This is a genomic window from Streptomyces sp. NBC_00210 (assembly GCF_045160975.1).
Taxonomy (GTDB): domain Bacteria; phylum Actinomycetota; class Actinomycetes; order Streptomycetales; family Streptomycetaceae; genus Streptomyces.
This window is the reverse complement of the sequence record NZ_CP108120.1, coordinates 338,234-395,904: the sequence shown is the minus strand read 5'-3', so window position 1 is coordinate 395,904 and position 57,671 is coordinate 338,234. Positions and strand designations below refer to the sequence as shown.

45 protein-coding genes and 3 pseudogenes (2 of these 48 running past the window's edge) are annotated in these 57,671 nt (G+C 68.1%); 24 read left to right on the top strand and 24 right to left on the bottom strand.

What is annotated here, in order from left to right; genetic code table 11:
• Positions 1–295 carry the beginning of a hypothetical protein gene (locus tag OG729_RS02090; protein ID WP_405803889.1) on the bottom strand. 314 nt of this gene lie to the left of the window's left edge, so only the first 295 of its 609 coding nucleotides appear in the window; the start codon lies at positions 293–295; its stop codon lies off the left edge, out of view.
• 594 nt (positions 296–889) lie between these two features.
• Here OG729_RS02090 and OG729_RS02085 point away from each other — a divergent pair.
• From OG729_RS02085 to OG729_RS02075, 3 genes are read left to right on the top strand one after another with little or no spacing between them, the layout of a single operon-like run.
• Positions 890–1,198 (top strand): helix-turn-helix transcriptional regulator, encoded by a 309-nt coding sequence (locus OG729_RS02085; RefSeq protein WP_360883909.1) that lies wholly within the window; start codon positions 890–892, stop codon positions 1,196–1,198.
• Positions 1,195–2,769, top strand: coding sequence for a helix-turn-helix domain-containing protein (locus OG729_RS02080; protein WP_405803888.1), 1,575 nt, complete (start codon positions 1,195–1,197; stop codon positions 2,767–2,769). The genes OG729_RS02085 and OG729_RS02080 overlap by 4 nt, the downstream gene beginning before the upstream one ends.
• Before the next feature lie 3 nt (positions 2,770–2,772).
• A complete protein-coding gene (locus OG729_RS02075) occupies positions 2,773–3,345 on the top strand; it encodes a transcriptional regulator (RefSeq protein WP_360883903.1) in 573 nt (190 codons plus the stop codon).
• 104 nt (positions 3,346–3,449) lie between these two features.
• Here OG729_RS02075 and OG729_RS02070 read toward each other — a convergent pair whose 3' ends face one another.
• From OG729_RS02070 to OG729_RS02060, 3 genes are all read right to left on the bottom strand, one after another.
• The gene (locus tag OG729_RS02070) at positions 3,450–5,561 is read right to left on the bottom strand and encodes an NACHT domain-containing protein (RefSeq protein ID WP_405803887.1); all 2,112 of its coding nucleotides are present in this window, start codon (positions 5,559–5,561) and stop codon (positions 3,450–3,452) included.
• A 128-nt stretch (positions 5,562–5,689) separates the two neighbouring features.
• Entirely contained in the window at positions 5,690–6,109 is a 420-nt protein-coding gene (locus OG729_RS02065) for a hypothetical protein (RefSeq protein ID WP_405803886.1), read from the bottom strand.
• A gap of 453 nt (positions 6,110–6,562) precedes the next feature.
• Positions 6,563–7,450 (bottom strand): hypothetical protein, encoded by an 888-nt coding sequence (locus OG729_RS02060; RefSeq protein ID WP_405803885.1) that lies wholly within the window; start codon positions 7,448–7,450, stop codon positions 6,563–6,565.
• Positions 7,451–7,830: 380 nt separating this feature from the next.
• Here OG729_RS02060 and OG729_RS02055 point away from each other — a divergent pair.
• Both OG729_RS02055 and OG729_RS02050 read left to right on the top strand, forming a co-directional pair.
• Positions 7,831–8,054: pseudogene (locus OG729_RS02055) on the top strand (IS5/IS1182 family transposase); the annotation flags it as partial.
• Between the two features lie 157 nt (positions 8,055–8,211).
• A complete protein-coding gene (locus OG729_RS02050) occupies positions 8,212–9,645 on the top strand; it encodes a hypothetical protein (RefSeq protein ID WP_405803883.1) in 1,434 nt (477 codons plus the stop codon).
• A 4-nt stretch (positions 9,646–9,649) separates the two neighbouring features.
• Here the strand turns inward: OG729_RS02050 and OG729_RS02045 are convergent, their stop codons facing one another.
• The 13 genes from OG729_RS02045 to OG729_RS01985 all read right to left on the bottom strand — a co-directional run bounded on the left by OG729_RS02045 (position 9,650) and on the right by OG729_RS01985 (position 27,669).
• Positions 9,650–9,865: a hypothetical protein gene (locus tag OG729_RS02045; protein WP_405803881.1), complete on the bottom strand. Its 216-nt coding sequence runs from the start codon at positions 9,863–9,865 to the stop codon at positions 9,650–9,652.
• A 93-nt stretch (positions 9,866–9,958) separates the two neighbouring features.
• Positions 9,959–10,645, bottom strand: a complete 687-nt coding sequence (locus OG729_RS02040; RefSeq protein WP_405803880.1) for an HAD family hydrolase — start codon at positions 10,643–10,645, stop codon at positions 9,959–9,961.
• A gap of 270 nt (positions 10,646–10,915) precedes the next feature.
• Entirely contained in the window at positions 10,916–11,482 is a 567-nt protein-coding gene (locus OG729_RS02035) for a hypothetical protein (protein ID WP_405803879.1), read from the bottom strand.
• Between the two features lie 107 nt (positions 11,483–11,589).
• A complete protein-coding gene (locus tag OG729_RS02030; protein WP_360869428.1) occupies positions 11,590–12,258 on the bottom strand; it encodes a hypothetical protein in 669 nt (222 codons plus the stop codon).
• 493 nt (positions 12,259–12,751) lie between these two features.
• On the bottom strand, positions 12,752–13,471 hold the full coding sequence (locus OG729_RS02025) for a DUF2993 domain-containing protein (protein WP_405803862.1): 720 nt from the start codon (positions 13,469–13,471) through the stop codon (positions 12,752–12,754).
• Positions 13,468–15,729: an MMPL family transporter gene (locus tag OG729_RS02020; protein WP_405803860.1), complete on the bottom strand. Its 2,262-nt coding sequence runs from the start codon at positions 15,727–15,729 to the stop codon at positions 13,468–13,470. The genes OG729_RS02025 and OG729_RS02020 overlap by 4 nt, the downstream gene beginning before the upstream one ends.
• A 101-nt stretch (positions 15,730–15,830) precedes the next feature.
• The gene (locus OG729_RS02015; RefSeq protein ID WP_405803858.1) at positions 15,831–17,207 is read right to left on the bottom strand and encodes a histidine kinase dimerization/phospho-acceptor domain-containing protein; all 1,377 of its coding nucleotides are present in this window, start codon (positions 17,205–17,207) and stop codon (positions 15,831–15,833) included.
• Entirely contained in the window at positions 17,204–17,890 is a 687-nt protein-coding gene (locus OG729_RS02010) for a response regulator transcription factor (RefSeq protein WP_405803856.1), read from the bottom strand. The genes OG729_RS02015 and OG729_RS02010 overlap by 4 nt, the downstream gene beginning before the upstream one ends.
• A gap of 269 nt (positions 17,891–18,159) precedes the next feature.
• Positions 18,160–20,628, bottom strand: coding sequence for an NACHT domain-containing protein (locus tag OG729_RS02005; protein ID WP_405803854.1), 2,469 nt, complete (start codon positions 20,626–20,628; stop codon positions 18,160–18,162).
• A gap of 910 nt (positions 20,629–21,538) precedes the next feature.
• Positions 21,539–22,123, bottom strand: a complete 585-nt coding sequence (locus OG729_RS02000) for a GNAT family N-acetyltransferase (RefSeq protein ID WP_405803853.1) — start codon at positions 22,121–22,123, stop codon at positions 21,539–21,541.
• Positions 22,124–22,675: 552 nt separating this feature from the next.
• A complete protein-coding gene (locus OG729_RS01995) occupies positions 22,676–24,781 on the bottom strand; it encodes a bifunctional polysaccharide deacetylase/glycosyltransferase family 2 protein (RefSeq protein WP_405803851.1) in 2,106 nt (701 codons plus the stop codon).
• Between the two features lie 86 nt (positions 24,782–24,867).
• Entirely contained in the window at positions 24,868–25,767 is a 900-nt protein-coding gene (locus tag OG729_RS01990; protein ID WP_405803849.1) for a hypothetical protein, read from the bottom strand.
• A 570-nt stretch (positions 25,768–26,337) separates the two neighbouring features.
• The gene (locus OG729_RS01985; protein WP_405803848.1) at positions 26,338–27,669 is read right to left on the bottom strand and encodes a cytochrome P450; all 1,332 of its coding nucleotides are present in this window, start codon (positions 27,667–27,669) and stop codon (positions 26,338–26,340) included.
• Between the two features lie 219 nt (positions 27,670–27,888).
• Between OG729_RS01985 and OG729_RS01980 the strand changes: the two are divergent.
• The 5 genes and pseudogenes from OG729_RS01980 to OG729_RS01960 all read left to right on the top strand — a co-directional run.
• Positions 27,889–28,044, top strand: a pseudogene (locus OG729_RS01980) (IS5/IS1182 family transposase); the annotation flags it as partial.
• Positions 28,041–28,907 carry a hypothetical protein gene (locus OG729_RS01975; RefSeq protein ID WP_405803847.1) on the top strand — a complete coding sequence of 289 codons (867 nt, stop codon included), beginning with the start codon at positions 28,041–28,043 and terminating at the stop codon, positions 28,905–28,907. The pseudogene OG729_RS01980 and the gene OG729_RS01975, both read left to right, overlap by 4 nt.
• A gap of 623 nt (positions 28,908–29,530) precedes the next feature.
• Entirely contained in the window at positions 29,531–29,938 is a 408-nt protein-coding gene (locus OG729_RS01970) for a hypothetical protein (protein WP_360869468.1), read from the top strand.
• Positions 29,939–30,045: 107 nt separating this feature from the next.
• Complete coding sequence (locus tag OG729_RS01965) at positions 30,046–30,387, top strand: hypothetical protein (RefSeq protein ID WP_147467569.1); 342 nt, start codon at positions 30,046–30,048, stop codon at positions 30,385–30,387.
• 593 nt (positions 30,388–30,980) lie between these two features.
• Positions 30,981–32,372 (top strand): ISL3 family transposase, encoded by a 1,392-nt coding sequence (locus tag OG729_RS01960; RefSeq protein WP_405803845.1) that lies wholly within the window; start codon positions 30,981–30,983, stop codon positions 32,370–32,372.
• Here the strand turns inward: OG729_RS01960 and OG729_RS01955 are convergent.
• Together OG729_RS01955 and OG729_RS01950 are read right to left on the bottom strand one after the other, a co-directional pair.
• Positions 32,312–33,031, bottom strand: coding sequence for a hypothetical protein (locus OG729_RS01955; RefSeq protein ID WP_405803843.1), 720 nt, complete (start codon positions 33,029–33,031; stop codon positions 32,312–32,314). The two genes, OG729_RS01960 and OG729_RS01955, sit on opposite strands and share 61 nt — an antisense overlap.
• Before the next feature lie 38 nt (positions 33,032–33,069).
• Entirely contained in the window at positions 33,070–33,711 is a 642-nt protein-coding gene (locus OG729_RS01950) for a hypothetical protein (RefSeq protein WP_405803842.1), read from the bottom strand.
• Between the two features lie 174 nt (positions 33,712–33,885).
• Here OG729_RS01950 and OG729_RS01945 point away from each other — a divergent pair, with 174 nt between their 5' ends.
• Together OG729_RS01945 and OG729_RS01940 are read left to right on the top strand one after the other, a co-directional pair.
• Complete coding sequence (locus OG729_RS01945) at positions 33,886–35,745, top strand: hypothetical protein (protein ID WP_405803841.1); 1,860 nt, start codon at positions 33,886–33,888, stop codon at positions 35,743–35,745.
• A 37-nt stretch (positions 35,746–35,782) separates the two neighbouring features.
• Positions 35,783–36,238 carry a hypothetical protein gene (locus OG729_RS01940; protein WP_405803839.1) on the top strand — a complete coding sequence of 152 codons (456 nt, stop codon included), beginning with the start codon at positions 35,783–35,785 and terminating at the stop codon, positions 36,236–36,238.
• 98 nt (positions 36,239–36,336) lie between these two features.
• Here the strand turns inward: OG729_RS01940 and OG729_RS01935 are convergent.
• Positions 36,337–36,441, bottom strand: a pseudogene (locus OG729_RS01935) (IS5/IS1182 family transposase); the annotation flags it as partial.
• A 156-nt stretch (positions 36,442–36,597) separates the two neighbouring features.
• Here OG729_RS01935 and OG729_RS01930 point away from each other — a divergent pair.
• Positions 36,598–37,806: an ISAs1 family transposase gene (locus OG729_RS01930; protein ID WP_405803838.1), complete on the top strand. Its 1,209-nt coding sequence runs from the start codon at positions 36,598–36,600 to the stop codon at positions 37,804–37,806.
• A gap of 220 nt (positions 37,807–38,026) precedes the next feature.
• Here OG729_RS01930 and OG729_RS01925 read toward each other — a convergent pair whose 3' ends face one another.
• Positions 38,027–38,575 carry a hypothetical protein gene (locus OG729_RS01925; RefSeq protein ID WP_405803837.1) on the bottom strand — a complete coding sequence of 183 codons (549 nt, stop codon included), beginning with the start codon at positions 38,573–38,575 and terminating at the stop codon, positions 38,027–38,029.
• A gap of 461 nt (positions 38,576–39,036) precedes the next feature.
• Here OG729_RS01925 and OG729_RS01920 point away from each other — a divergent pair, with 461 nt between their 5' ends.
• From OG729_RS01920 to OG729_RS01895, 6 genes are all read left to right on the top strand, one after another.
• Positions 39,037–40,254 carry a S8 family peptidase gene (locus OG729_RS01920; RefSeq protein WP_405803836.1) on the top strand — a complete coding sequence of 406 codons (1,218 nt, stop codon included), beginning with the start codon at positions 39,037–39,039 and terminating at the stop codon, positions 40,252–40,254.
• Between the two features lie 443 nt (positions 40,255–40,697).
• A complete protein-coding gene (locus tag OG729_RS01915; protein WP_405803834.1) occupies positions 40,698–41,789 on the top strand; it encodes a S1 family peptidase in 1,092 nt (363 codons plus the stop codon).
• 443 nt (positions 41,790–42,232) lie between these two features.
• Positions 42,233–42,919 carry an aspartate/glutamate racemase family protein gene (locus OG729_RS01910; protein WP_405803832.1) on the top strand — a complete coding sequence of 229 codons (687 nt, stop codon included), beginning with the start codon at positions 42,233–42,235 and terminating at the stop codon, positions 42,917–42,919.
• 58 nt (positions 42,920–42,977) lie between these two features.
• Positions 42,978–43,394 (top strand): GNAT family N-acetyltransferase, encoded by a 417-nt coding sequence (locus tag OG729_RS01905; RefSeq protein ID WP_405811009.1) that lies wholly within the window; start codon positions 42,978–42,980, stop codon positions 43,392–43,394.
• A 143-nt stretch (positions 43,395–43,537) separates the two neighbouring features.
• A complete protein-coding gene (locus OG729_RS01900) occupies positions 43,538–44,116 on the top strand; it encodes a TetR/AcrR family transcriptional regulator (RefSeq protein WP_405803830.1) in 579 nt (192 codons plus the stop codon).
• A gap of 5 nt (positions 44,117–44,121) precedes the next feature.
• Positions 44,122–45,567, top strand: a complete 1,446-nt coding sequence (locus OG729_RS01895; RefSeq protein WP_405803829.1) for an MFS transporter — start codon at positions 44,122–44,124, stop codon at positions 45,565–45,567.
• Between the two features lie 1,251 nt (positions 45,568–46,818).
• On the opposite strand, the gene OG729_RS01890 is transcribed toward OG729_RS01895, so the two are convergent.
• From OG729_RS01890 to OG729_RS01880, 3 genes are all read right to left on the bottom strand, one after another.
• On the bottom strand, positions 46,819–47,016 hold the full coding sequence (locus OG729_RS01890) for a hypothetical protein (RefSeq protein WP_360869501.1): 198 nt from the start codon (positions 47,014–47,016) through the stop codon (positions 46,819–46,821).
• A 380-nt stretch (positions 47,017–47,396) separates the two neighbouring features.
• Positions 47,397–48,074: an NUDIX domain-containing protein gene (locus OG729_RS01885; RefSeq protein ID WP_405803827.1), complete on the bottom strand. Its 678-nt coding sequence runs from the start codon at positions 48,072–48,074 to the stop codon at positions 47,397–47,399.
• A complete protein-coding gene (locus tag OG729_RS01880; RefSeq protein WP_405803825.1) occupies positions 48,071–48,454 on the bottom strand; it encodes a DUF4406 domain-containing protein in 384 nt (127 codons plus the stop codon). Before OG729_RS01880 ends, OG729_RS01885 begins: the two co-directional genes overlap by 4 nt.
• Before the next feature lie 49 nt (positions 48,455–48,503).
• Here OG729_RS01880 and OG729_RS01875 point away from each other — a divergent pair, with 49 nt between their 5' ends.
• From OG729_RS01875 to OG729_RS01855, 5 genes are all read left to right on the top strand, one after another.
• Positions 48,504–49,262, top strand: a complete 759-nt coding sequence (locus OG729_RS01875; RefSeq protein WP_405803823.1) for a DeoR/GlpR family DNA-binding transcription regulator — start codon at positions 48,504–48,506, stop codon at positions 49,260–49,262.
• 191 nt (positions 49,263–49,453) lie between these two features.
• Positions 49,454–52,108 (top strand): LuxR C-terminal-related transcriptional regulator, encoded by a 2,655-nt coding sequence (locus OG729_RS01870; protein WP_405803821.1) that lies wholly within the window; start codon positions 49,454–49,456, stop codon positions 52,106–52,108.
• Positions 52,109–52,627: 519 nt separating this feature from the next.
• On the top strand, positions 52,628–54,388 hold the full coding sequence (locus tag OG729_RS01865) for a serine/threonine-protein kinase (protein ID WP_405803820.1): 1,761 nt from the start codon (positions 52,628–52,630) through the stop codon (positions 54,386–54,388).
• Positions 54,389–54,408: 20 nt separating this feature from the next.
• On the top strand, positions 54,409–55,134 hold the full coding sequence (locus OG729_RS01860; protein ID WP_405803819.1) for a hypothetical protein: 726 nt from the start codon (positions 54,409–54,411) through the stop codon (positions 55,132–55,134).
• A gap of 428 nt (positions 55,135–55,562) precedes the next feature.
• Positions 55,563–57,671, top strand: the 5' portion of a protein-coding gene (locus tag OG729_RS01855) for a LuxR C-terminal-related transcriptional regulator (RefSeq protein WP_405803818.1). It continues 564 nt past the right edge of the window; only the first 2,109 of its 2,673 coding nucleotides appear in the window; its start codon is at positions 55,563–55,565; its stop codon lies beyond the right edge, outside the window.

The window sequence follows — 57,671 nt, the reverse complement described above, 5'->3', positions numbered from 1 at the left end:
AGCCGCCCCGCAGGTACGACAGGACTTCACCACAGTTGTGGAAGGTGACCTCCCCGGTGAAGAGCTTCGAGGTCTCCGACCACCACGCGCTTTGCTCCGGCCGGTCGCTGTTGCGCTGCGCCGCTTCCGCGGACTCGAAGCGGACCACTCCCACAAATGTGCCGTCACCGGTCACACCTCCTGTGGAGCCGAGCCAGCCGGTAGCGCCCGCAGCGATTTCCGCCTGCCAGCGGTCGAGCCGCGCCCGCAGCGCCGCGGCGTCGCTGACGTGGCCCTGGATGACCTGGATGAACATGAGTACTCCTCGTATCGATCGCCAAGCCCATGGAGCCACCGGCTCCGGTACCCGACGCTAGGATGAACCGCCCGGTCCGGCGAGCCGTGAGGGTGAAAGCTAGGCCGATCAGCTGTAGCGTCCGCGGGCTTGCATGCGACGGCGCGAAGCAGGGGCACCTGGGGTCCGGACACAGGGACCTCGCATGGATTTACGAACTTGAGTGGCGGCTTCGTCCGCCCATCGCCGATCGCCGGCTGACTGCCGGAGTAGCCAGACTGCGCCTACTTCTCTGCCCGCGGAGCACCACGGACGCAGGTGGGACGCGTGAGGACGGCGCAGAGTCTCCATGCCCCCGCCCGGTCCTCGTCGTGGACCCGGCGCCGCGGGCGGCGAGTCCCGCGCCGGCATGGCGCCCAGGGCATGCGCGGCCAGGAAGACCGACCACGCCCGTTCCCCGCCCAGGTGGTGCTCGGCCACGCGTGCTCGCGTGATGCGGCTCGAGTATTGACCCGGCCCTGCCCGATGGTTACTCCTACTCGTCTGGGACTGTCAGAAGTATGTTAATTTCGCATGTTGAGAACCAAAAGGCCTTTGAACTGGTAAGGTTCGCGCATGGGGATGACGTTGAGGGAGACGCTGCAGCTGACTGTGGCGGCGTTGATGCAGGCGACCGGAGACTCGCAGAACGAGCTCGCCGTCGCGCTCGGGCTGCAGCAGACGCAGGTCTCGCGGCGTCAGGCCGGCCGCACAGCATGGACGTTGGACGACTGCGACGCCTTGGCCGTGCATTTCCGTATCCCGGTGTTGGATCTGCTGGCTGGGCCGAGCCGGGCGTGTGAGGTCCTGCCCGCCGACCGGCGCAGGCCCGGCCCGCGGCCGCGGGCCGGTACCACGAGGGCGCGCGAGGGAGCTCAGCAGTGACCGGCTTCGAAGCGATCGACGCGCTGCTGAATGCGAGCGGCCCGGAGGCGGAGCTCCCGCCTGCGGAGGAACGGCGGGCGCTGCGCGAGGGGCTGCAGCTCTCCCGCCCGCAGCTGGCCCAGGTGCTCGGGGTGAGCCCGTCGACCGTCGGCGGCTGGGAGTCCGGCAGGGACCCGAGCGGTGAAGTCCGGGAGAAGTACGCCTACTTCCTGCAGCGCGCCGGCGAGATGCTCCGCCCGGCCGACGAGGCCGCGGGCACCAAGGCGGCCGCGGCGGACGCAGATGAGACGGACTGTGCGGCGGAGCCGACGGCGGATCCGGGCCCGGTGGACACGGAACCGGATGATGTCGAGGCACTGCCGTCTGCTCTGCCCTGTGTGCTGTGCGGTGGGCCCGCTGCGCACCAGGTCGCAGGGTTCCCCCAGCACTTGGATCCTGTCGAATGCGCCGCGCCCGCAGCCTCCGCCCCTGCGGCGACTGAGCCGGAAACCTCCCCGCCGTCCGCCCGGACCCCGCGACGGGAGACCGGCCGGAAGCCGCAACGCCAGGGCGGGCAGCCTGTTGTGGCGGTCGGCCGCCGGGTCCAGACGGCGGACACCCCGGACCTGATCGGGGACGCGGTCCGCGCCGCGCTGGAAAGGCACGGCGGGGACGTAGAGGCGGCGACCGCTGCACTGATCAAGCGGGCGATCCCGGACGCGATGATCCTGCTGGACGAGACCCGCAAGGGTGCCCGGTACGACATCATCGCCCACCCCGGCATGCCGGACATCCTGCGGAAGAAGACCGCGAAGGGCGCGGACGAGATCTGGGAGGCACGTCCGAAGTGGACCCGCCCGGAACTCCCGCCAGGGCGGCATGAGATCACCGCGCTCGACGTCAACGGCGCCTATCTGTCCGCTTTGAAGACGCATCTGCCGATCGGGCAGCTGGAGCATTCCACCGGGTTCGACCACGATCGCCGCCGCGCCGGTGTCCATCTGATCACCCCGCCCGCGTGGGACCACGAGGACGTGCTCCCCAACCCGATCGGCAATCGCGACGAGCCCGGCCCGCTGTGGGTCACCGAACCCACGCTGCGGCTGCTGCTGCGCCTGTCCGGCCCGAAGTACGGGCTGTGCGATCCGCCGGAGATCCACGAGTCCTACACGTCGGGAGCGACAGAGAACCTGCTGGAGAAGTTCCGCATCACACTGAAGGACGCCCGCGACCGAGCCATCGTGCAGGAGGATGACGTCACCCTCGAGTACGTGAAGGCGATGTACTCGAAGTTCGTCTCCACGATGGGGGAGTCCAACTACAACCGAGAGCTGTACCGCCCGGACTGGATGCACCTCATCCGCTCCCAGGCCTTTGCCAACCTCTGGATGAAAGCGCTGAGAGCCCACGAAGAGGGGCTGATCGTGGTCAGCGCGATGGGTACCGACGAACTCCACGTGCTGGGGGAGTGGAAGAGTGTCTTCCCGCAGGGCCGTGGTGTGAGCGAGGTCAAGGTCAAGGACGTGTACGCCGTCGGCACCGATGTCGATCCGGCGGCCGCCGGCAGCGGCGACGCGGCAGAGGGGAAGTAGCGGATGCCCGAGCGCACCATCCACTTCGGCGCATACGGCGCCCGCGGCATCAAAGGCCACGAGGCCGTTGCCCGCCAACTCGACGCCCTCGCCGGCTTCATCGCCACCCCCATCACCCAAAAACGCGGCCTGATGGCCCGCCTCCACTACCTCACCCGCTCCGACCACGCCCGCCAAGCCGCCCGCGACGCCGGCCTCACCGTTACCGACCGCACCCTCAAAGCCTGGCTGGACGGCAAACGCAGCCCCTCCCGCAAGAACCTCGAGCGCATCGATGCCGCCTACAGCACCGTCCGGCGCCACAATGTGGCCCGCTATCTCATCAGCCGTCTCAACGCCCAAGGACGCGGCACCCGGGTCGAGATCCACCCACTCAACCAGTCCCAGGTCCCGCGGCCCCGCCAGCGCGTAGTGGAGTACCGCACGCTCAACATCCGTCACTGGGACCGCATCGTCGAGGCCTGGGCCACGGACGACGACCAGGCGCTCGATGACGCCTGGGTCGACCAGATCGTCGACCTCGGCTCCCAGTGGGGCCAGTACGAATACGTCACCAACATCGGCTTCGCGGCCTGACCAAGCGCGAATCCAGCGAGTGCGCGACCTATGTGAGGTTTATCCGGCCGGGGGTCGGCAATGTCCCCAGCTCGCCGACACGCTGCACATCGGCAGACCGCGGTTCAAGCGAGGTGTTGGTTGCGGTGTTCCTCATAGACATCGCCCAGGCGATCCCGGAGCCGCGCATGGCGGAGCTGGTAGACCGCGCCGGCCTGGCGCAGCACGCCTCGCTGGTAGGCGTCGTCCAGGAAAGCGTTCACTGCCCACGGGAGCCGCCCTGTCAGGGGTAGCCAGAGGCGGGCCAGGAGCACCCATCGGCCCCAAGCGGTCAAAGTGCCGACCCCGAGCACGACCGCTAGCCCGGCCGCGAGCCCGGTCGCGAGGCCGAGTACGAATCCGCTCACGAGCCCGATCGTGATCCCGTACCCGAGCCCGATCACGAGCCCGACCGCGAGCAGTTGGGTCAGCACGGTTGTGCGGTTTGTGGTCAACAGCGCCGACGGGCCGACTGAGGATTCTCTCTCGATGACAGCCTCGAGCCCGGCCATGAGCGCGAACGTGATTCCGACCGCGAGGCCGAGCCCGATCCCGATCACCAGCCCGGTCCAGAACACCAGCGCGATATTGAGCGCGGGATAACCCAGGAGAACCCAATAGGCCGCGAGTCCGAGGCCGAACACGACTCCGAATACGAGGCCGCCCGCGAGTCCGCCCCGAATTCTGGGGAGGAAACTCTCCTTCACTCTCTTCGACCCGCCGCGGATCTGTATGTGCATGCGCGACGGCTCAAATACCGGGCCGCCGGCCTTGAGCTTCGTGGCGAAGCCGTGCATGAGCCCGAAGGCGAGCCCGATCCCGAGCCCATTCAGAAGAATGTCGACGACTCCCTCACTCAGCCACCACGCGGGCCCGTACACGAGCCCGAGCGTGGACCCGTACACGAGCCCGACCGTGAGCCCCGACAGAATTCCGACCGTGACCCCGACCACGAGCATCCGTGAGGAGAGATTCATGCTCGTTCCCAGCCGCCACCATTCAATGTCATGTGTCTTGAGTTGTCTCAGGTGCGCGGCGAGGTAGCCGAGCCAGTGCTGGGCGAGTTCGGGGTCCCAGCGCCGCTGTTCTGCCGCGGGTGGGTTGCTGAGAAAGCGCGAGTAGGCGGTGGGGATGAAGTTGTCCAGGAGATGGTCTTCAAGGGCTTCTCGGGTGCTGAACTGCTTGATGTCCAGCAGCTCCGATGGGTTGCGGTCGGATTCGTAGATGGTGCGGGCAAGTGTGACCATCAGGGGGGTTGTCAGCACGGCGGCGAGATTGGCGCCGGCTTGTGTGTGGGGATGGCAGCGCAACTCGTTCAGGACGTGCTGCCACCCGGTCGGGGTGGTGGTGTCCGTGCCGTTGGTGAGGGTCGTATTGGTGGCGCGCAGCAGGTAGTTGACGGAGTCGTCCAGGGTGAGGTCGGTCAATTCGATACCGACGGCGCAGGGAACAACCTTGGTTGCCCTCACGGCGGCTTCGAGTTCGGCGTGGCGACTGGTCACCAGCAGCGGCAGGGTGGCCGCGTTGAGTGCTTTCAGCGCGGGTCCGCGCAGGCCGTTGGCGATCTCGTCGAACCCGTCCAGAATCGGTAGGACGTAGCCGGCACCGACCAGCGCGGCGGCCCACGTTGATCCGTTGGGGCTGGCTCCGGCCAGAAAGGGCTGGTCCCGCTCCAAGTGGCTGATCAACCAGTCCCGCAGTGGGGTGGTGGTGGGATTCCACGATCCCAGGCTGAAGATCACCGGTACCGGTGTTCTGTCGGATTGAGTGCGCGTTTTCAGCCGGGCCAGTGCGAAACGCAGCGTCAGGATGCTCTTCCCCGAGCCTGCCCCGCCCAGCACCATCAGCCAGCCGGACTCTGTCCGCTCGTAGACGGCCGCGATCTCATCCAGCTGACCGGCCAGGTCCAGCGGGGGAACAGCTGTCGCCCCGGCCAGGGCGTTGCGGATGCTGTCCCGGCGGCCGGGCGCCTTCGGAGGTGCCAGTTGCCAGTGCACAGGCAACGGGTGCGGATCCCGTAACCGCTGTTGTTCCTCCTCACGCTGCAGGCGGTCGCTGACGTTCTGCGCGAGGAGATGGGCCTTGTCGGCCAGCGTGTCCTCAACGGAGCTACGCCTGGCGCGGACGGCCTGCACAAGCCGATCGACCATCTCGGCCAGCGTGTCCTCGGCGGAGATCTCTCCGGCGCTGATGAGCACGTTGATCGCGTTGTCGCCGGTGCTCGCGATGCCCGAGTTGCCACCGTCGACCTTGATCGACCGGTCGCCGCCCGGCTGGCCAGGGGTATGCACAGCGGGGTCCAGCTCCTGGGGACCAGGCCCGACGCTCACTGGTGCAGGGTGTTCGTCGCGCCCTCGCCGGTCGAGATGATCCCGGAGTTGTCTCCGCCGAGGGCGACGCTGTGGGCACCGCCGGCCTGGACGGCCGGACGCTCCCGCAGCAGCGCCGACAGCTCAGCAGCAAGCTCCGGGGTGTCCCTCAGTACCTCCTGCAGGGCATCCCTCAACTCTGTGCGCCGCGAGGCCAGCGTGTTCGGGGCCGCGTCCGCCAGGTTGGTGACGGCGGCTCGAACCGGGTCGGCGTCGGCGCTGCGGTGCAGGATCCGGTCGAGCAGCCGCTGCCCCAGCCGCACCGTCGCCCCGGCCGCTTCATCCTCGGCCCTGGTCAGTACGGAGTCGCCGTAGGCGCCCACCGCCGCTGCGACTGCCGGCACGATTTGGCCGAGCAGTAAATCGATCTCGGGCACAGGTGTTCCTCCTGTCGCGCACCGCGAATTCGGGGGTTCATCGTAGCCAGACCGGCACCTTCGATCAGCGGTTCGGCCGCGAAATTGATCCCAAGTCAGTTCCGCTCTGGACGCTGCTGTGCTTCCTGTGGGAACACGCCCGGACCTGGTGGATCGGGCGGTCGCTGCGTGCGGCCGGACCGAGCAGCGCACCGCCTCATCCACCCACCACAACAGGACCATGCCGAAATGCAACGGCACTGGGGCCAGGGCGTCTCTTTCTGATCACCGGATGGTGCTGACGTGCAACCCGCACAAGGGTCTGCCAGGGAGGCTTCGGACCCGCCACGGAGCGGGCCGCGGTCGAGGAGGTGCTGCGGCGCCGCGACACCGAAGAGCCCCTGCCCGACTTCTCCGACAGGGGTTCTCGGCCGCGGTGGACGTGTGGGGATGTGGTCGGACCGAGGGCGTGGCCTACGGCGCGAGCCACTCCGCCTGGAGCTGGGGAGCCACGTTGGTCTCTCCTGTGAACAGCCAGGTCGAGGTGGCGACACTTCCGGTGGTCTGGAAGACCCTGAGGGAGATCACGTCACCGACATTCAGCTGAACAATCGTTGACACGTCCTGCGAGGTGCCCATGCCGACCGGGGCGTCCGCGGTGTCCTGCCCGTCAAAGGCGACGACACTGCCGTTGACGGAGATACGAAGTTGACGCTGCCCCTCGTCATTCGCAGTGAAGTCCCAGAGAATCCTTCCCTTCAGGAGGTAGCGCCCGGCGGTGTTGACCTCCAGCGTCGAGTTCGTCGAGTCGAACATCGTGTCCGTGTCGTAGGCGGCGCCACTGAAAGTGATCTGGGTCTCGGCGTTGGTCGGGATGGTCTGAGATTCGGCGGCGAAAATGCTCGCACCGACATTGACCGTGGGCCCGGCAGGCCCCGTAGCCCCGGTCGGTCCCGTCGCACCCGTCGGCCCCGTAGGACCTGTTGGACCCGGCCCGCCCGTCGCACCCGTCGCACCCGGCCCGCCCTGCGGGCCCGTCGGCCCCGTAGGACCTGTTGGACCCGGCCCGCCCGTCGGCCCCGTAGGACCTGTCGGTCCCGTCGCACCGGTCGCGCCCGTCGGGCCCCTCCTGCACTTGTCCTTGCCACCGCGGTCCGACCCGTCCCTGCAGTTGTCGTCTCCGCCGCCCGGGCCGCTCGACACGCTCACGCCTTCGCCCATGCTCTGAGCCGCGACCGCGACCGGACTGACCAGCCCGGCCGCCAGGACCAGCGCGAGTGAGGCGATCGCGCAGCCCGTGGTCCAGTTGGCTCGACGAGGCAGCGGTCCCAGTCGGGACCCTGTCCTGTTGGCAGGACTCATGTACGCGCTCCTTGCTTCGACCGGTTGGGGACTCCACGTCCGATCCCAAGGGCGAGCTTGACCCGCGCGCAGCAGATCGATTGTCACACCCGGTCGGCACGCGCTGATTATCAATAACTCGGAGTAATCGGCAGATCCAGGTGGGGTGCCTATCCTCCGCTGACATGCACTCGGGGCGCGCGGCCGAGCGGGCACCGTTCCGATGGAGGGCGGGATAGACGTTGAGCGGCCGAGCCCCCGGCTGACCGTCCGGCTCGCCAAGGTGACGGCGGCGCTGTCGGCCCGCAATGCAGCGTGTTCCGGACGTCGCAACGCCGCGATGCCGCCACCTGGGCGTCGACCATGCGCAAGGCCCGCACGAGCGGTAGGTCAAAACCCGTGCGGGCCTCCGTCGTTCACGGGCCCCGGTCGACAAGCACAAGGGCCAGTCGCCGGTCGACCGGGGCCGGGCGGTCGAAGCGACACTTGATCATCGACGGGCATGGAACGCCGCTCGCAGTCCTGCTGACCGGCCGCGGCTGACAGTCTCACCGTCACCCGTCTGGCCGCCATCCTGTCGCCGGTTCCGGTGGCAGGTGCGCACCGGCCACGTGCCAAGAGCGACCGCCCGCTCGTCTGCTGCCACCGCTGGCCGGAGACGGCCCTACCTGCCTCTGTTCGGATTGACACCGGGCTACCCGGGTCTCGTACTGACCATGAGGGACTCTCGTCCCTGTGGTGGATTCCACCATCCGAAATCTCTCCCCTTTCAGCGAGGCGCCATGACGGTGCAGCAACAGCAAGCCGCGATCCCGACGGTTCTGGTGTACGAGGACGACCCCGGATTTCATCCGCACGTCAACATGCCCGTACCGCATCCCGTTCCACATCTCGACACTCAGCCCTTCCCGACGGCCATCGCGGAAAGCACGCCGCAGCCGGACGGTGCCGGGCCGGGCACCGAGGCCTTCCGCTACTGGGTGGCGGCCGACGCGCTCAGCAGGACCAGCCAGACCTGGGGTCCGCTCGTTCCGACCGGAACGCAGTGGCATCCGACGGTGGGCCGCGCGCTCACATCGCACCTCAACGCAGGAATCGACCTCAACGCCTTCTACGACCGTAGAGGCCTGTGGTTCTTCCGCCGCACGGTGGCGGGTGTCACCGTCGCCGCGTGCGAGAGCTCCGAGGTCGTCGAGCACGAGACGGGGCACGCGATCCTCGACGCCCTGCGCCCTCAACTGTTCAACGCGGCGAGCGCAGAGGCGGCTGCCCTGCACGAGGCGTTCGGTGACATCAGCGCGCTGCTGACCTCACTCCGGCTGGAATCGCTGCGGATCGCGGTACTGGCCGAGACACAGGGCGACCTCGAACGGTCCTCGCGGGTTACGAGGATGGCCGAGCAACTGGGCTGGGCGATCCGCCAGGGCCACCCGAACGCGGTCGACCCGGACTGCCTGCGTAATCTGTCGAACAGTTTCTTCTACGGCGACCCGGTGCAGCTGCCACCGAGCGGACCCGCGAACATGCTCTCCAGCGAGCCGCACTCGTTCTCCCGGCTGTTCAGTGGCGCGTTCCTCAAGATCGTCGCCGGGATCTTCCGGCAGCAGGACCTGCAGGACCAGGCCGGTCTGGCCAAGGCGGCCGAGATCGCGGGACAGCTGCTGGTGGATGCTGCCGTGGCCGCGCCCGTGGTGTCGGCCTACTACGCACAGGTCGCCGGTCACATGATCGCCGCGGAGCAGCGCCGGAACGGCGGCAAGTACGGTCAGTCCCTGCGCTCGGCGTTCATCCGTCACGGCATCCTCTCCCTGGAGGCCGCAGCGTCCATCACCGAGCCGGAGGTGGCACGCCGAGGCGCCGGAATCGCCGAGGCGACGCCGGGCGGTGGTGACGACGAGGGGCTCACGGCCGTCACGGTCCACGGGGCGACGTACGGTGTCACTCAGCCCCTCACCCTCTCCGCCCCCGCGGCGGAACGACGGTTCGGCATCGCGGGCTCGGACCCCGCCGGCGGCTCGGTGCGGCCCGCCGACCCCGAGCGGGTCGCCACGTCGTTCCTCGAGGACCTCCTCCGCCGCGGCCGCGTCCACGTACCCGAGGAGCACCGCTCCAATGCGGCGTTCGTCGACGACAGCCCCTCCCGGCTCAAGACGCACGAGATCACGCGGAGCGTGACCGGCGAGGGTTTCGCCCTGGTCCGGCGGTGCTTCGACTGAGCAGTCAGTGGAAAAAGCGCAGACGACGGACGGTGAGCCGTCCGTCGTCCCCGCGCTTGATGACGTGCGTCGTACTCGGTGTCGGCTCCTCACCCTCGAACACCGCCTCGCCCCGCGCCAGCAGGTCGCTGATGAATTTCTCGGTCGCTCGGCGCTCGGCGTCATCGCTCTGTCCGCCTTCGGCGGTGTTCCTCCGGCCTTCATCGCTGTTCGTACCCATACTGTGCACTTTCTTCGTTGACGTCCGGATGCCTGCCGGATGCCTGCCGGGGGCCGACAAGGCGGCCGTCGAGTGCTGCGTCGGCCCGGCCGCCTACGGGGCTTCGTGAGGGGCGTCCGCGAGCGATTCGGCTGCCGAGACCGGCTGGTCGTCCCGGATCGGGAAAGCCGCCGTGTCATCCACCGGCCCCCGCAGGTCCACCCTGAAACCGGCGCGCTCGAGTGCTTCGGCGCCCTGCGTGGTCGCCATGGTTAGCGCGAGCCGGTCGGAGACGGCCTGCACGACAACGGCCTCGGTCTCGTTCACGGCCGCGGTCAGCTCGGGCAGGCCCAGGCCGTCCGACAGCTCGATCCGCGTCCGCAGCACAGGACGGTTTTCCATCGCGGCAAGAGCGAACACCGGGTGGGCCGCCGTACGCATCCCCGCCTCGCGTGCGAACGCGCGCTCCTGGGCGTCCTCGCCCACGAAGACACAGTCGTCGGCCGCCGCTCCCCCTGCACTCGCGACCGCCTGATCGAAGATCCTGCGGCTGTCCTTGGCACGCCAGTGCACAAGTGCCTCGTCCGTGAAACGGCCGGGGAACGCCTCGTGGAGCGCGGCCGCTGCCCGTGCGGCGGCACCGTCGCCCTGCCCGGGGTTGGAGATGATGCCATTGGGGACTCCACGGAGGGCGTCGAGCACTGCCATAACGCGCGGTCGGGGCTGAAGTGTCAGGGAGCCGTCGGGTTCCACGTGAGCATCCGCCAGGTTCGCCCCGATATCGAAGAAAATCACAGACATGTGAAGTGCCTCCCCGCGGTGAACGCTTTCGAGTCGGGACCGCCCGGGTGAAGGGCGCTCACGATGCGAACTGCCGCACGGCGCCTTTCCGTGGCGCCTGTCCGAAGTGTGACGCTCGCGGAGGCGACCGCGCCGGAGCGTGACCCCAGCCGCTCTTGACCCCGACCAGCTGAGCGCGGAGACAGGTGGCGGCAAGGAGACCGCGGGTGGCTGAGGCGCCTGCGAAGCGGCTCCGGTGCAGCTGGCCCTGGTCGCGAGCCAACCAACCTTCTACAGCACCTCGCCGAGCACTACCATTCCGCCCCGGTCCTCCTTAACCAGCTTCAGGTGCTCACCGGTCTCGAACAGCTCCGCCACCCGTGCCCCCGCATCCTCCAGGCCGTCCGGACGCCCCTCCAACGCCACTTCAATCACCCAAATCCGCCCCGCGAACGAGAACACCAGATCCGACGCACGCACACCCTCTGCCACATGCACCTGCATCAGCGCCACACCGCCCGCGCCGTTGTCGGCGAACGGTGCCACCTCCCACAGCAGGAACGCCAGGTGCGCCCACCCGGGCGAGCACGCCGCCGGCGCCCACCCCGGCAGCGCTGCCGGGTTGGTGGCGTCCCCGTAGGGGAAGAGCGGCACACGGGCGTCGGGGAGGTTCTGGTGGAAGCTGACCGACATCGACGCGATGTCGAGGCTGCGCAGTTCGAGCCCGGCCCGGCCGTGGTCGCAGATGATGTCGGCGACGCGGCCGACGAACGCCGCCCCCTCGGCGGGGCCTGCCGGCCCGGGCTTGGGCGCAGAGCCGTCCAGGGGCCCGTAGGAGGCTCGGGTGGCTGGGGTCATGGGTTCCTCCCGGGAAGGAAAGGACGCGTCCCCGGGGAATGGTGCCCCCGGGGACGCGGTGAGCGTAGCGCGGGTGTTTGCGCGAACGCATCAGGGTGTAGGACCAGTCAGCGGATGGCCGCGGGCGAGGCGAGCGGCTTGTGGGCCGCCTGGTACTTCTCCGTGGGGACTGCCGCGGTCTTCGCCTTGACGGTGTAGGACTTCGACAACTCCTTGTAACCGGACAGCAGGGATTCGCCGTTGGGGGTGTCGGCGGCGCGGATGCCCTGGTTCTGCTTGTTGAGGGTGATGGTTACCCAGGCCGGGCAGCGGACGATACCTTCGCAGTAGGCGGTGATGACGCCCTTGGGCTTGTGGTCCCGTCCGGAGTGGCGGATGTCCTCGTTGACGACGGCGAGCACCTTGTACTGCTTGACGAGCTTGCAGACGCCGTTGCGGCACTTGTACTTGCCGGCGTAGGCCCACTGCCGGTAGGACTTGCCGCCCTGATGCTTGCGGTTGGGGCCCTTGGTGATGAATTCGACCGCGCCGTACTTGGTGATGGCGTGCTTCTTGTTGATCTTCGTCCAGCCGAAGCCCTTGCCGTTTTTGTAGTAGCCCTGGCGCAGGGGGGCGTCGCCGGGGCCGCGGTACTTCAGGTTCTTCAGGATCTTGTACTGGCCGGTGGCTGCCTTGGCCTCAGCGCCGTCGGCCGCGGGTGCGGCCTGGGCGGCGCCGGCGGAGGCCAGCAGGGCGGAGCCGGCGAGTGCGAACGCAGTTTTGTGGATGATCTTCACGTGTGTCCTTCGCAGCGCACTTCTCCCCGTGTTTCCCCGGCGGGGCGGGGAGATCACCAGGTTATGCGCGCGAATTCCCCTGTCACTATTGTCTCTTGGTGCACTGCCCTTCGGGGCAGGAGCCCAACGGCAGGGCTAGGTAGTGGTGGTAAGACCGGTACGACGGCGTGGGTCGGGGTGAGTACCCGCCGACGGCACCGTGGCGGGCGCAGGTGGACCTTCCTCGCCCGTTCCGGTGGCGGCGGCCGGTCCAACTGCCTGCCGTATCCGGTCATCAGTGCCCTCGCACAGGTCCGGGCGATTGGCCCAAGCGTCAGAGAGGCGTACGAAGTCCCGTCGCGCGGCCGTGGTTGGTGGCCGGGTTGGGCCCGGGCGACCAGGGCGGAGGCTGAGGAAGAGAGAATGGAGTCGGCGGCGCGCTGCCCGAGGCGGGCTGCCCACAGCCCGGCTGTACCGCTGCGAGCCCCGCTGATGTGTGTGGCGTATCCGGTCGTCAGGCGTCGGCCAGGGTGCTGGGGCCGCCCGTCAGGGCGATGTGCAGACCGTCCGGCTGGACGTGCACGGACGTGGCTTTGAGTCCGAGCGGGTAGTCCTTCTGCGCGCCCGGCGCCGATCCAGGGCCGCCGTTGCCCATCCCGAGCCGGCTGGTGGGGACTGAGCGGCCGAACACGGTGAGCCCGTCGACGGCGAGGGTGACCTTCCCGTCCTTGAGTACGGGATGCAGCGTCAGCTGTCCGGCGCCGCCAAGGCCGACGGCGGCGAGGATGGTTCCCTTCGCCGGGTCGGTGGTGACCGAGGCGACCGGTACGGACGGCGCGACGGCTTGGATCGCGGCGGCGAGGGACTGCGTCCGGGCGGTCACCTGGACGTGGGTGCTTTCGACGGTGGCCGTGCCGCCGAGGCGGACGTGGTCGAGCTGTGCGTGGACGGAGACCTGGGAGAGGGGTCCGAGGCGGGCGTCGTCGCTGCGGATGTCGAGTCTGGGGATGTTCTTGTGTGCCAGGTCCCACAGGACCCAGCCGCCGGCCACGCTGACCGCCACGTTGTCGCCGAGGGAGGGTGCTGCTTCGGCGATGCGGTTCTGGATCATGTTGCGGGCCGTGAACTCGGCCGCGCCTGTGGCGACGGCGGCTACCAGGAACACGGCGGTCGTGACCGTGAGGACGAGGTGGCCGCGCATGGCTGCCCAGGTTTTCGTCAGGCGGTGCTTCATCGCTGGTCTCCTCGGGCGGGTGCGGGTGCGGGTGCGGGTGCGGGTGCAGGCGCAGGGGCGGGTGCGGGCAGGGAGTTGGGCGCCGCGGCGGGTCCTTCCGGGTCGAGATGCGGAAGGAGCCGGTCCAGCCAGCCGGGTAGCCACCAGTTGGCGCGCCCCAAGAGGTACATGGACGCGGGCACCAAGAGCAGGCGGACCACGGTGGCGTCGATGATGACGCTGACGCCGAGGCCGAGGGCGAGCATCTTGACGGCGACGTTCGTGGAGAGCAGGAACGCCAGGAAGACGCTGGTCATGATCAGTGCTGCGCAGGTGATGACGCGGGCCGTGGCGGCGAGGCCGGTGGCGACGGCCAGGTGGTTGTCCTTTCGGTGCAGCCAGGTCTCGCGGATCCGGGAGAGCAGGAAGACCTCGTAGTCCATGGAGAGCCCGAAGACGATGGCGAACATCATCATCGGCACGTAGGACTCGACGGGAACCTTCTCGGTGACGCCGAACAGCGCGCCGCCCCAGCCCCATTGGAAGACCGCGACGACCACGCCGTAGGAGGCGGCGATGGAGAACAGGTTGAGCACGGCGGCCTTGAGCGCGACCAGCAGGCTGCGGAAGACGGTGAGCAGCAGCAGGAACGCGGCGGCGACGACCACACCGATGATCAGGGGCAGTTGGGCGACGAGGGTGTCGGTGAAGGTCTGCGTGGCGGCGGTGGTGCCGGTGACGTAGCCGGTGGCACCGGTGCCGGACAGCGCCTGCGGCACCGTGTCGTTCTGCAGTGTGTGGATCAAGTCGGTGGTGGCCTGTTCCTGCGGGCCGGTGGTGGGGGTGACGGTGGTGATGAGCAGGTCGTGGTCGGGGCTGGGGGCCGGGGGTGTCACGGAGGCGACGCCGGGCACGGCGGCCAGCGTGTGCTGGAGCGTGGTGGCGAGGTCCTGGCGCTCGCTCTGGCCGGCGACCTGCCGACTGTCGAGGTGGGTGACCACGGTGAGGGGGCCGTTGGCGCCGGGGCCGAATCCCTCTGTGATCAGGTCGTAGGCACGGCGGTCGGTCTTGCCGGTGGACTGTGCTCCGGCGTCGACGTGGCCGAGCTGCATGGACGCGACCGGAATGGAGAGTGTGCCGAGCAGGAGCAGGCCGCTGACCAGGAAGAGCCAGGGGCGCCGGCTGACCTTGACGGCCCAGCGGTGCCACACGTCCGACTCGCCGGTGGGTTCGGCGACCGGCGTGCGCACGTGAAGGCGGTCGATGCGGCGGCCGAGCAGACCCAGCAGCGCGGGGGTCAGTGTCACGGACGCGGCAGCGGCGACGACGACACTGAGCCCGGCCGCGACGCCGAGGGTGCCGATGAAGCTCATGCCGGAGACGCAGAGCCCGCCCAGCGCCATGGCGACCGTGGCGGCGGCGACCAGCACGGCGCGGCCGCTGGTGGCAACGGTCCGCCCGACCGCCTCAGCGGGTTCCATCCCGCAGTGCAGCAGGGCTCGGTAGCGGGTGGCCAGGAAGAGCGCGTAGTCGATGCCGACACCGAGGCCCATCATCGCGGCCAGGGTCGGTGACGCCTGCGCGAAGCTGAAGTGTGAGGCGAGCAGGCCGAGGCCGCCCAGGCCGACGGCTAGGCCGAGCACGGCCGTCAGCAGCGGCAGTCCGGTGGCGGCGACGCTGCCGAAGCCGATCAGCAGCACGAGCACGGCGACAGCCAGACCGATGGCCTCCGAGGCGCGGTCGGCCGATTTGGGTGCGGCCAGCTGCCCTAGCGGGTCCCCGTATTCGACGGTGACGTGGTCGGTGCGCAGTGGCTCGACGGCGGTGTCGACCTGGGCGAGGTAGGAGCGGTCGAAGCTCGCCGGGTTGCTGCTGAAGCGGACGGTCATCTGGGCGATGTCGCCGTTCGCGGAGACCGCCCCAGGCGTGGTGAGCGGGTCGGCCACCGAGAGGACGTTCGGCAGCTGAGCCAGGTCATTGACGGCCGCGTCGATCGCGGTCCGGTGACTGGCAACCGAACCCTGGTCGGACGTGATCACGATCGGGGCGGCTGTGCCCCCGGAACTGGTTGTGTGGGCCTTGAGCAGGTCGGCACCGGTCTGGGCACTGGTGCCGGGCAGGGAGAAGCTGTCCGCGAAGGTGCCGCCCCACTTGTGGTTGGCCAGCCCGAGGCCGACAAGGAGCACCACCCACAGGGCGACAACCCGCCAGGCGTGCCGGGCACACCAGCGCCCGCTTTGGTGGAGCAGTCCAGGCCCCTGGGCCGATTCAGTGTTCATGGGGCCTCACTCTGCGCGGCGCGTGTAAGGGGGCCTTTGGCGCAATGTTCGGGGAATGTACGGGCGGCTGTGCGCCCGCCGGGACGAGGGCTCGCGAGTCCTCAAGCGCCGTCGGGTGACGGCGGGAGGGTGACGGTGAAGCAGGCGCCGCCTTCCGGGCCGTGCCCTTCGACACCGATGGCGCCACCGAGACGGCCGGTCAGGCGGTGGGCGATGGCCAGGCCCAAGCCGCTGCCGACCGGGCGGGTGCCCCGGTAGCGCTCGTGGAGGGCGCCGCTGTCGAAGGCAATGCGTACGTCGTCGTCGCTCAGACCAGGCCCACCGTCGCGGACCTGCAGTTCAGCCGCGCCGCCCGCAGCCGCGCGGACGGCGAGGACCAGGGGTGCGCCCTCGGGCGTGACCCGTAGGGCGTTCTGCACCAGGCCGTCGATCAGCTGGCGAACCCGGAAGGCGTCCGTGTCGACGACGGGCTGCCCGGACTGCTCGAGCCGTAGGTCGACGCCGTGGCGTGCGCAGGGGCCGGTCCAGAAGGCAGCGGCCCCGGCGACGAGTGCGCAGATGTCGGTCGGGGCCGTGTCGAGACGGAAGTCGTCCGCCTCCAGCCGGGCCAGGTCCAGCAGGTCCCCCAGGAAGCGGTCCAGGCGGCGTGTCTCGTCGGCCAGGATGCTGCCGACCTCGGGCAGTTGGTCCGGCTCGACCAGGCCGTCGGCAAGTGCCTCGGCGTATCCCTGCAGTGCGGTCAGCGGGGTGCGCAACTCGTGGGAGACGGAGAGCAGGAACTCCCGCTGCCGGTTCTCGCTGTGCGCCAGCGCGTCGTCCAGGACATTGAGGGCGCGCCCGATGTCCGCGGTCTCCCGTGGGCCGTCGACCGGGGCCGGTACGCCGCGTTCGCCATCGGCGAGCCGGTGCGCGATCTGCGCGGCCGCCGCGAGCGGGCGGGCGATGCGGCGGGCCAGGAGCGCTCCGGCCAGTGCCGCGCCGAGCATGCCCACGATCAGCGGCGCAATCACGTTGCGGCGGATCTGGTTCGTGTTCTGGGTGACGACCGTGTAGGGCTCGGTCAGCACGATCGCGCCGCCGCGCACGCCGGACTGCCCCACCAGCAGCACGTCCTGGCCGCCCAGGACGCTGTTGGTGGAGACCGGCTCTCCCGCCAGCAGGGCCGATTTCGAGGCCATGTCAACGGCTGGGGTAGCGGTTCCGCTCACCGTTCCGTCCGGGGCGATGACGGCGAGCTGCACACTGTTCGGCCCGGCCAGTACCTGGGCGCCGGTAAAAAGAGCTTCGGACAAGGCGGGCAGACGGCTCAGCACCGTTGCCTGGCACGTCAGTTGGTCGCGCTCGCGCTGCTCCGCGCCGTGTTCGGCGGTCTGCCAGGCGATCAGCCCGGTCAGCGCCACTGCGAGCGCTGCCACCACGGTGGTCAGGACCACGATGTTGCGTGCGAGCGACCCACGACGGGAGCGGGGGCGGTTCACCCGCTGGAGGCCGTCGCGCTGTAGCCGACGCCGCGGACCGTACGGATCGGGCTCGCCTCGCCGAGCTTGGCGCGCAGTTGTGAGACGAAGACGTCGACCATCCGAGTGTCGCGGTAGCCCGGGTACCCCCAGACCCGCGCAAGCAGCTGCTCACGGGTGAAGACCTGCCCCACGTGCTGGAGCAGATACGCGAGCAACTTGAACTCGGTGGCGGTGAGCTCGACCAGCTCGCCGTCGCAGCGCACGGTGCGGCTGATCGGGTCCACGCTGAGCCGGCCGACGCTCTCGGTCGGCCGACCCGGCGGCCCGGCCGCCCGGCGCAGCACGGTCTTGACCCGGGCGACCAGCTCCCGCGGCGAGAACGGCTTGGTCAGGTAGTCGTCCGCGCCCAACTCGAGCCCGAGGATCCGGTCGGCCTCCTCACCGCGCGCGGTGACCAGCAGCACCGGCGTCCAGTCGCCGACGTCACGCAGGGCACGGCAGAGGGCGATGCCGTCCATGTCCGGCAGACCGATGTCCAGCACGATCGCCACCGGGTGCATCCGCCTCGCGGCCGCGAGCCCGGCAATCCCGTCGGTCTCGACGTGGACACCGAAGCCCTCGCGGGCCAAGTAGAGCCTTTCCACATCGGCGATGTGGCGTTCGTCCTCGACGATCAGCACGAGGCCCCTGGACTCCGTCATCACTGCCTCTCACGTGCGGCAACCTCGTCGATGCTAACCACATCAAGCCGCCCTCCCGGCGGGCGCGCCACCGCCCGTACATTCCCCGAACAATGCGCCGGCTGCGCCCTTGCACCCGCAGCGCACAGTGGCGGATGGCGGCCGACGAGGAGCTCGGGGCGTTCTACGGCGCCTGTTTCCGGGCCGATCGTCACCGCCGCCTCTGCACCGGCTTCGGCGAGTTCCCGGGTGAGCGGCTCGGGTCGTCAGTCGATAGAAATGAGAAACCTTCACTGATGCCCTTCGCGTACCGGCGACGGCGGGAATCGTGGCCAGGGCAGTGGCGGGCGCGACGCCCCGGGCTCGTGCGGACGCGATGGGGCCGCGAGATGGTGCTGCAGGTCGATGTGGCGGAATTGGTGGACTGTTCCCACCTGGCGCAATACGCCGCGTCGTTCATGGGCGTCGGTGAGGAAGGCGGTCAGGTCCCGGGGGAGGTGTCGGCGCGCCGCAAGGTGGTAGCGGGTAAGGGTGTAGTACCACCAGGCGTTGTGGCCGAGCGCCGCCGCGAGGCCGACGGTGAGTCCGTAGGCGAGACCGCGGTCGATGATGTGGGGCGGACTCATCGCCATCGCCTGTCCGCCCGTGGTCCCCCGGCCCAGACCGTAGGGGAACCCGCCCTGTACGGCGTATTCGACGCCGTAGCACAGAAGGAACGCGGCGCCGACCGCGAGGCCGACGACAGTCCACAGCCTGCGGAAGATCCTTCGGTCCTGCTTCAGGAGGGCGGCCGGTCCGACCGAGGTGGCGAGATCAGCCGGTTTGCCGGCGAGGCCGTGGGCGATTCCGACAGCAAGCCCGAACGCGCATGAGAAAGCGAGCATGGTGGTGAAGGAGTAGGAGGGAGTGCCGGTGAGGACCGACTGGATCCTGAGTACCCCCCAGTGGGTCACGCCGATGGTGGAGCCGCTGGCGAGGCCCACCGAAAAGCCCCGCCAGTTCCAGGCCCACAGCGTGCGCACGGTCGGGATGGCGTTCGGGCGGCGTGCGGACAGGCTGCTTGCCCGAGCGCCGACGGCTCCGCCGGCCAGTGCGTAGACCGTACCGTTGACGAGCGCGCCGACGGCCGCGGCCGTCGGGCCGTAGTTGTGGCGGAACGCGAACCAGAGGACGGCCCCGGCGGTGAAGCCGAGGGCGCACAAGCGCCAGTCCCAGATCCGGCAGTGTGGTTGCCCCGAGGGCGTCCCGGACTGCCGAACCGCGAGTCTGCTCGACAGGGCACCGACGATTCCGCCCGCGAAGCCGTAGGCGAGTCCATAGGCCAACGTGGTCGGTAGCGATCCTGGCTGCCCAGTGCTCAGCACCTGGGGCACGCCCTCGGCGATGCCCCCGGTCACCCCTGCGACGAGGCCGCAGCCGATGCCGCCTGCGATCCCTCCGGCCAGGCCCGCGACGACGGCTGCGGGCGGGCCCGTCTGCCACCCGGAGTCGAGGCCGGCGAGTAGCGCCGTGAACCTGCCCACCACGCCGGCGGCGGTCCAGGCCACCACACCGAGGACAACTCCTGTCACCACCTGGGCGATACGGGGCGGCAGCGCACGGCGCACCTGCCACCAGGCCAGGTCGGCAGTACCGCCCAGGGTGTGTTGCAGGTGTCGCGCCAGAAACCGCAGGGCCTGCTCGGCCTGCTGGGGAGACCAACGACACGGATACCGCGGATGTGGCCGGTAGGCGGCCGGCACGTACGCGTCGAAGAGATGGGTCCGGACAGCTGCGGTGTCGGGGAAGCGGGTCGGATCGCACAAGTCCCCAGGCGTGGGGAGGACAGCGGCTTGTTCCCCCGGCCGGGGGTTGTACACCGTCCTGGCCAGAAAGAGCATCAGTGGTGTGGTCAGTGCACGTGCCACGGGGGCATCGGTGCCGAGCAGGCGAATCACCGGATCCCAGCGGGCAGCCGCCGCTGTGTGCCGGCCCCCGGCATCCCGTTTCAGATAGTCGGCGACGTCCGGCGCGTCCACGGCGCGCAGCTCCACGGCGGCGGCACCGCAAAGCCTGACCGGTACCCCGCGGGCCGGGGCCTGCGTGTCCCCGTACTCCGTCACGCGGCTGGACAGCACCAGCGGCTGGCCGAGCGGCAGGGCGGCGTTGATCGCATCCAGCGCCATGGCGCGGAACGGTTCGGGAATCTCGTCGAACCCGTCCAGGACCGGCAGGATCAGTTGGCGCTCCAGTAGTGCTCGGGCATGGCTGACCTGCCCGGGGTGTTCTGCATGCCCCACCTCTGGGGTGCCAAGACCGCTGTAGTCACGCGCGAGCCGTTGCGCCATCCAGAATTCCAGAGTCTGCTCCGCAGGATTCCACGAGGCCAGCGGGAACAGCACCGGAACCGGGCTTCCCTCGGTGCGCTCGGCGGCCAAGGCCAACAACAAGCGGATCAGCAGCATCGTCTTCCCGCTTCCCGGGTCACCGAGGACCACAAGGCGGCGTGTCGGCACCCGTTCCAGGAACACCTCGGTGATCTCCCCGCCTGTCCCGGCCAGTTCAGCAGGCCCAGTGGCCCAGCCGGAAGGAGGAGCCGACCGGCCGGACGGCCAGTCCTCGGCCATCTCCCGCAGGAGAGACCACGACTCGCCGAATCGCGGATCGGCTGCCTGCCAGGAGACCGGGAGCGGGTAGGGGTCGTTCAACCGCCGCACCCGGGCCTCCGACTCCCACTGGCCCCGCACGGCCACTGCCAGCCGATCGGCGATCTGGGCCACGCCGTACCCGTCGGCTGCCTCCCGCCGATCGGCCCGGAAGGTTGCCCAAGACAGGTACAGGCCGCCTACGGACGGAAGCAGAGCCGCTACCGTCTCTGCCACCCGCAGGTCGAAACGGACGGCAATGCACACGGCCCCGGCCATGCCGCCAACTGCCAACACGAGATAGAGCACGCCAACCCGCCGTGTCCGCCTGCCAGTCCCCATGGCCGGATTTTCCAGCGCCAGGAACAGGAGGCTTGCGGGAACAGCGGCCCCGCCCCACGAACGAGTGACAGGTTGCCGGCCTCGCCCGGGGATTTCGCCGTGGTCGGGGCACATCCCGGGAGCACACCTTCCTGCCGACCTCCCTCAGCACCGCAAGCCGGCCCCTAAGCCGCAGCTGAGTTCACCCGGAGTCAAGGACGTCGTCGGGAGCCGCCCGGGTGCGTGACACGGGCGGGGTGTGCTGGTCGGGGTAGCCGAACCGTATCTCCGGGCCGTAGCGTCTGCCCGTCTCAGGCGAAGCAGATCAGGGGGGCAGTGGGAGTGCGGACGAGGTGCTGGAAGTTGGCGAATGCGGTGGTGGCTGCCGGAGTGTTCGTCGTCTCCGGGTGTTCGGCACAGGATTCGGTCGATGACAGAACGGGGACGGATGCGGCGTCGGCGTTCGTGGCGCCGTCGCCCTCGGGGCCTCGGCCGCTGACGACCGCACAGTTGAAGTCACTCCTGCTACGGGAGAAGGACGTGCCGCAGGCTGACAGCGCGCCCGTGCAAGGCCCCGTTCCCAAGTACGATCCGCGGGTTGTGGTAGCCGGCCCGGACTGCCAGGAGGTGTTCGACGCGCTCGTCGCACACGACGCGTCCACTTCCGTGATCCAGGCGCCAAGCTCCTCACTCAACCCGGCCGCGGTCTCTACCAGAAACGGGCTTAGCGCCGCTTTGCGTGGGCTGGAATCGGCACAGCCGACGGCCGCCACTCTCGCCTGATCAATCCGAACACCCACGAGTCGGACACTTCGCCGTTCACGACGCAGTCTTCCCGCAATGTCCCTTCATGCATGAATCCGATCTTCTCCAGGACCCGGGCAGATGCCACGTTGCGCGTGTCGGTCTCGGCCTGGATTCGATTCAGGTCCAGTGTGTCGAATGCCCACTGCAGCAGGGCGTGTGCCGCCTCCGTCGCGTAGCCGTGGCCCCACATCGCCTCGGCGAGGCAGTAGCCCAACGACGCGCTGCGGTAGTCCGGGTTCCATTCGGCCAGAACGCACCAGCCGACGAAGGCCCCGTCAGAAGCACGGTCGATGGCCACCCGCGCCCCGGTGCCTTCGTCCGCCATCGTCCGGCACATCGCGATGAAACGCTCGGCGCGGGCCCGGTCGGTCCACGGCGGGGAGTCCCAGTAGCGCATCACGTAGGTGCTGCTGTGCAGCGCGAACAGGGGGTCCGCGTCGGCGTCGGTGAAGGGTCGCAGTCGCAGGCGAGCGGTGTGCAGTATGGGGGTGGCCAAAGTCATGCGTACCATCTTGTGTCCTCATGGGGCGGACAGAACACCGAATATCCGATCACGGTCCGGCCCTCACAACCAAGGCACCGCCTACCAGCAGATCGTGCATGCCTTCAACCAGCACCCCCGACCAGACATTCAAGGTCTGCGAACGGCACGACTACTTGTCCTGCCCACCGACGGCCCAGACATGAACGTCACCCGCAGCCGCCTCGAACGCCAAGGCTTCCTCACCCAACCGCGCAAGACCACTACTAGAAACGGACTTAACGACCTCTGAGGCGAGCGGCGACAATCGCGGCAAACCGAACGCGCTGCCGGTGTGCACCTGCCACACTGATTGCAGCCCCCGCCGCCTCCCCCGTCGGCGGGGGCTCTTGTATGCCCGGCGATACGGCTGCCAGGGCGGCGTGCCCGGAACGCGTAACAACCCCGCCCAATGGGCGGAGTCGTTCGTGATGCTGAACCTGGCTCAGTGCGCGTCGCGGTCGACGCGGCGGCGCTGGGGGCGGGGCGGCTCGCTGCGGTTCACGTAGCTGCGCCCGCCTGGGCTCTGCCACTTCAGGCCGGCTGCCGCCGCAGCGCGTCCGTCGCCGAGCCGGTGCGCTGCATCCGGTGCCAGCGCAGCCTGCTGCCCAGCAGCGCCGTGACAACCGACTGCACCACCACGAGGTACATGAGCTGCCGGTAGACGAAGATCTGCAGTGGCAGGGTCCACAGCGGTTCGAACTTCTCCTTGTCGAGGCGGAGTGCGTACAGGGCGCCGAGCACCTGCACGGCCGTGAAGCCGAGCCATACGGCCCCGGCCTTGGCGGCGCTCTGGAACAGCAGCCCGTACACAGCGAACACGTCGACGAGCGGAGCGAGCAACGGCAACAGCGTCTGGAATATGGCGAGATAGGTCAGTCCGCGGCGGCCGAGCTTGCCCGCCTGCCCCGCCTCGAACAGCGACCTGCGGTGCTTCCACATCGCCTGGAGAGTGCCGTAGCACCAGCGGTAGCGCTGCCTCCAGAGCTGCCGGACGGTGGACGGCGCCTCCGTCCACGCGATCGCCGACTCCTCGTACACGACCCGCCAGCCCGCGCGGCACAGCGCCATCGTCAGATCGGTGTCCTCGGCAAGGGTGTCCTCGCTGACCCCGTCGACGTCCATCAGCGCCCGGCGGCGGAAGGCTCCGATGGCTCCCGGCACGGTCGGCATGCATTCGAGTACGTCGAACATACGGCGGTCGAGGTTGAAGCCGATGACGTACTCGAGGTGCTGCCAACGGCCCAGTATGCCCTGCCGGTTGCCGACCTTCGTGTTGCCGCTGACCGCGCCGACGCGCGGGTCGGCGAGCGGCTGTATCAGGTTGCGGATCGCCTCTGGCTCGAAGACCGTGTCGCCGTCGATCATCACCAGGATGTCGAAATGCGCCCAGGACAGACCGGTGTTGAGGGCTGCCGCCTTGCCCGCGTTGGGCTGGCGCACCACCATCACCCGCGGATCTTCCTCCCGGACCGACTCGGCGATCTCGAAGGTGCGGTCGCTCGATCCGTCGTCGACCACGATGATCTGGATGTACGGGTGCGTGGACGCGAGCAGCGAGCGCAGGGTCGCCTCGATGCCGGCCTCCTCGTTGTACGCCGGCACGATCACGGTGACCGGTTCGTCGACCCGCGGCAGCCGGTTGCCGCGACGCCGTTTCCCGCGGCTGCGGCGCACATGCAGACGGGCGACCGTGAACAGCAGCACGAGGCGCCCCAGGGAGATCACTGCCGCGGCCACCAGCAGCCACGTCGTGGCGTCTGCGAAGCCCCGGGACAGGGTCTGGGCCCACACAACGGCGGTGCCCTTCGCCTCGGTGGCCTCCGAGACGGGGTAGCTGACGCCGGGCATCCGGAGCGCCGCCCCGACGGTGGTGAACCGCACGCCGTGCGGCGGGGACGCCAGGATTCTCTCGGTGGCGTCGACGGCTTCCCGCGAGCCGGTGAACTGGCGGATCACACCCTGCTTCGGGCTCCGGTCGAGGGCATCTGCGGCAACCAGGATGTAGCCGTCGTCGATCGCGCGCCGCCCGGCTGTCCATTGGTCGGCGCACAGTGACGCGGTGTCCCCGGTGTGCGGCAGCCGCACCAGGCGGGTGCCGAGGCCGGCGGCGCCGGCGAGGGTGTTCTGAGTGACGGCGAGCTCGAACCGCGCGCGGGTCGCCGAGACCTGGGCGAGGTCGGCGTCGGTGTAGGTGTGCGACCCGATCTGGTGGCCCTCGTCGCGGATCCTGCGCACGAGGTCCGGGTGGGTGGCCACCTGGGTTCCGGAGACGAAGAACGTGGCCTTGACATGATGCTTGTCCAGGATGTCGAGCAGGCGCGGGGTCCAGGCGGGATCAGGACCGCCGTCGTAGGTCAGGGCTGCCCTCCCGGCGGGCAGGTGTGCGCTCTGCAGCTTTCCGCCGGCCTCGCTCAGCACGGGGCCGCCCGTGCGTACCTCCGAGGGGGCGGCGGCGGTGCAGTGATGTGCGGGGGCGGCGGTGGGCGCTATCTCGTGCCGCCCGTAACCGCTGAACAGCAGCGCAGTGGCGGCGACCGCGAGCGTGAGCAGAAGCAGCAACCAGTGGGCGCGTGGGTCGCGCCGCAGGGCATGCCGGTTGGTTCTGGCAGGCCGTGCCGTCTGCTGCGAGCGGGTCACCTCAGACGACCGGGCCGAGCGCTTGGTGCGTGGGGAATGGCTGCTGCCGCTGGAACGGTACGTTCCCGTGTTGCGTTGAGGGTGGCTCACCTGGGTCCCCTGGTCGATCCCTGGCCGCGGCCTGGGTTGTCGCCGGAATTCCCCTTGCCCGGCGCGCTCGTGGTGGAGGCGGCGGTGGTCGTGGGCGCCTCGGTGGCGGGTTCCTCGGTCTCGCCACCGGTCTTGGCGGCGCTCGCCGAAGGGCTCGGGACCGCTGACTCCCCGGGCGTGACGGACGGATCGGCGGTGGGTCCGTCGTTCGAGCCGGGCTGGTCCGTGGTTTTCGTCGGGCCGTCCTGCTCCTGATTGTGCTTCTGGTTCTGCTCCTGGCTCCAGGGCAGCGAGCCGCCCGAGGGCACCGAACTGAAGAATCCGGCGATGACGACGGCCAAGAAGACAAAGCAGACCGCCGCGACAGCGAAGGCCGCGCGGCGGATCAGCTGACTGCGGCGGCCCGATGCATCGACGAAGACCGAGCCGTCGTCGTGCCCGGCGTCGTCCTGGTCGTCGTTGGAGCCGTAGGTGCGTCCTTCGTCGCGGTATATGTGCTCGTGCTCGGTGCCGTAGGCCCCATAGTCGGTCTCGTGGGTGCCGTGGGCCCCCGCGTGGGTGCCGAAGCCGCCCTCGTACGCATCGTGACGGTCAACGTACCCGCCCTGCGGGTGGCGGTAGGCATCGCCGGGCGCAACCCCGTGACCGGTCGCCGCCGGCTCCTGCCACCCGTGCGCCGTCGCCGGATCCCCGTATCCGTCATAGGCCTGGGGCCTGTCGCCGTACGGGTGGTAGACGACCGGCAGGCCCTGAGTGCCGCCGCCGTCCTGGTATGGGACGTTCCCGGCGTACACGTCAGGCGCGCCGTCCGCGAAGCTCACCTGGTTCGCGTCGTACGCGCCATTGGCGCCACTTGCGCCGTACGCACCGTTGTCGTGCTGGGGGTGCCAAGACATGGGCGCAGAGTGTAGAGGCTCGGGAGACGTGCGGTGCAGCGGCGGACGATACCGGCTCAAAGCCCCCCGCGCTCTCCACGGCAAGGTAAATGGAACGTAACACTCCGCATATGGACCGGCCTCAGCGCACGCCCTGCGGCCGGACCTGGCTGCTGATCCTGCGCTCCCGTCGCATGCGCGCTCTTCGGCAAGGCGTGCTCCCGGTGCGGCCGTCCGGCCGCATGAACGACGACAGCTGGTTCTCACACTTCAGGCCCTGCGCCACCTTCTTGGCGAACGTTGCACGAGTACCTGGCAGACAACGAAGAGCACTGGCTCGGCTCCCTCGACCCTCTCGGCGCGAACGGCTACCTCGGCGTCAACAGCGCAGCCGTTGGCCCTCCGCTGGCACTCCGCTGTTCTAGGATCCGCAACTCCGTTGTCAGTGAAGCCGCTTCATTGACAACGGATTGGCACATCCGCAATGCCGTTGGCATTCACTACGCGTAGTAGCGGCCTCTCGCTGGGCTCTTTCCGTCTCCTGTGAGGATGTGCTGCCCGTCCTCCGTGCCGTTCCCGGCATGGGCCACTTCAGGTGCGTGGCGGTTCCAAGGTCGCGGGGGTGGGGCCGTCGGGGCGGACGGTGATGCCGTACGCCGCCTTCGTGGGGGTGGAGGAGAAGGCCAGGGTGTGGACTGGCAGCAGGTGTTCGAGCAGGACCGTCGATTCGCGGAGCGCGAATTGCAGACCGAGGCAGGCGCGGGGACCGATGCCGAAGGGGAAGTAGGCGCCCGGGTGGGCAGGCCGGCCGGCCGGGGTGATGAAGCGCCGAGGGTCGAAGTGCTCCGGGTCCGGCCACAGGTCAGGATCGCGGTGCGTGAGGTACGGGCAGATCAGGATGTCGGTGCCCGCCTCGACGGTGTAGCCGGCGAGGGTGTCGTCCTCGGTGGCGTGGCGGGGCAGGATCCAGGCGGACGGGTAGAGCCGGAGCGTCTCGTGGACCAGAGCCTGGATGGCCTGGCGGCGTTGCGCCGAACCTTCGTCGCCTGCGGCGAGAGCTTGTTCGCGGGCGGCGGGGTACCGGTCGAGGAGCAGGTAGAGCCAGGTCAGGGTGGTGGCGGTGGTCTCGTGCCCAGCCACGAGCAACGTGACCAGCTCGTCGCGGATCAGCCGGTCGGTGTACTCGGGGCGCTCGTTGGCGGCGTCGATAAGGACGTGTAGCAGGCCCGGGCCGTCGGGGCCGACGGCCCCGCCGCGGGCGGCCTCGATGGCATGCCGGGCGACCGCATCGATCCGGGCGAGATCGGCGGCAACGGCGTCCTGGGCGTCGGTGACATCAGCGGGCAGCGTCGGAAGGGCGGCCGCCACGGCTGCCACGGCGGCCAGTTCGCGCTCGGTCCCGTCATCGAGGGGGTGCCCGGTAAGAGAGCGCCAGATGGCGTCCAGGGCGAAGCGGCGCATCTCCCGCCCGACATCGAGGGTTTGCCCGGTACGGGCGTACCCGCCCCAGCGCCCGGCGGCGGTCCGGGCAGCCTCAGTGATCCGCTGTTCGTAGCGGCGCATCCCGGTACCGGTGAACTGGGACTGCAACAAGCGGCGTTGGCGCTTCCACGCCGCGCCGGTGGCGGCGAGGACTCCGTCGCCGATCAGCAGACGGGCGCGGTGGGAGCGCTTGACGTACCGCTCGGGGTGCCGGGCGAGCACGTGCTGGACCGCCTGCGGGTCGGTGACGAGAACGGTGGGGGCCGGCCCGAGGCGGAACGCGGCGATGCTGCCGAACCGCTCTCGCACCTGGGACAGCAGCTCGACCAGTTCACCTCCCCCCGAACGCCACCGCTGCACGAGTCCAAGCTCGGCTTCCGGGACCGGCCGCCCCGTTCCGGGAACGTGCGCAAGGGAGTCGAGACTGGCTTCGGGGTCCATGATTCTTCTCCTGGTCAACCGCTGTGCGTGGCCGTAACGGAGCATTGGCACCACGGACTGTACGGGAGCAGGCACATCCGGTGACAGTCCGCCTCGACATAGCCACTTTCCAGGCATGACCGGGATCCTGTCGCCTTTCCGCCAGGCAGCCGGCCCGGGGCGCAGCCGACCGGCCGCGTCCCCCGCGGCCACCCGCGCACCCCGGCCCGACCATCTTGGCGGGGACAGGGGGGAGGGCGTACTCATCCTGAACTGGAGCGAACCATGCTTGCGCTCAAGGGCTTCCGGGCAGTAGCGACCAGGTACGAGAAGCGGGCATACCTCTTTCACGGCACCGTCACCGCTGCCGCGATCCGACTGTGGCTCCGCTCATGATCCGCGAGTGGGAACGGCTGTCACAGCTGGCCTCTACGCTGCGAGCGATCTACGACCCGCTGGCCGGAGGCATGATGACCCGCACCCCCAGACCGACAATCGAAGCGCTGCTCGCCGTGCTTCCCGAACTCGCTCCCCACGCGCGCGACGCAGTCATACTCCATCCCGAGCGGGCAAAGCCGGACTGCCGGAACAGTTCGATCGGCGGACCACTGCTGTGGCCGAGTGACGAACCATGGCCCGAGTGCTCGTTGCCCGACCAGAACAGCCCTGTCGGCGTGCCTGCCGCGGCCATGGTGCCGGTCGCACAGATCTTCCGGCGCGACGCGCCAGGACCCTGGTGGCCCGTCGGCATCGACCTCTTGCAGATCCTTTGGTGTCCCAATGAACACTGGGATCCTCCGGCCCAGCAGGCCGACATCAGCCCTGTGTTTGAGGTGCGATGGCGTCGGGCCGCTGACGTGATCAGTCGATTGACGACTCCGCCGTCACCCTCGCGGTATAACGAGGACGGTTACCTGCCGCAGGCGTGCGCCATCACCGCTGAGCGCGTGACCGACTTCCCTTTCCGTGACGAGCTGCCTGCAGAAATCCGTCCGCGGCTGGAGGAACTGGTCCGCGAGACCGGCGACGGCGGTGACGCCATCACCCGCCTCGCCGGCTGGAAACTCGGCGGCTGGCCAACCTGGCACCTGACGCACCCCACAGTCTTTCCCTGCGGTGACTGTGGCACGGCCATGACGCTCCTGTTCACCGTGGCCAGCGACGACGAGACAGGGGTTGTCGTCGGCCGGTGGGGAGACTTGCGCATCTTCACCTGCCCCGCCGATCACCGTCACGCCTTCCAGGTAGACCTGCACTGACCTGCGGCTCATCTCCCGCACCACGACCCATCAGACAGGCGCTAATCCGTGCCTGTTTGCGATCCCGGGGCGGGCTCGGAAGCTTCCCAGAGCACCGGGGCGGGAGAACCGGGGGCCGGGGATCATGATGGTGCCGAGCCAGCCTGTACGGCCGCTCAAGCACCAGTGCAGCACCACGAGAACATCGACTCACGGACAGCCGGCAGACTTCACCTCACCGCGTGAAGATCACCAACAGCATCCAGAAATTGAGCCAGAGCCGAAAAGCGTGACCGCCACGGCTTCTCACTGCAAGCGACGTCACACCGACCTCGACTGAACCCTTCACCCAGATGATCCGTCAGATCGCCAAGTGCAACTGGAGTACTGGGGCACCAGCACCCGAACGGGCGACCCGGTCCCGCCTGTCGCCGCACCTCAGGTTTCGCTCAACCGTGCGAACGGAGGTAGGAGTTGGCGCTAGGGTCTCTCCTCGGCGGCTGTAGAGGCCGTTGTCGACCAAAGAAAACCGAGGGGAACGCGTGCGCCGAATTTCGCGAATCATGTCGGCAGGCTGTGTCGCAGCGGCACTGGCCGTCATCAGCTCCACACCTGCGTCCGCCGCTGTGCCCATGAGTTGCCCGATGACCAAGGGCTACGATTTTTCCGGCAGTCACAATTACTACCGGGACCTGGAACCCCGTTCCGGCGGCGACAGCGGTACGACAATCAGCATCACCTTCCACAAGGGAAAGACGACGACGTCCACCGTGGGCGGATCGATCTCGGGCGAAGCGAAGGTGGTCTTCGTCAAGGCGTCGGCGTCGTTCGACTACCACTTCGCATGGCAGTGGACGAACAGCTCGACCTACACGTGGTCGTGGAAGGTGCCGAACAACATGAGGCACGGTTACCTGCACGCGGGTGTGAAGGTCAAGTACACGAAGTGGAACTACAACCAGACGCAGCCCAACTGCACCACCAAGGTGCTGCGCAGTGGATCAGCGCGGCTGGTCTACAAGGGTCGCGAAACCTGGCACGGAAAGAGCTGATGCGCAGAAGACATCTGGCCGTACTGCCAGTCATCGTCATCCTGGCCGCCGGGTGTGGGGGAGGGGGAAATCGAGCTCCTGTGGGCAGCCCGTCGAAATCAGTGCTGGTGTCTGATCCGGACCGTCCTGACAGCGGAAAGGAGACGCCGGGCCATCTCGGACCCGGGACGGTCAAACTTCCTGTTTCTGCTGACCGGATCGCCGAACTAGGCGTCCGCTACGACTGTCTCGGACCTGGCGGTCTCACTGTCACTAGCGGAACCGGCCTCAGCGCCGAGGTCGGTGGCTGCGACGACAGCGCCACGTTCGGCGCCCGCATCAAGGCGAAGGATTTGCACGGCAGAAAATTCGCGGACACGGTCACCGTCACGGTCGGCAAGCGTACGAGGTGGCGTATGTCCGTGGACATCACCACCAAGGACGGTGTGAAGCAGACCGTCCACGGCTGATCGCGTGACGAGACCCCCGCTGATGCTGATCTCTGACTACGGGCTGACGCGGGGGCGACAAGTTCCAGGCCGGTTCCGGCCAGGAAACCGATGAGGAGTTCGGGGTGGCGCTGGGCGTAGCGCAGGGTGCTCTTCGTGGCCCAGTACTCCAGTCGTACTTCGTGATCTGACGGATCAACGGGGTGGTGGGTTCAGTCGAGGTCGGTGAGGCGTCGCTTGCAGTGAGAAGCCGCATCTCAACCGATCTTGAAACCTGCAGGTCGAACGGAGTTCCTGGTCGGGTGATCTTCCGGCCGTACGCGCATGAAGGCAGGGCCTCCTGGTAGCTCGGGGGTGCGACCCCATTCCGAGCGTTCCGGGAGGCCCTGTTGCAGGGCGGTTGCAAGTTCCGGGGTCGTGCGGCTGGTCGGGTTGTGACCGGTTGGGGCGCATAACGGGTCTTCGAACTTGAGCGGTGCGCGTCGGATACGTGCTGACTGTTCGTCACAGGCTGTGATGAGCGGGGCTGTTGTCGACCCTGGATGCAGGGCGCCCGTGGTCCTGGTTGATCATTTCTATTCTCTACGCAGAATGATCACTGGGGAGCCACGGGCTTGGTCAACGATACGACGTTGCTGCTGGACCTCGACGGGGTGTCCGTCATGCGGGTCGAGCGGTGCGAGGACGGTGGCCGCCGGGTCCACCTGGCCACGGCGGATGTCTCGGCCCGGGCCTGCCCGGCCTGCGGGGTCCTCGCATCCCGGGTGAAGGGATCCGCCACCACCCGGCCCCGTGATCTCCCTTACGGGGAGCGCGGGTTGGAGTTCTTCTGGCACAAGCGGCGCTGGTTCTGCCGCGAGCCGGCTTGTCCTCGCGCGTCGTTCACCGAGCAGATCCCGCAGATCCCGGCCGGCGCCCGGCTGACGGAGAGGCTACGGAGTACGGCCGGGCGTCGGATACGGGATGCTGGCTCCACGGTCATTCCGGCCACCCGCGATCTGCATCTGTCCTGGCCGACCGTGATGGATGCCTTCCGGACAGTGGCCCACGAGGTCGTCCAAGCGCCGCTGCCCGAGGTCGGGGTGTTGGGCATCGACGAGACCCGGCGGGGCAAGACGAAGTGGGAACAGGACCCCGACACCGGCAAGTGGCGGCTGACGCGGGATCGCTGGCACACCGGGTTCGTCGACGCCCTCGGAAACGGTGGGCTGCTCGGCCAGGTCGAGGGCCGCACCGTCGCCGACGTCCTGGCCTGGCTCGCCACCACGCCGCTGGAGTGGAAGAAGCGCATCCGATATGTCGCCATCGACATGTCGGCCACCTACCGGGCCGCCGTACACACCGGTCTTCCGGACGCCATCGTGGTCGTCGACCACTTCCACGTCGTCCAGCTCACCAACAAGATGCTCTCCCTGGTGCGGCGCCGGACCACCGCCCAGGTGCGCGGGCGGCGCGGACGGGCCAGCGATCCGGAATGGAAGGCCCGACGCCGCCTGCTGCGCAACCGGGAAGACCTCACCGACGAGCAGTTCGCACGGATGTGGAATCCCCTGCTCGACGAGGGGCAGATCGGACAGACGCTGCTGACCGCATGGATCGCCAAGGAGTCCCTGCGCAACCTCCTGGCCCTGGCCCGCACCGGCGCAAGCCGTCACCAAGTCGGCCTGGACCGTTGGAAGTTCCTGACCTGGTGCGCGGACTCCGACATCCCCGAAGTCCGCACCCTGGCGACCACCGTCGACCGCTGGTGGCCCGAGATCGCGTCGTTCATCGACACCGGCCACAGCAACGCCAAAAGCGAGGGCATCAACCGCGTGATCAAGCTCGTCGCCCGCAACGCTTTCGGATTCCGCAACGCCACGAACCAGCGACTACGCACACGCTGCGTCACCACCCGCCGAGCCCGCGGACACATCCGGCGAACCCGCTTCATGCAATGCCCTGGTCACTGCGGCCCCTGCTGCAACCGCCGCAACTCCTCCTCTACCTCCGCATCCGCGTTCTGACCCCGCAAATTCAGCATCTGCATGTCCTCATTTCGCATGGCCTCTTTGAATTGAGCTACCCTCTTGGCCTCGATGTCTCGTACGTGCGCGGCCCCGTCCTTTCGTACCGACGTGTCGAGAATTCGGAGTTGGTCAGCAATGCGGGCCAGCGCACCTCGGGTTTCCGCTATTCGAAGTCGTCTTTCCAGGGATTCCGTGAATCGTTCAAGGTCAGCTCGGGATTCACGCATGAAAGCTTCAACTTCTCTGCAGGTGCGAACGATTTCATCGGATTCCAGCAACGCGGTCTGCCACGCGTCTATGTCCTTGCGTAGACGGCGCGCCTTCAGCAAAGCTACTCGAGCCTCGGGCGGCAGATCGGCCGGGCTCTTGGCCTTTCGGGCCACGGGGGACACCAACTGCCGCAGCTCCCGCTCGGACTTGGAGGCATCCGATATCTGTAGGCTGAGGAGTTCGTTGTCGCACGTTTCCCGGATGAGTTGCGCACGCAACTCGTCTTCCAATGCTTTCCACCGTGCGATCGCGGCATTGGGTTGCGGTCCGTACTGCTGGGGCCGGGCTGTACCTTCCTCCAATGTCTGGAGGAAGGTGACGGCGCGCTCTGCGATGCCCAATACCTCCCCGACCCGCGCCGGAAGGTTGCTCTGATCTCCTGTCATTTCTCTCTCGCTTCCTAGCTAGTCCCCGGCTCCGTGGTTCACGACTGATTACGCTGAGAGAGCTTCTGGATCGCGTTGGCCAGCCCGCGCAGGTTCTGCTCCGCTGAGAGGGCCTGGGCGCCGCTTCCCCGTCCGCCTCTCGCTATGGCTTCAGTCAGCTCACGGTGCACCGCAGCCGCCGCCACGCTGATCTTGTCTAGCTGTTGAGCGTCGTCCTTTAGTGACCGGCGCGGCTCATTGCCCAGTCTCTTCCATTCGTGCCCGAGACGAGTGAGCGAGATCAGCTTGACCATCACAGCGTTGAGCGCGGTCAACGCGCTCTCGACATGGGCTCGCAATCTGTCGGTGAACTCCTTCTCCACTCCCGCCGCATCCGCAACACCGGCGCTATGCGTCAGCACTGCCAGCCATTCAGCCGCACGGAGTAGCGGTTTCCGTGTTGGCCACGCGGGTAATTGTTCGATTAATCCCTGGACCTTCTGAGGGTCACCTTCCCGTGTCGTACGGGCGAGTTCGATTCCCACCCAGGCGGGATCATTGATGCGGGCAAGTCGGGCGGCCTCCGCTTGGGCTTGGGCCTCCGCTTGGGCTTGGGCCAGGGCTTCGGCCTCCTTGCGTTTCTTTTCGTCGTACCACGCCCAGATGAGGAACAGGACGACGCCCAGCACGATCAATTCCACGGACACCTCAAGGAAACCGGAGTTCGCACGATACGCACAGTCATAGTGGCAGGGGAGTTGCCATGAGCGCCATGCGTGTTCGCCCCTGGTGTGTCACGGATGCGCCAGTGCGCCCTCCCAAGTGCCAGTCTCTGGTGGGACGCTGATGCTGTGGATATGAGTCGGCACTGCTCGATGGACAACGGTGCGTGGACGGATTTGATCACCAACGCCACGATGCTTACAGCGGAGGAACGGGACGACCCTCGGCCGTGGTTGGGAGAACCCGGCGGGTCGCACGATGTGGCCGCGTACGTTCACGAGTCCACCCATCACTGGTGCTTCAACTCACGTGTGGGCAATGCACTGTTCACTGTGGCTGCCCGAGCTGACAGCAATGCCCAGGTGTATCTGCTGCGCCGTGCCGCCTCCACTTGGCGGGACTACTCTCCAGAACTCGACGCGGTGGGCGAGGCGTTGAGTGACCTGGTCGAAGAGCGGGGCGGGCTGGGGCGAAACGGCGGCTGGCTGACGGCCGAGGACCGGGTAGATGCCCCTTGGTTGATACTCGACGATGTCCTACGTTTCCAGGTCACCATCCGTTTGTTGCGGCCACTCGCCGAAGGGTTGGCTCTCTTCGCAGAACACGACGCGGTACCCCGGGTGAACAGCCGTGCGGGAAGCCACCTTGCCAAGGATCTCGCCTTTTACTTCAAAGGCGCATCCAACCTGGGCAAGAACGATCTGATCATCGAGCCGTTCAGCACCCTGGCTGCGGCAGGCGGCGTTCTGCGTGACGCCCGGCTCAGCCCCTACGGCCTGGCGTCGAAGGCCAGTCTGCTGGCAGCTCCGCTGAGCACCAGTGCACAGGGCTATCTCCCCGGCTATCTTGCGGTCAAGAACATGTGGTGGCACCTCAGCAGCCAGGACAGTCGGCTCGCCACCGAGACGGACCTCGTGCTGGCCTATCTGCGCAGCTATTTCTACGACGACCCCGGCCTGGCGACAGTGCTGCTCACCCCTCCCGAGCGCGATCCACTCGTCAGTGTCGACCGCGTCGTGGACCATCTGGCTCGCAGGCTTGCCGACATCGAGCGGGTGACGGCAAACGACGTGGCGTTGTTTGAGGACTCACTGGTGCGGTTCACCCAGACCGGGGAGCCGGGGACGGGAGACGGCATCCTCGCCGACCCCCGCTGCCGTGAACGTGCGACACCCCTCTTCATGGAGACCGTGCAGTCTCTGGGCGAGGGGCCTCGGCAGAAGTTGCTGGGTGAGGTTGTCGTGCAAGCCACCCAGGGTCTGCTGTTTCGGGTATGGAGGAGACGGCCGTACCTCACCGTCTCTTCCGTCCCGGTCACGCTGCGCGTACGTGGTGACGGCGCGGGGGCAGAAGTCGAATGGCGGGGAAAGCCGCTCTTCGTCGTGGCGGCTTCGGATCTGACACCGCATGCTGCTGCCGGTTCGTACGATGCCAGGCTGGAGATTCTGCTCGTGACGGCTATGACGGGAAGGGACCTGCTGTGCCGGGGCGCCTTCGTCACCGCGCAAAGCCGCCTACTCTCCTGCACCATGAACCGGCAAGCCTCTGCCGATCTGCGGCGGACGATGCTCACGCACCATCAGGATCGCGACGAACTTGTCGCCGCCGGTGGCCAGTTGTCGGGCTTTGCCAATGCCATGGTCACACACATGGATGGTCTTAAACAGTTCCTCGACCGCACCATGAGGCAGACCATCCCCGTCGCTGACTCCCTGTTGCGGGACACGGCGCTGTGGTCGTCACGTGACCAGGCATCGACCGAGCACTGTGGGGAGCTGATGTTGGAGGACGGCCTCGTCCCTGTGCTCGGCTCGGCTCGGCTGCTGAACTCCTTGGCTCTGCTCGGTCTCGCGACCGGTATCGACCCCGACCGCTCCCGGGTAGCCGAGGTGTTCGCCTCCAGGGGATTCGACCTGGAGTGGACGCTCGATCAGCTGGATGCCTGCTGGCACACGCATGGCTACCCACCCCGGGTGACGCGCTCCCCGGAACTTCTACTGAGCCTCGTGTGACGCCGCCTCGCCCGACCCCTCGAAAGGATGCTCACACATGACCGACACCAACCCGGAGCACGACGGCCAAGTGCAGACCGGGGAACCCTTCGTGGTCATCAAGGGTTTATGGCTCGTCGAATTCCACGAACTGCACGAGAGCCTGCCACCGGGCGCCATCCGCAAACAGTCGCGTGCCGCCGATGACGGCCGTACGTACGGAGACCTCGGCACCATCGTCGCGGTGCTCACTCTGACGAGCGCAGCACTCCAGACCTTCACCGCCTGGCTTCAAGCACGCCAGGCGAAGCATCTGGGGCGGACCGAACCGCAGCCGGAGCCATCAGGTCAGGGATACACCTTGGAGTTGCGGTCCGACGGAACTGTCGTGATCACGCTGCCCCGGCTCGGCAGGACGGACGGGGAGCGTTCGGGTGATCCAGCCCTCTCCATTGATCCAGCATTCTCCATCCAAGAACTGCGCGTACAGCTTGAAAGGCTCCTTGGCCCCTGAAGTTTCGCCATTTTCTTGATCGGCTGGAGGCGGGCGGGTCACGCTGCGTGAAACCGACTGAGAGGGCATTTGATCTAGGCATATTACCCTTTTTTGCCCTAGTAGGTCCCTCGCCAGGTTGGTGTGGTCTCATCCGTTATGCGTCTGGCAAGGTTGTCGATCGACGCGATGTGGATCATGGCTTCGGAGCTGGTCGTCACAGTCTGTGACGACCAGTCAGCGCGTATCCGACGCGCACCGCTCAAGTTCGAAGACCCCGCATAACAAGGCAGGCACGGGCTTCGTGATCATTGTGGTGTCTAAGCCAGATGATCATGAGGTGGCCCGTGCCTGCTGCTGCATCCTCTCCCATACCTGCCGTGCTGGTGAAACTGGGCCCGCTGGACAGCGGCCGGATCGCCGACCTGCGCCCCTACTTCGACTCGGTGCCCGACCCGCGCGCACGGCGGGGCCGGTGGTACTCACTCACAGCGATCATGCTGGTGTGCGCCTGCGCGGCTGTCTCGGGAGCCAGGAGCATCGACGAACTCGCCGAGTGGGGCCAGCGTGCCTCGACGGCACTCCTGACGGCGATCCGGATCCGCCGCCACCTGCTCAGATGGCGGCGCACTCCGGCGCCGGCCACGATCGGCCGTGTGCTGGGGGCTGTTGACGGTGACGCCCTGGACCGGGCGGTCGGCGCCTACCTGGCCGACCGGCACCGCGCCGCCACCGAACCCGCCCAGGCTTCGTCGCCCTCCGGGTTCGGGCCGTCGCGTGTGATCGCTGTCGACGGCAAGGCACTCAAGGGATCAGCCCGTCTCACCGCGACGCGCCGACATCTGCTCTCCGCGGTCACCCACGGCACCGTCGTGACCCTTGCCCAGGTAGAAGTCGGCGCGAAGATGAACGAAACCACACACCTCTGTCCACTGCTGGCACCGCTGGACCTGACCGGCACCGTCGTCACCTTCGACGCCCTGCACTCGGTCAAGTCGAACATCTCCTGGCTGGTCGAGACCAAGAAGGCCCACTACATCGCCGTGATCAAGACCAACCAGCCCACCGTCCACGCCCAACTCGCCGCCCTGCCCTGGCAGTCCATCGCAGTCCAGCACACCGCCTCCGGGGCTGGACACGGACGCCGCGAGTCCCGCTCAATCAAGACCTGCTCGATCGCCGACAAACTCGGCGGAATCGCCTTTCCCCACGCCCGCCTGGCCATCCGCATCCACCGCCGCCGCAAGCAGACCGGCCGGCGTGAGACCCGTGAGAGTGTCTACGCCGTCACAAATCTCGACGCCCACCAAGCCGGTCCCGCCGATCTGGCCGCCGCGATTCGCGGGCACTGGGGCGTGGAGAACTCCTCGCACCACATCAGGGATGTCACCTTCGCCGAGGACGCCTCCACCGTCCACGCCGGGACCGCACCACGGGCCATGGCGACCCTCCGCAACCTCGCCATCGGCGCGCTGAAAACCCTCGGAGCCGACAACATCGCCAAGACCACCCGGGCGATCCGCGACGAGCCCCAACGAGCACTCCCCATCCTGGGCATCACCAACAATCCGGACGCCCACGGAACTTGATCAAACCCTGCCGCTCAAGGACACCGATTTCGCTGCACGGCCGGCCTGTTACCTGAAATCATCCCACCGTGCCCAGGCGATCGCGGGCATTCTGTTTGCCTGGTAGCGGTCCTGGAGAGCCTGTGCAGGGCGTGGAAGCTTCCTGTGCAAGGCCCGGGCGCCGATCCCCCTGGTTACCGCATGAGCCAGACCTCGTCCGTGCCCGATCGGTTGACGGACCTCACCTGTGATCTCTTGCGAGGCCGAGAGCCCCACATTCATCCTCGGTGATGCTGTCTGAATCGACGCCTTCGAAGCCGGCATAGCATTCGACCTCGTCACCACGGTCTTTTCCGGCCGCAATGGTGAAGATCTTGAGCAGCCTGTCCCTGCCGACCCGTATGCAGAGGCCCGCAAAGGGCGGGAAGGGCAAGTCGCACTCCTTACTCCACTGCGCATCTTTCGCGAAGGTGATAAGGCTGACTCGAACCGGGGAAGCGGCGTTTTTTGCGCGAGGGGTCGCAGGGTCGCCTTCCGCGAAGCCAAATGACTCGATTCTGGACGCAGTCGTAACGGTATTTTCCTGGTCATCGAACTCCACGACGCAAGTCACGCTGCCATCGGGGTCGTCGACAATGACCGTAACGATATTCAGAACTTCGTAGGTGTCGATACGTACCCCGAGGCCAGGAAACGGAGCGAATGGCAAGTCCACATCGCGCACCCACCTTCTATCCGCCGCCGACAGGACGAATCGTGTCTTGAAGGTCTCGGTCTGGTCATGATCCATAGCGGACAGACTGCCGGACTGCCTGATGAAACGTCAATCTCCACCGTGCACGGCTAGACGAGGACCTTTCGGGTTGCCACGCACGCCCACGGCACCTGCGACGAGTGCGAGCCGATCGCTCACAGCAGCGCCTCATGTGCAGCCTCCCAAGGCGGTTCGGGCACAGCTCCCGGCCTGGCATAGCGGACGCCCAAGCTGCGAGTACCAACTGGGCGCCGTCCACCTCAGATCGCGTCCCTGTTGGCTGTGACGTGCCAGAGCAGCCGTGGTCTCCACCGTGGCCGGATCCAGGTCCGACGTGCCGGGCTGCCCACGCGGCATGAGTAAGTACTGATTGCTCTGTGGCCGAGGGTGCACTCCCGGTGAGTATGTTCCGGCAAGAGGCTCGGACCGGCCCTCGGGCCCGATTCTGGTGCCGGGCGGAGGAAGAGCCTTCCTCGTACCCGGAAGGGCTGTGTGCCATGAAGAGAGTTGTCGCTGTCGCGGTGGCCGGAATCGCCGCCATTACCGCGTCGGCGCTTCCCTCCGAAGCGTCCGAAGCAGGTGTCCCGAAGGAAAGAGTGCCCCTCGTTCAGGCGGAGGAGGGAAGTCGTGACGGGGTGTACCTCGTCGCCGTCCGCGAGGACGAGGACCCGAACAGGGTCGCCGCATCATTGGGACTGACACCACGTCACATCTTCACTGGCGTCTATCACGGATTCTCCGTGAAGACGGACGCACACCACATCGAGGCGATGCGCGATCACCCGGAGAAGATCAAGAGGATCTCCGAGAACCACCGATTCCGGACCATGGACAGCGGTGTCAGGACGCCCATCTACCGCCTCTACACACAGGACAACCCCGGGTCCGCCCTCGACCGGATCGACCAGACGGACCTGCCGCTCGACAACAAGTACAAGTATCACGAGAAGGCGTGGGGGCAGTATGCCTACGTCATCGACAGCGGCATCGACGCCGACCATCCGGAATTCGGCGGCAGAGCGATCAATGTCTTCGCTGCCGACGGGGTGATAGAGAACGACTGCGAAGGGCACGGCACACATGTGGCGGGCATCATCGGGTCCGACACCTACGGTGTGGCCAAGCGCATCAATCTCCGCGGGGTGAAGGTCACCGAGGGCTGCAGCAGGGAGGCCAGCCCGGAATCGGTCCTGGCCGGCATGGACTACGTCTACAACTACGGAATCCAGCCTGGCGTGGTGAACATGTCCCTCGGCGGTGGATTCGACCCCGAGGTGAATCTCGGCGCTGCCAGACTCGCCACCAGGTTCTTCGTCGCGGCGGCAGCCGGGAACGACCGGGAGAACGCGTGCCTGCAGTCGCCCGCCGGTGTTCCCTCCGTCTTGACTGTCGGCGCGTCCAGCCATATCGGCGGCACGGACCGCGTCTGGGAGGACAGCGCGTCCGGACCGTGCGTCGATCTGTACGCACCCGGCAACTACGTCCGGTCGACGCTGCCGAACACGCCGACGAACCGGTGGGTTAACGGGCTGAAGAGCGGAACGTCGATGGCAACCCCGTTCGCCACGGGTGCGGCCGCCATCGTCCTGGCCCACAACCCGACCTTCACTCCGCAGAACGTGCACGACTGGCTCACCGGCAACGGCACGAAGGACCACCTCACCGGTGTCCCCGCCTTCACGCCGAACGTCCTGCTCAACAAGGGACGACTGTAGCCGCGCAACGGGTGCGCGGCGCCGGGCCTCGGTACCCGGATGCCCGAGCCGGACACGCCCCCCGTCGGGCAGCCGACGGCTGACGTTGCCAGGGCCCCGTCGGTGAACCCCCGCTGAGACTTCGCCTGATGGAGACCGAGACCCACCTCGACCGACACGAGCGGGTCGTTCACCCGGACTTCCTTCCCTCATGGCATGGGCCGTGCGGCGGCCAGTCGGGGCGACTCCCGGAGAGAGAACATGAACCCCCCTCTGAATGAACGGACATGGTGATGAATCGTCGTCGTTTCGCAGCCATCGGATCAGTACTCGCCGCGCTGCTGTTCATACCCGCCGGTGTGGCTTCGGCGCAGGTCTCAGCGGTCTCAGCGGCCTCAACGGCTTCAACGGTTTCAACGACCTCAGCGGGCGACCCGCAACCATCCGGAACGATAGAACCGACAATGGTCACGGCGTTCGCCCGCGACTTCGGAGTGTCACCGGACCAGGCCCGAAATCGGCTGGTCCTGCAGGGGCGGCAGATCGAGCTGGCGCACCGGCTCGAGAAGAGCCTCGGCGAGCGAGGCGCCGGTTCGTGGATCGACCACGCCACGGGGAAGCTGTACGCCAATGTCCTCGACGAAGCGGCGGGGCGCACCGCCCGCGCACAGGGCGCCACCCCGCGCCTGGTCCCTCATTCCCTGCGGAGACTGCGAGCAGTTGAGCAGCGTCTGGACCGGGCGACCGGAGGACGTCCCACGGCGGCCGGCAGCCGCTGGTACATCGACATGGTGAACAACCACGTCGTCCTCGCCGTGCCCCAAGGGACACGGGACGCGGCGAGCAGCGCGCTGCTGAAGGTGGCGGCGGAGGCCGGATCACTGGTGCGCGTAGAGCGGGAGGACGGCCGACTCCGTGACACGGCAGACAATCTGTACGGCGGAGTCGACATCTACAACAGCTCAAGCCACTGTTCCACCGGCTTCAATGTCCAAGGACCATCGGTCCTCGGCTATCGGGCGCAATATGTCCTGACTGCGGGTCACTGCATGGCCGGTGGAGCCAGCGCGCACTGGTACAGCAATGGCAGGTATGTGGGCCCAGTCACCACCTACACGTATGCCAACCAGGATCACGCAATCATCGCCACCAACACGGTTGACTGGGTTCCCCAGCCGAGTGTGTGGAGGTATGACGGCATGGTCAGCCCCGTGCGCGGCTCGACCAACGTGACAACCGGTTCCTATGTCTGCAAGTTTGGGCGTACGACGGGGTTCACATGTGGCACGGTCACGGCCACAAATGTCACCGCGTCCACCCCGACCGGCACCAAGACCGGTCAGGTGCAGACCAATCTGTGCGTGGAGCCCGGAGACAGCGGGGGCAGCGTCCTGGCAGGCAACCTGGCGGCGGGACTCACGGCTTCCAGCGTGACCTACGGCCCCGGCAAGGTGTGCGGCCAGAAGCTCACCCCCGCGGTCGCCAATGTGGCGCTGTTCCAGCCCATCGGCCCGGTACTCACCGCCTACGGCGTCTCCCTGCGTACCCAACCGTGAGCCGTCCCCGCGGACTTGGCCTGCGGCCCGTTGGGGATGTGCCGTCCCGCGCGGTGGGGGAGCGGGGAGACGCCGACGCATCGATGACAGTTCCCGGTGCGATCAGCGGGACAGTGAAGGAAGTCCCGTCTATGTGCGGCTGATTCAGCGGCGTGAACGGAACGTCGCGTATCCGCGTCGGTCTGAGCAGGTCGGGGACTGGGGGCGGTGGCTGCCGCTCCGTTTCCAGTCCCTGACGTCTCAATTGAGCGGGGCCCAATGCCTCGTTTGCCCTCCGGCACTACAGCCTCCCCGAATGCCCCCGCAGCTGTACCGAGCTGTTCGCCGCTTCAGCGTGGCGACGGAAGAACGGCACCGTGCAGGATGTGAGCCGACGAGGACTGCCGCTCTCGGGGTGGCCGTAGCGATATGAAAGCGGAGCGGAGAGAACAGTGGAGCACCCCTTGATCGGGATCCTTGCGGGCATGGGACCGCGGTCCACGGCTCCGTTCATCGACATGGTGGTGACGGAGTGCCAGCGGCAATATGGGGCGCGAGACGATATCGAGTTCCCCAAGATCATGATCTGCTCTCAGCCGGCTCCGTTCTACGAGGATCGCCCTGTCGACCATGACGTCCTGGAGGCTGCGATCCGCGTCGGTTTGGAGGATCTGGAGCGCACCGGTGCCGATCTTCTGGCGATTGCCTGCAACACTGCCCACGTCTACTTCCCGAGCCTGACCGAGGCCGTGAAGCCTCCTCTGCTCGACATGGTCTCGCTTACGGCTGAGGCGATGCCTGCCGCTGCGGGGACACTCGGCCTGATCGCTGCCCGCCCGACCGTGGAATCGGAGATCTACCAGGGGGCGCTGGCCGCACGGGGCTTCGACGTCGTGGATGTTGGTTGGCAGGGTGAGGTTGACCGCCTGCTCGGCTTGACTCGCTCTTCGGCCGGGTCGGCAGAGCTCGCCGAGGCCTGGCGCAAGATCGGCTTGCTGCTACGTCGCCTGGGTGTCGACACCGCAGTCGTCGCATGCCTCGATTTGAGCGCTATCCGCCTCCATGCTCCAGCTGACCTGCCGGTTATCGATGCTGCAGAATGCCTGGCAAGCGAAATCGTGCGGCGATGGCTTCAGCTTCGCGATTCTTGATCACATCGGCGATGCCTGGTGAGCCGCCGCCCATGCGAGGAGCAACCCGTTGGACTACATGATCGACGACAGCCCCGGCCGGATTGATGTGGAACTGGTGCACGGATTCCTGGCGACCCACGCGCCATGGGCCACGAACATACCGCGCGAGACTTTCATTCGCTCCTTGCGGACCTCCCTGTGCCTGGGCGCCTACGCTCCCGATGGCGGCCAGGTCGGCTTCCTGCGAGTGGTCACCGACCAGGCCACCTTCGCGTGGATCTGTGACGTCTTCGTGCTGCCTGAACACAGAGCCCACGGCATTGGCGACGCGCTGGTCAAGGCTGCCTTGGAACACCCGCAGACAGCTGGCGTCCGCCGCGTACTCCTGGCTACAGACACGGCACACGGGCTCTACGCGCGCTCTGGATTCGTCGCCGTCCCCGACAACCAGTACATGGAGATTGCGTACACCCCCCAACAGCTCTGGTCATGAGGCCGATACCGCGCCGGGCAGCTCCTGGACCCGTGGGCCGAGCTCACGACACGCTCCGGCCGGCAACCGTACGGGCGTGCCGGGGCCGAAGCGACGGAGTAAGCGAGTAGACACTGTCTACCAAGGCCTGGTAGACAGTGTCTATGGATGAGCAGGACACGGGTCTCCGCACCCGATTGGTGAAAGTCGGCGTCGACCTCGTGAACAGGGAGGGGATGCAGGCGCTGACCCTGCGCGAGATCGCCCGCCAGGCCGGGGTCTCGCACGGCGCCCCACGTCGCTACTTCCCCACCCACCTGGAGTTGCTGTCCGCCATCGCGCGTCAGGGCTTTCTGGAACTGACCGCCAGGGGCGCGGAGATCATGAGGGACAGTCAGGCGGGCCCGCGTGACCGGCTCATGACGCTGGGCCGGGCCTATCTCGACTTTGCGCTGTCCAACCGCGGCATGTTCGAGCTGATGTTCCGCCACGACCTGCTGGAGAGCAACTATCTCGGCCTGCGGGAAACCAGCCTGCCGCTCTTCACCGTTCTTGCGGACCTCGTCGCCCAGATCCGGCCCGATGCTGCGCCGCACGTCGTCTCGGGCGCACTGTGGGCGAACCTGCACGGCATCGCCCAGTTGTGGGCATGGGGGAGCCTCCAGGTCGCGGCGGGGGTCGACGACGTCGACACACTGCTGCGTGCCGCGCTGGACGCGCACCTCGGACCGGAATCCCGGTGAGTCCGGTGAGTCCGGTGAGCTCGGCCGGTACGAGGCGCCATCAGCAGCTCACGCTCGCCGGCAGCATCACCGGAGCCGTGATCGTCGCCCTCGACGGAACCGTCCTGACCGTCGTCCAGCCCACCATGCAGCGGGATCTGGATGCCTCGTTCGCGCAGGTGCAGTGGACCAGCACCGGATATCTGATCGCCGTGGCGAGCCTGCTCGTCTTCGCGGGCCGACTCGGTGACCGGTACGGCCACCGCCGGGTCTTCGCCGTCGGCATGCTGGGCTTCGCCGCCACGTCGGCGGGCGTGGGCCTGGCGGCCGACATCGGCTGGGTCATCGGCCTGCGGGTCGCCCAGGGGGTCTTCGGCGCGCTGCTGCAACCGGCCACACTCGGGATGCTGCGGGCCGCATACCCTCGCGACCGACTCGGCTTGCCCATCGCCCTGCGCACCAGTGCCATCGGGGTCGCGGCCGCGGCCGGCCCGCTCGTCGGCGGCGCCCTGGCCACCCCTTTCGGCTGGCGCGCGGTCTTCCTCCTGGGCGTGCTGCCCGCGCTCGCCGCAGGCGTGCTCGCGCTGGCCATGAGGGTGCCCGAGCCCCGAGGTGCCTCGGGCGCCGCGCTCGACCTGCCTGGAGCCTGTCTCCTGGCCATAGGTCTGGTTGGTCTCGTGCACACCCTCGTCCGCATACCCGAAACCGGCTGGACGGCGGCCACCGCGCTGGGACTTGTCGTCGTCACCGCTGCTGGTGCCGCCTTCGCCCGGCACGAGCGGCGGACCGAAAGCCCCCTGGTGCCGTCGAGCGTGCTGCGCTCCGCAAGCGTCACCTCGGCACTCGGCGTCCTGGTGTCCGCGTCGGCAGCGATGTTCGGCGCCCTGTTTCTGGGCACGTACTTCCTGCAGTACGTCCTCGCCCTGGACCCGCTCCGGAGCAGCCTGAGAGCTCTTCCCGGAGCCGTGATGATGGTCCTTGCCGCGCCTGTCTCCGCTGTGATGCTGCGCCGAAACGGACCTCGCCGGACGGTCGTCGCGGGGATGACACTCGTCGCCTTCGGAGTACTTCTGATGGTGCGCCTCGACCAGGCTTCGAGTGCCATGGCGATCGGCAGTTGCTTTCTCGTACTGGGCGCCGGCTTCGGCACCGTCATGGTCACCGCGACCGCCGTCATCGTGCACGAAGCGTCGGTGGACGCGGCGGGAGTGGCCGGCGGGCTCCAGCAGACCGCGATGAATGTCGGCCCGACGCTGGGGGTTGCGGCAGCCGCGACCCTGATGACGCTTGCCGCACCGGATCCGGCGAGAAGCCGGCCACCCGGCGATGGGCCCCTGCGGGCCGGCGATGCTGCCACCTTCTCGATGGAGCCCGCGTTGGTGGCGCTTGCGGCCGTGGCCGTGATCGGCGCGCTCCTGGCATTGCGGCTTCCCGGGCGCAGCAGTCGGCAGGCGCCGGCCGAGGACCGGTAGTGGTCTCGTTGTGGGGCCCGGCGCCCGCAGTGACAACTGGGCCTATGTGACCGCCGGGTGCTGGTCCGCGATGGAGATGGGCCGTCATGGACTTGAGTTCGTCATGACCGCGCACGTCCGCGACCACCGGTTCATCGAGCTCATGGCGATGATCGCTTATCGCCACTGCGGAGGGCATCAGCTCGACTTGGAGCACAGCATGCCGATTGGTGAACCGTGATGCCGTCAAGGCCGCAGTGGCGCCCAGCCGGATTTCAGTGCGAAATGAGTATTCCCTGCTCATGAGTTGAAGGCGATGAGAAGGACACTATGGGCTGCGGACCCGAACAGGAAAACCAGCGACAGGAGTAGTCATTGCACGCCCTACGAAGGATCGCAACGGCTCTGGGCGGAGTAGCCCTCGCCCTGGGCTTCAGTCTGGCCGCCGCACCGTCGGCATCCGCAGACATCAACGGGAAGTACCTCGAAACGTACCACTACACCTGCCAGAGCAGTGGGATCTACCATGACGCCTACGGGCCGACCACTGGTTATCGGGCTTATGGAAGCTACTGCCACTCCAAAACGAGCTTCCACTCCGGTTACATCCGCCTGGTGACAAGTTGTTCATGGGGCTTCACCTATTACTCCGACTGGGTGTGGGTAGATCCGGCGTCCTCGGGGGTGAACGTCGTGAGCCCCAAGGAGTCGGAAATGGGCTGCACATGGGGCGTCTCCACCGCCTGGCTCGAGGAACGATAGGCCGATACCGGCTGTGCCTCGTCACTGGTCGCGGTAGCTGGCCCGGCGGTGGTAATGACGGCGAATGACTACGCCTCCGATGCGTCAATCGGTGGTCGACTGACGTGCGTGACGTTTCCGGCAGGGGCCAACTCGCCGTCCTTGCCGGACACGGCTCGAGGTTCCGCCACGTATTGGACCGGTGGTGGTTTGGTGGCAGACCTGGTCACTTCTCCCGCCGCTTGATGAACAGTAACCGAACGTGACTCGGGCAAAGCGAGAGGGTGTTCGGCCTCGGATCGGTGACGACCGGGTCGGACACCCTCTCGTTCCTGCCTCCCCCCAGTTCGTTCATCAACCAGTCGGCGACCAGGGACGTCCTACGGCTGCCGGAGGCAGAGCACAAACGTGCCACCGCGTGACAAGCCTGCGGCCTGTCACGCGGTGGCGACTGCGGTACGGCAGCGTGCGCCCAGCACGCAGGAACCGAAAGGGGGCGCACGTGTGGCCGGCGCCGAGCCGGAGCTCGGCTCAGTACTCCACGATGCGGACGGATTCCACACCGAAGGTGCAGGAGCTCGTCCATTTGGTGACCGTTCCGTCCGTCCAGCCGCCGGAGCTGACGGAGTACAACGGGCTCCACGCACACTCGGCGCGGACCACCCATCGTCCGGTACCGGTGCACGTACCCCATGCCTGGTTGCCGGAGATCCCGGCGGTACAGTTCATGTGGTAGACGGGAGTCTCGGCTGCGGCAGCCGAGGGTGCGGTGAGCAGCCCCAAACCGGTTATCGCCACTGCCGCTGCTCCGACTGCGGGAGCTTTCCTCAAGAGCGCGGACCGCTTGCTCATGCCAATCTCCATCTGATGGTCGGTCGATATGCGAAGGCGTCGATGGCCTTCTGCCGCCAAACTATTGCTTCGCAGCGGTAACAAACATGAGCAGCCTTTACTCACTTACCGTCAAATTCATGGAAACCAAAGCAACTTGGCGTCGCGCAGCGTTATCGGCCCAACCGGAAATGGGAGACCGTTCGGCCTCGGTGATACGTCGCTTGCGGCCCTGGCCTGAAGAGGGGCTGGCCGGGGTGCTTGAGGGGACGACGCAGTCAGCGGCCGCCCGCTGCGGGGGCGAAGGGTCCCTCCAGGGCCGCCCATTGCAGGAGCAGGATGGTCTTGCCGTCGGTGATGAGTCCGTCGCGGGTCATGGCGAGGGCTTCGTCGAAGTGCAGTTCGAGGACCTCGATGTCTTCGCCGTCTTCCTCAAGTCCGCCGCCGGTTCCGGTCCGGTCGGCCGCAGTGTAGGGGGCCGCGAAGAAGTGCAGGCGCTCGGTGACGGAGCCGGGGCTCATGTAGGCGTCGAGGACGTGGGTGAGCGGGCCGAGCGTGACGCCGAGTTCCTCGGTGCTCTCGCGCCGGCCGGCGGCCGGCGGGTCGTCCGCGTCGAGCAGCCCTGCGGCGGCTTCGACGAGCATGCCGTCGGGGTGGCCGTTGACGTAGGCCGGGTAGCGGAACTGACGGGTGAGCAGGACGCAGCGGCGTTCGGCGTCGTAGGGCAGGACGACCGCGCCGTTGCCGCGGTCGTAGGTCTCGTGCTGCTGGGTGACCCAACGTCCGTCGCGGCGGCGGTAGTCGAAGGTGGTGCGGCGCAGTACGTGCCAGCCCTGGGAGGTGAGCTCGACGTCGCGGACCACGACGTCGGGATTGCGGTCCAGGTCGCGGCCGGCGCGGTCGAGGCCGGTACGGCCGCGGTGGTCTGGGGTGTCGATGCCGGGGCGGGTGTTCACGCGGTCCCGTGCGGGGTGCGGGGCGGGATCTGTGCGAGGTCGTGGTAGACGGGCAGGCCGCGGCGGCGGGCGGTGGCGATGTCCTGGTCGGCTCCGGCGGAGTCGCCCGGCAGGCGCAGCACGGCGTCGCAGTGCGCGAGCAGGCGCTCGGCGGTCGGGTACAGCACCTGGTCGGCGAGGGGGTCGGTGGGGCCCGCGCCGGCCGAGCGCAGGACGGGCAGGGCGACCCACTCCCCGATCACGGGGAGGTGGCCGGCGGCGAAGACGGGCCACGCGGCCGCTTCGAGGCGGGCGAGGTTGGCGGCCATGGCCTGCGGGTCGCCTCCGGTGCCGGAGCGGTAGGGCCCGGCGATCAGGATGAGCATTGGCTTGTCGTTCATGCGGCGCTACGATACATGCAGAAACGTGCAAGAACAGGAGAGACTGTGGATGCTGGCTGCTGAACGGCGTGACCACCTGCTGGGTCTGCTCGCCCGCGAGGGCAAGATCGTCGCCAAGGACGTCGCCGCGGAGTTGGGGATCTCCGAGGACAGCGTGCGGCGCGACCTGCGCGATCTCGCGGCCGAGGGACTGTGCCAGCGGGTCTACGGCGGGGCGCTTCCCGTCTCGCCGGCCGCGGCGGACTACACCGCCCGGCAGACCGTGGCCCCGGACGGCAAGCGGAAGGTCGCGTCGGTGGCCGCCGGGCTGGTGCGGCCGGGCGGCGCGCTGATCCTCGACGGCGGCACCACCGCCCTCGCCGTCGCCCGCGCACTCCCGCAGGACCTGGCCTGCACCGTGATCACCCACAGCCCGACAATTGCCGCGGCACTGCTCGACCATCGGCAGGCGGAGCTCTTCCTGCTCGGTGGCCGCATCTTCAAGCACTCGGCGGTCGCCTGCGGTGCGACCGCGGTCGAGGCCGCGCAGAACGTCTCCGCCGACCTCTGCCTGCTCGGCGTCACCGGCGTGCATCCCGAGGCGGGACTGACCACTGGCGACGCCGAGGAGGCCGCGATGAAGCGTGCGCTGGCCGCACGCGCGGCGGACACCTACATCCTCGCCTCCTCCGAGAAGATCGGCACAGCTTCGCGGTTCCGTGTCCTGCCCTGGGAAGAGATCAGCGGACTGATCACCGACGCCGACCCCCACGACGCGGTCGTCGAGCAGCTCAGGGCGGTCGGCGTGGAGATCCTGATGGCCGGCTGACAGCTACGGGCCGAACGCTCACCGACCGGCCGGTGATTCAAGGCACCAAACCGCCACCACGACCCAGCTATTCACAGGAATTGACAAGTGCTCCGCGGCCGGGCGCCGGGAAAAGCGGTGGGCAACGAGCCCGCCGCTGAGCCCATACTGGCTCGGGGCGCGCAGGAAGATGCCCACAAGTTGGAGCGACGATGAACATGAATGCCTTGCCACGGCAGTGGCCGCTGGTGGGGCGAGCACCCCAACTGGCGGCGTTCGACCAGGTGGTGGCCGACCCGGAGTACACCGGCTTTCTCATCCACGGCGCCGCCGGAGTGGGCAAGTCCCGGCTGGCCCAGGAGTGCCTTGCCCGGGCGACGCAGGCCGGTCGCCCGACCGGCAGGGCGATGGCCACTGCCGCGGCGGCGCAGATGCCGCTCGGTGCCATCGCCCACCTGCTGCCCGACGGAGTCGATCTGTCGGAGCCGGTCTCGGGTTTCGCAAAGGTACGCCGCCTGATGGCGGGCACATCGGGGCAACACTCCCCAGTGGTGCTGATGATCGACGACCTGCAACTGCTGGACACGACCTCCACGATTCTGCTGCGGCAGCTGATGGACGCTCGCGTGATCTTCCTGCTGGCCACGGTACGTACAGGCGAGTCCCACAGTGACGCGGTTGCCGCCCTGGGGCGGGGGGACGCGGTGCACCAGGTGGAACTGGACCAGTTCGAGTGGCAGGAGGTCGACACGCTGCTCCAGCGGGTGCTCGAAGGGCCCGTCAACAGGAAGTCGAGTTACCAGATGTACGCCGCGAGCGGCGGCAATCCGCTCTTCCTGCGCGAGCTGGTACAGGGCGCGCTCGCTGCCGGAACCCTCGCCAGCGACGGGGAGATCTGGGAGCTGGCCGCAACCGACAAGCTCCACGTCACCCAAGAGCTGACCGACCTGATCCGGCACCGGCTCGCGGCCGCCACCGCAACGGGCCGTCAGGTGCTCGACACCCTGGCGCTCTGCGAACCGCTGTCCGTGGCGCACCTGGAGTCCGACACGGGGGCCGACATCCTCCATGAGCTGGAACGCTCCGGGCTGGTCACCGCCTTCCAGGACAAGCGGCGCACCTCGCTGCGCCTGGCCCACCCCCTGCACGGCGAGGTACTCCGGGCCGACATGACTGCTGTGCGCCGCCGGCAGATTCTGCTGCACCAGGCCTCTGTGCTGGAGAAGACGGGGGCCCGCCGCAGAGAGGACGCGATGCAACTGGCCTCCTATCACCTGGCGGCCACGGGCACCGCCGAACGCGTGCTGCTCGCCCAGGCAGCAGCCCTGGCCCTGTACTCCCGAGACCACTCCCGCGCGCTGGAGTTTCTGCGCGCCATACCCGAGGAGGGCCGCACCCTTGGCGAGCTGCTCCTGCTCGGGAAGGCGCTGCACGCGGAAGGAAAGACCGGACAGGCGAAGTCAGTCCTTGCCGCCGCCGACGCCCTGGCAGAGAGCGAGCCGGAAGCACTGGCGGTGGCACTCTTGCGCACGCAGAACCTGATCTGGGGTGAAGGAGCACCCCTCCAGGTGGCGCTCGCCGCCAACGACTGCGCTCGCGACCGGGTGGTCAGCCCGTTCGGCCTGCGTATGCTCAGGACCAACGAGGCCGCCATCCGTGTCAGCGTGGGCGACTTCGCGGGCAGCCTGGCCCTCCTCGATGACGTGGAGAGCGACGCGGCACAGGCCCCCGACGTGCAGCTGTGGCTCATGGCCGCGACGGGGAAGGCAGCTGCGCTCGCCTTCCTCGGCAGAGGGGCGGAGGGGGCCGTCTGGGCGGAGCGCGCCGTGGCGGTGTGCGCCGCCACCAGTGTCGACAAGTTTGCGATGGCCACGGACGATGCAGCGGTCAAGTCGGTACTGGTCCTGGCGCTGACGGAGAGCGGGCGGCTGGCCGAGGCCCGGTCCCTGGCCGCGCGGACGTTCGCCGAGCTCGGTGACGTGCCCGCGGGCCCGCAGCGCATGCTGCTGGCCTTCCACTTGGGCCGGAACTACTGGCTTGCGGGACGTCCTGCGTCGGCACGCCGCTGGTACGCCGAAGTCGCCCGGGCAAGCCGTCCCGGAACCATGATCGGCCGAACGCTGGCGCTGTGCGGTGTGGCGGCGTCCGCCGCGCTGCTCGGCGATGCCCCCGCGGCGGAAGCGGCGCTGGTTGAGCATGCCCGTGTGGATCGTTCGGTGTACATACCCGAGGAACGGCTCGGGGACGCATGGCTGCATGCCGCCCGCGGCGAGCTGGAGCTCGCCCGCAAAGTGCTTGAATCAGCCGTGCGGGATGCCAGGGAGCGAGGCCAAACGGCGTTCGAGGTGATCCTGCTCACCGATCTGGCCAGAATGGGCAGGGCGAAGGACGTCGCGGACCGGATGGCCGAACTGGCCCTGCTGTGCGACGGGCCCTTCAACGCGGCCCGTGCCGAGTTCGTCGCGGCTCTGGCCGCCGACGATGCGGAACGGCTGCTCGATGTGACTTACCAACTGGAGACAGTGGGAGCAAACCTGCTGGCGGCCGAAGCAGCGAACGCTGCGGCGGTGCTGTGGAACAAGGCAGGGCACACGCGCTGTTCCGCCGCCGCTGCCGCGCGTTCGGCGGCCAACGCCGAACAGTGCGAGGGGGCGCTCTCCCCTGTTCTCATTCCGGCCGTGGCGACCGTGCCGCTCACCCGCCGCGAACGGGAGATCGCGCTCCTCGCGTCCAGGGGTCTGACAAGCAAGGACATCGCGGCGCGGCTGAGCGTGTCGAACCGCACGGTCGACAACCATCTCCAGCGCGTCTACGCCAAGCTCGGCATCACCAGCCGACGGGAACTGGTCGAGCGGCTGAACGGCTGACCCGGCAACAGGCGCTGCGGCAGCCCCCCTGACGGAGCGGCACCGCAGCTCGAGCGTCGGGGCTGACGGGGTGGCTGCGGTCGATCGCGGTGGAGCTGGGCGGCCGCTCGGCAGCCCCAGCCCTGACCGGGCCGGCGCCGCCGACCGGTTCGGTGGGATCCTCGGCAGCTTCACCGGGCCCGACCGAACGCGGAGATCTCATCGCCCGCTCCAGTGCGCCGTACGAACGACGCACCGTGGTCCGCGTCGGCCGCAGGCGTGGCCGCTCCTCGCTCCAGTGGCGCTTCCCGGTGGGGGAGCACAACGCGGCCACAACCGATGACCGCTGTACCGAGGCTCCCCAAGGCCGGCTACCCACCCGGCCGGTCAGGCAGAAGTGAGTAGCGATCACTCATGCGCAGCGGCTCCCGGGCGGCCATGCTGACCCACGCTGCCCTGTTCCCGGCCCCGCCCTTCGCGGCGCCGGGACTGAGCGCCACCGCGGCGCGGGCTGACAGAGAAGAAAGGCAGAAGGGTCCCTTGAACAGTTGGTCAATCCCCGGTTTTGTCGAGACTCGGGAACTGGGGTCCGGCGGCAGCGGACGTGTAGTGATGGCCGTCGAGCAGTCCACCGGTGACCTGGTGGCGATCAAGTACCTCGATGCCCGGCTGGCAGGTGACTCCCGCTTTCTCCAGGCTTTCCGCACCGAGGCGCGACTTCTCAGGGACCTGCGTTCCCCGCACGTTGCCCGCTTCCACCGGTATGTGGAGAGCGAGGAGGGCGCCGCGCTGGTGATGGAACTGATCGACGGGCCCTCGCTGAGGACATTGCTCCGACAGGAGGGAGCCACCACCCCGGAAGCCGCTCTGACGGTACTCAAGGGCTCCCTGCTCGGCCTCTGCGCCGCACACGAGGCCGGCATTGTGCACCGCGACTACAAGCCCGAAAACGTGCTGGTCACCGTCGAAGGCGTCTCAAAGCTCGTCGATTTCGGGATCGCGGCCCGCGATGGGAGCACCCCCAGCGGAGCCGGCACCCCGATGTACATGGCACCCGAGCAGTGGCAGGGCGAGGCGGCCTCCCCGGCCACGGACGTCTATGCCGCCACCGCCACGTTCTTCGAGTGCCTGACCGGAGCACGGCCGTTCCGGGGTGAGCACTTGGCCGAGATAGCCGTGCAGCATCTGTCGGCGGAGATACCTGTCCGTTCTGTGCCGGAGCCGGTTCGGCCCGTGATCGAACGCGGTATGGCCAAGAGCCCACTGGACCGGCCGGCCTCGGCAGCCGACTTCCTCTCTGAACTGGAGGAGGTGGCCGTCGCGAGCTATGGGGGCGACTGGGAGGAGCGGGGCCGCCGCGCGCTCGCGCTCTGCGCTGCGGGACTGGCGGTGGGCTTGTCGCAGCCTCACTACGGAGGGGACGCGGAAGCGGCAACCTCGCTCGCCACCACCGAGCTTGACGGACCGGTTGACGCCCGGGACGTCCAGCGGTCCGGCCGGCGTCCGGCCGGGGGCGACGCCGTACCTTCCGGCCGGCGCGCGAGGGCGGGACGTCGCCTGCGCGTTCCCGTACTCGTCGGCGCGGGCGTGCTGACGGGTGTGGCGGTGCTGACCGCCGTCGCGGTGAGCGGGGGACCGCAGGCGGTGTCCTCATCGTCGTCACCCGGGTCCACGACCTGGCCGGTGCCCGGCGAGGTGACTTCGCCGGGCACCTCAGGGCCCTCGCCCGAGTTTTCGGCATCCGCCCCCTCCTCGGCGTCCCCCTCCGTCTCCGCCGCACCCGGGTCACCCTCGGGTGGAGCGGACGGGGCCCCCGTCGGAGGGGGCACCGCCGGCGGGCCGGCCCGGCCCGGGCAGTCCGGCGCGTCGGCCCCGGATCCTTCCGCTCCGGGAGAGCAGGTGGCGACCACGTCCACCGGTGGTGGGGGGCAGACGCCGACGGCGCAATCCGCGTCGGTCAGCGGTGCAGAGATCACCTCGCTCAAGGCGGCGTCGTCGCAGCGGGCAGCCGATGCCGCGGTCACGGTCACCACGATCGGCCCCGACCCGGTCACCCTCACCCTGACCTGGTACAACAGCGACCAAAGTGGCACTCCTGGAGAACAGGACGGCGCCACGGAGACCTTTGTGCTCAAGGGACGCACCTCCTACGACCTCCGCTACACGCACACCTTCCGCAGCGACAGATGCCCGCGGTACTGGGGCCTGCGGATATCCACGACGCCAGGAGCCGGGTCGGGTGAGCCGTACCAGGACACGGGCGCCCTGGCATGCATGATCAACTTCCCTGAGCTGGGCTGAACACCGTGTCTGGAGCTGCGATGCCGGATTCCCACGACCGGCCCACACAGCGTCTGCGCCGACCGGGGCGGCCGGCCACGCCCCACGTCCCGGCCGACGACGACGGCCCTGAGTACCTGGCGACCGGCTGGAGCCTCGGCTCCGACGATTCCGCCGCCCCGCGCAACGACGTCCTCCCCACAGCCGCGACGTTGTGGCAGACAGGTCTGTACCCCTCGAGCCCTCCTGGGACGGCGGGTGAGGCACCGACGGTGCCCCTGACCGACCAGGGGCAGGCCAACGGAACTGTCACCGCCGTCTGGCGGGGTGGCCCTGCGGCCGTCCCGCTACGCCGGCGCCGCAAGGGCGTTCGGATACGCAGGTGGGTGCTGCCGGTCCTGCTCGCCGCTGCCGTGACGGCGGTCCTCTTCTGGCTGCGGATTCCACCAGAGCAGGCCGTCACCGAGGTGACCGAGGTGACCGTTCGCGCCGAACCGGCCGAGTTGGGCTGCGACGGCACCGCCGAGGTGGTTGCCACGGCGAGGACCAACGGTGCCCCCGGCGTGATCCGCTACCGCTGGCTCCGCAGCGACGGCACCGTCTCCGGGGAGCTGACCCAGTCCGTCTCAGCCCGCCAGCAGGAGGCGCGGCTCGTCCTGCGCTGGACCTTCAACGGCCGAGGCATGCAGCGGGCCGGCGCCGTCGTGGACATCCTCTCCCCGACGCCGCACACGGCCTCGGCGGGCTTCACCTACCGCTGTCGGTGAAGCTGCGTTCTGCGGGCCGGGAGTCGTCGTGCAGATACGGCCGGTCCGGCAGGTCACACGCCTGATGCCGTTACCGGCGATGCCGGCACAGGGGGCGGTTCGCATCCCCAAATCGGCCATCCGACCGAGGTGCATGCCGCGCACGTACTCGTCCGAACCAGACCAGAGACCCGGCCCCGGACCGGCATGAAGTCCGCAACAGTGGAGCGCAGGCCGCTTGCCCGCCCTTTCCGGGAGGACGGAAGACCATGCGTCTGCGCAAGGGGTCGCCCGCGGAGTCGCCGATGAGGCTGTCAGTGACAGCCTCATCGGTGGACTCAGAGGGTCCCTCGGGGGAAAGGACAGACGAAGACATGGAGCACGCCACTACCGGATCGTATGCAGGTGGTGTCCCGCAGCGTGGACCTCGCGGGCTCCGTAACCCGCCCATGCGGCGAGCGGGAGGCTGGGACGCGGTCATGGGGCGCTGGCCGTTGGTCGGCCGGGACCCATATCTGCAAGCCTTCAGACAGGCCCTTATGGCCGACCAGCACTGCCGCGGCTGGATGATCTGCGGGCCGGCGGGCGTGGGGAAGTCCCGGCTTGCCGAAGAATGCCTCGACTGGGCAGCCCGAGAGGGCCACCGCACCTTGAGAGCGATGGCCAGCACGGCAGCCGCTACTGTCCCGCTGGGCGCGGTGGCGCACATCCTCCCGCCCGGGATGGACCTGTCCGATCCCGTCGCGGGGTTCGACGCGGTCGCCCGCGAAATGGCCTCGCCCGGCCGCGGACCGGTCGTCATCCTCATCGACGACCTCCATCTGCTCGACCACACGTCCGCGACCTTGCTGGGGCAGTTGGTGGACGCCGGTCTGATCTTCCTGATCGGTACGGTCCGATCGCAGGAGGCCGCAGGAGAGGTGGTCGCGGCATTACTGTACCGAGGAGACTCGATCACACGGGTGGACCTTGCAGGGCTGGAGCAGCCGCAGGTCGAACTCCTGCTGCACGGCGTGCTCGGCGGCCCGGTGGGCCAACGCACGCTTCGGAGGCTGTTCACCACCAGCCGCGGCAATGTGCTGTACCTCCGCGAACTCGTGATCGGTGCTGTGCAGCAGGGCTGCTTGGCTCACGACGGCGAGGCATGGCAGATCGAGGCAGACAGACCTGCGGTCACCAACCGGCTGAGGGAGCTGATCAATTCCCGCCTCACATCGGTGGCGCGGGGCGCCGACGTGGTGCTGGAGACACTGGCCCTGTGCGGGACCTTGTCCCTCTGTGACGCCGAGGCAGTCGCCCCCGCCCCCTCGACCCTCGCGGACATCGAACGCGCCGGGCTGATCCGCATCTACACGGAGTCGAGGCGCACCTTTGTGACTCTGGCCCACCCACTCTATGGCGAGATCGTACGCTCGACTCTTTCCACCCTGAGGCGGCAGCAACTACTCCTGAGACAGGCCGCTCGGGTGGACGCGTATGGAGGCCGTCGATGCGACGACGCCCTCCGCACCACTGCTTGGCGGTTGGCTGCCACGGGCACGGCAGATGCGCACATGCTCCTGCACGCCGCGGCCCTGGCGATGCACTCGGGCGACGACAAGCAGGCCGTAGCGCTGCTGGAAGCTCTCGAACCCGAGCATCACACATCCCAGAGCCTACTGATGCTGGGCAAGGCGCTGATGCGCCTGGGTGAGTACGAGAAGGCGGATGAGGTTCTGACCGAGGCCGACGAACAAGCTGTCGGCGAGCGAGAAAAGGTCGCTGCCGTCACCGCCCGCGGCTTGAACCTGTACTGGATGGGGGTCAGGACGGAGGTCATTCGTGAGGTCAACTCCGCCGCTCGGACGGCGGTCAAGAGCCGTGCGGGAAGGGAGCAACTCTTCCTCAACGAGGCTTGTCTGCTGGTCACTTCCGGCCGACCTGCCGAGTCACTGCGGCTTCTGGCTTCCCTGGCCGACAATCCAGATGGTGAAGAAAACCTTGACAGATGGCTCCTGGGCGCGAATGCCAAGGCCACGGGCCTCGCCTTCACCGGGCGCACCGAGGAGGCTGTCACCCTTGCGCGGAATGCTCATGCGGCACATCTCGAGTTCGGCGGGAACACCCTGCTGTCACATTCCTCGGCACAGCTCGTTCCCCTGCTGCTGGCCCATACGGAGAACGGCGAGTTCGGCGAATGCCGCAAGGTAGGGGAGCATGCTGTCGGCGAGCTGGACTCCGCCGAGGCGCCGACGGCGTACCTGTGGCTTACCTTCTACCTCGGTCGCCTGGAGTGGTTCGCCGGGCGTCCGGCGACCGCGCGCCGCTGGTACGCGGAAGCTGCCACCCTGGCACGGAAGCACCGGCATCTCAGATTCATGCGGCTGTATCTCTCTGGGTGGGCCGCCTCCGCTGCCGTACTGAAGGACGTCGCGACGGCCGAAGGACTGCTGGCGGAACTCGAGGCCTACCCCGACAGCGGCTACCTGGACGGGGAGGACCGTCTGGGCGAGGCGTGGCTGCATGTGGCACGAGGTCAGTTGACCCGGGCACGAGAAGTCCTCGAGGCCGCGGCGGAT

Excerpts from the sequence above, each read along its gene's own strand:
- OG729_RS02085 (WP_360883909.1), top strand. The coding sequence starts at position 890 with ATGGGGATGACGTTGAGGGAGACGCTGCAGCTGACTGTGGCGGCGTTG.
- OG729_RS02075 (WP_360883903.1), top strand. The coding sequence starts at position 2,773 with ATGCCCGAGCGCACCATCCACTTCGGCGCATACGGCGCCCGCGGCATC.
- OG729_RS02060 (WP_405803885.1), bottom strand. The coding sequence starts at position 7,450 with ATGAGTCCTGCCAACAGGACAGGGTCCCGACTGGGACCGCTGCCTCGT.
- OG729_RS02050 (WP_405803883.1), top strand. The coding sequence starts at position 8,212 with ATGACGGTGCAGCAACAGCAAGCCGCGATCCCGACGGTTCTGGTGTAC.
- OG729_RS02045 (WP_405803881.1), bottom strand. The coding sequence starts at position 9,865 with ATGGGTACGAACAGCGATGAAGGCCGGAGGAACACCGCCGAAGGCGGA.
- OG729_RS02040 (WP_405803880.1), bottom strand. The coding sequence starts at position 10,645 with ATGTCTGTGATTTTCTTCGATATCGGGGCGAACCTGGCGGATGCTCAC.
- OG729_RS02035 (WP_405803879.1), bottom strand. The coding sequence starts at position 11,482 with ATGACCCCAGCCACCCGAGCCTCCTACGGGCCCCTGGACGGCTCTGCG.
- OG729_RS02025 (WP_405803862.1), bottom strand. The coding sequence starts at position 13,471 with ATGAAGCACCGCCTGACGAAAACCTGGGCAGCCATGCGCGGCCACCTC.
- OG729_RS02020 (WP_405803860.1), bottom strand. The coding sequence starts at position 15,729 with ATGAACACTGAATCGGCCCAGGGGCCTGGACTGCTCCACCAAAGCGGG.
- OG729_RS02010 (WP_405803856.1), bottom strand. The coding sequence starts at position 17,890 with ATGACGGAGTCCAGGGGCCTCGTGCTGATCGTCGAGGACGAACGCCAC.
- OG729_RS02000 (WP_405803853.1), bottom strand. The coding sequence starts at position 22,123 with ATGACTTTGGCCACCCCCATACTGCACACCGCTCGCCTGCGACTGCGA.
- OG729_RS01990 (WP_405803849.1), bottom strand. The coding sequence starts at position 25,767 with ATGTCTTGGCACCCCCAGCACGACAACGGTGCGTACGGCGCAAGTGGC.
- OG729_RS01985 (WP_405803848.1), bottom strand. The coding sequence starts at position 27,669 with ATGGACCCCGAAGCCAGTCTCGACTCCCTTGCGCACGTTCCCGGAACG.
- OG729_RS01975 (WP_405803847.1), top strand. The coding sequence starts at position 28,041 with ATGATCCGCGAGTGGGAACGGCTGTCACAGCTGGCCTCTACGCTGCGA.
- OG729_RS01970 (WP_360869468.1), top strand. The coding sequence starts at position 29,531 with ATGACCAAGGGCTACGATTTTTCCGGCAGTCACAATTACTACCGGGAC.
- OG729_RS01955 (WP_405803843.1), bottom strand. The coding sequence starts at position 33,031 with ATGACAGGAGATCAGAGCAACCTTCCGGCGCGGGTCGGGGAGGTATTG.
- OG729_RS01945 (WP_405803841.1), top strand. The coding sequence starts at position 33,886 with ATGGACAACGGTGCGTGGACGGATTTGATCACCAACGCCACGATGCTT.
- OG729_RS01940 (WP_405803839.1), top strand. The coding sequence starts at position 35,783 with ATGACCGACACCAACCCGGAGCACGACGGCCAAGTGCAGACCGGGGAA.
- OG729_RS01925 (WP_405803837.1), bottom strand. The coding sequence starts at position 38,575 with ATGGATCATGACCAGACCGAGACCTTCAAGACACGATTCGTCCTGTCG.
- OG729_RS01920 (WP_405803836.1), top strand. The coding sequence starts at position 39,037 with ATGAAGAGAGTTGTCGCTGTCGCGGTGGCCGGAATCGCCGCCATTACC.
- OG729_RS01915 (WP_405803834.1), top strand. The coding sequence starts at position 40,698 with ATGGTCACGGCGTTCGCCCGCGACTTCGGAGTGTCACCGGACCAGGCC.
- OG729_RS01905 (WP_405811009.1), top strand. The coding sequence starts at position 42,978 with ATGATCGACGACAGCCCCGGCCGGATTGATGTGGAACTGGTGCACGGA.
- OG729_RS01900 (WP_405803830.1), top strand. The coding sequence starts at position 43,538 with ATGGATGAGCAGGACACGGGTCTCCGCACCCGATTGGTGAAAGTCGGC.
- OG729_RS01890 (WP_360869501.1), bottom strand. The coding sequence starts at position 47,016 with ATGAACTGTACCGCCGGGATCTCCGGCAACCAGGCATGGGGTACGTGC.
- OG729_RS01880 (WP_405803825.1), bottom strand. The coding sequence starts at position 48,454 with ATGAACGACAAGCCAATGCTCATCCTGATCGCCGGGCCCTACCGCTCC.
- OG729_RS01875 (WP_405803823.1), top strand. The coding sequence starts at position 48,504 with ATGCTGGCTGCTGAACGGCGTGACCACCTGCTGGGTCTGCTCGCCCGC.
- OG729_RS01870 (WP_405803821.1), top strand. The coding sequence starts at position 49,454 with ATGAACATGAATGCCTTGCCACGGCAGTGGCCGCTGGTGGGGCGAGCA.
- OG729_RS01860 (WP_405803819.1), top strand. The coding sequence starts at position 54,409 with ATGCCGGATTCCCACGACCGGCCCACACAGCGTCTGCGCCGACCGGGG.